The 57,671-nt window shown below is 44.3% G+C and carries 42 protein-coding genes (1 of these 42 running past the window's edge); 22 read left to right on the top strand and 20 right to left on the bottom strand.

Annotated features, from left to right (window positions below; translation table 11 throughout):
• Together RTS10_RS00210 and RTS10_RS00205 are read right to left on the bottom strand one after the other, a co-directional pair.
• Window positions 1-754, bottom strand: the beginning of a protein-coding gene (locus tag RTS10_RS00210) for a DNA primase (protein WP_312538671.1). The gene continues 1,457 nt to the left of window position 1, outside the view; only the first 754 of its 2,211 coding nucleotides appear in the window; the start codon lies at window positions 752-754; its stop codon lies off the left edge, out of view.
• Window positions 755-841: 87 nt separating this feature from the next.
• The gene (locus RTS10_RS00205; protein WP_312538669.1) at window positions 842-1,924 is read right to left on the bottom strand and encodes an outer membrane protein assembly factor BamD; all 1,083 of its coding nucleotides are present in this window, start codon (window positions 1,922-1,924) and stop codon (window positions 842-844) included.
• Between the two features lie 174 nt (window positions 1,925-2,098).
• Between RTS10_RS00205 and RTS10_RS00200 the strand changes: the two genes are divergently transcribed.
• The gene (locus tag RTS10_RS00200; RefSeq protein WP_312538668.1) at window positions 2,099-3,229 is read left to right on the top strand and encodes an RluA family pseudouridine synthase; all 1,131 of its coding nucleotides are present in this window, start codon (window positions 2,099-2,101) and stop codon (window positions 3,227-3,229) included.
• Window positions 3,230-3,327: 98 nt separating this feature from the next.
• On the opposite strand, the gene RTS10_RS00195 is transcribed toward RTS10_RS00200, so the two are convergent.
• The 3 genes from RTS10_RS00195 to RTS10_RS00185 form a co-directional block, all read right to left on the bottom strand.
• Entirely contained in the window at window positions 3,328-4,143 is an 816-nt protein-coding gene (locus tag RTS10_RS00195) for a TIGR03915 family putative DNA repair protein (RefSeq protein ID WP_282849509.1), read from the bottom strand.
• Between the two features lie 84 nt (window positions 4,144-4,227).
• Window positions 4,228-5,484, bottom strand: a complete 1,257-nt coding sequence (locus tag RTS10_RS00190) for a putative DNA modification/repair radical SAM protein (protein WP_007115294.1) — start codon at window positions 5,482-5,484, stop codon at window positions 4,228-4,230.
• A gap of 191 nt (window positions 5,485-5,675) precedes the next feature.
• Window positions 5,676-6,239 (bottom strand): hypothetical protein, encoded by a 564-nt coding sequence (locus RTS10_RS00185; RefSeq protein WP_312385783.1) that lies wholly within the window; start codon window positions 6,237-6,239, stop codon window positions 5,676-5,678.
• 348 nt (window positions 6,240-6,587) lie between these two features.
• Between RTS10_RS00185 and RTS10_RS00180 the strand changes: the two genes are divergently transcribed.
• The 9 genes from RTS10_RS00180 (at window position 6,588) to RTS10_RS00140 (ending at window position 22,473) form a co-directional block, all read left to right on the top strand.
• Window positions 6,588-7,784: an amino acid aminotransferase gene (locus RTS10_RS00180; RefSeq protein WP_099808062.1), complete on the top strand. Its 1,197-nt coding sequence runs from the start codon at window positions 6,588-6,590 to the stop codon at window positions 7,782-7,784.
• 297 nt (window positions 7,785-8,081) lie between these two features.
• Window positions 8,082-8,864, top strand: a complete 783-nt coding sequence (locus RTS10_RS00175) for a vWA domain-containing protein (protein WP_096488929.1) — start codon at window positions 8,082-8,084, stop codon at window positions 8,862-8,864.
• A gap of 62 nt (window positions 8,865-8,926) precedes the next feature.
• The gene (locus RTS10_RS00170) at window positions 8,927-11,053 is read left to right on the top strand and encodes a PP2C family serine/threonine-protein phosphatase (RefSeq protein ID WP_312538667.1); all 2,127 of its coding nucleotides are present in this window, start codon (window positions 8,927-8,929) and stop codon (window positions 11,051-11,053) included.
• A gap of 3 nt (window positions 11,054-11,056) precedes the next feature.
• Entirely contained in the window at window positions 11,057-13,585 is a 2,529-nt protein-coding gene (locus RTS10_RS00165; protein ID WP_312538666.1) for a hypothetical protein, read from the top strand.
• A gap of 41 nt (window positions 13,586-13,626) precedes the next feature.
• Window positions 13,627-14,517, top strand: coding sequence for an RDD family protein (locus tag RTS10_RS00160; protein ID WP_312538665.1), 891 nt, complete (start codon window positions 13,627-13,629; stop codon window positions 14,515-14,517).
• A gap of 50 nt (window positions 14,518-14,567) precedes the next feature.
• Entirely contained in the window at window positions 14,568-16,808 is a 2,241-nt protein-coding gene (locus RTS10_RS00155; protein ID WP_312538664.1) for an FtsW/RodA/SpoVE family cell cycle protein, read from the top strand.
• A 75-nt stretch (window positions 16,809-16,883) separates the two neighbouring features.
• On the top strand, window positions 16,884-19,907 hold the full coding sequence (locus RTS10_RS00150) for a penicillin-binding transpeptidase domain-containing protein (protein ID WP_312538662.1): 3,024 nt from the start codon (window positions 16,884-16,886) through the stop codon (window positions 19,905-19,907).
• Between the two features lie 28 nt (window positions 19,908-19,935).
• Window positions 19,936-21,498, top strand: a complete 1,563-nt coding sequence (locus tag RTS10_RS00145) for a hypothetical protein (protein WP_312538661.1) — start codon at window positions 19,936-19,938, stop codon at window positions 21,496-21,498.
• A 57-nt stretch (window positions 21,499-21,555) separates the two neighbouring features.
• Entirely contained in the window at window positions 21,556-22,473 is a 918-nt protein-coding gene (locus RTS10_RS00140) for a pseudouridine synthase (protein ID WP_219331283.1), read from the top strand.
• A 5-nt stretch (window positions 22,474-22,478) separates the two neighbouring features.
• Here the strand turns inward: RTS10_RS00140 and thiE are convergent, their stop codons facing one another.
• From thiE to RTS10_RS00115, 5 genes are all read right to left on the bottom strand, one after another.
• Entirely contained in the window at window positions 22,479-23,141 is a 663-nt protein-coding gene (gene thiE, locus RTS10_RS00135) for a thiamine phosphate synthase (RefSeq protein ID WP_312385449.1), read from the bottom strand.
• Window positions 23,131-23,592 (bottom strand): GNAT family N-acetyltransferase, encoded by a 462-nt coding sequence (locus RTS10_RS00130; RefSeq protein ID WP_312385447.1) that lies wholly within the window; start codon window positions 23,590-23,592, stop codon window positions 23,131-23,133. The genes thiE and RTS10_RS00130 overlap by 11 nt, the downstream gene beginning before the upstream one ends.
• Window positions 23,593-23,614: 22 nt before the next feature.
• Window positions 23,615-24,547, bottom strand: coding sequence for a lantibiotic ABC transporter permease (locus RTS10_RS00125; RefSeq protein ID WP_096488939.1), 933 nt, complete (start codon window positions 24,545-24,547; stop codon window positions 23,615-23,617).
• Window positions 24,548-24,796: 249 nt separating this feature from the next.
• Complete coding sequence (locus RTS10_RS00120; RefSeq protein ID WP_065252692.1) at window positions 24,797-25,099, bottom strand: polyhydroxyalkanoic acid system family protein; 303 nt, start codon at window positions 25,097-25,099, stop codon at window positions 24,797-24,799.
• An 85-nt stretch (window positions 25,100-25,184) separates the two neighbouring features.
• Window positions 25,185-25,784, bottom strand: a complete 600-nt coding sequence (locus RTS10_RS00115) for a TetR/AcrR family transcriptional regulator (RefSeq protein WP_065252693.1) — start codon at window positions 25,782-25,784, stop codon at window positions 25,185-25,187.
• A gap of 223 nt (window positions 25,785-26,007) precedes the next feature.
• Here RTS10_RS00115 and RTS10_RS00110 point away from each other — a divergent pair, with 223 nt between their 5' ends.
• The 5 genes from RTS10_RS00110 to RTS10_RS00090 are packed head-to-tail and all read left to right on the top strand — an operon-like array spanning window position 26,008 to window position 31,414.
• Entirely contained in the window at window positions 26,008-26,757 is a 750-nt protein-coding gene (locus RTS10_RS00110) for an SDR family NAD(P)-dependent oxidoreductase (protein WP_312538658.1), read from the top strand.
• 49 nt (window positions 26,758-26,806) lie between these two features.
• A complete protein-coding gene (locus RTS10_RS00105; RefSeq protein ID WP_312538657.1) occupies window positions 26,807-28,480 on the top strand; it encodes an NAD(P)/FAD-dependent oxidoreductase in 1,674 nt (557 codons plus the stop codon).
• Window positions 28,481-28,486: 6 nt separating this feature from the next.
• Window positions 28,487-29,425 (top strand): DUF1365 domain-containing protein, encoded by a 939-nt coding sequence (locus RTS10_RS00100; protein WP_312538656.1) that lies wholly within the window; start codon window positions 28,487-28,489, stop codon window positions 29,423-29,425.
• Window positions 29,426-29,454: 29 nt separating this feature from the next.
• Entirely contained in the window at window positions 29,455-30,939 is a 1,485-nt protein-coding gene (locus tag RTS10_RS00095) for a class I SAM-dependent methyltransferase (protein WP_312538655.1), read from the top strand.
• Window positions 30,940-30,997: 58 nt separating this feature from the next.
• Window positions 30,998-31,414, top strand: coding sequence for a DUF2177 family protein (locus RTS10_RS00090; protein ID WP_312538654.1), 417 nt, complete (start codon window positions 30,998-31,000; stop codon window positions 31,412-31,414).
• 73 nt (window positions 31,415-31,487) lie between these two features.
• Here RTS10_RS00090 and RTS10_RS00085 read toward each other — a convergent pair whose 3' ends face one another.
• From RTS10_RS00085 to RTS10_RS00075, 3 genes are all read right to left on the bottom strand, one after another.
• Window positions 31,488-32,219, bottom strand: coding sequence for an SDR family NAD(P)-dependent oxidoreductase (locus tag RTS10_RS00085; RefSeq protein ID WP_312538653.1), 732 nt, complete (start codon window positions 32,217-32,219; stop codon window positions 31,488-31,490).
• 3 nt (window positions 32,220-32,222) lie between these two features.
• Window positions 32,223-33,266, bottom strand: coding sequence for an NAD(P)/FAD-dependent oxidoreductase (locus tag RTS10_RS00080; protein ID WP_312538651.1), 1,044 nt, complete (start codon window positions 33,264-33,266; stop codon window positions 32,223-32,225).
• A 157-nt stretch (window positions 33,267-33,423) separates the two neighbouring features.
• Window positions 33,424-33,939 (bottom strand): fasciclin domain-containing protein, encoded by a 516-nt coding sequence (locus RTS10_RS00075; RefSeq protein WP_159374747.1) that lies wholly within the window; start codon window positions 33,937-33,939, stop codon window positions 33,424-33,426.
• Between the two features lie 263 nt (window positions 33,940-34,202).
• On the opposite strand from RTS10_RS00075, the gene RTS10_RS00070 reads away from it, so the two are divergent.
• Complete coding sequence (locus RTS10_RS00070; protein ID WP_312538648.1) at window positions 34,203-35,648, top strand: FAD-dependent oxidoreductase; 1,446 nt, start codon at window positions 34,203-34,205, stop codon at window positions 35,646-35,648.
• A 95-nt stretch (window positions 35,649-35,743) separates the two neighbouring features.
• On the opposite strand, the gene RTS10_RS00065 is transcribed toward RTS10_RS00070, so the two are convergent.
• The gene (locus RTS10_RS00065) at window positions 35,744-37,408 is read right to left on the bottom strand and encodes a fatty acid--CoA ligase (protein WP_312538647.1); all 1,665 of its coding nucleotides are present in this window, start codon (window positions 37,406-37,408) and stop codon (window positions 35,744-35,746) included.
• A gap of 260 nt (window positions 37,409-37,668) precedes the next feature.
• On the opposite strand from RTS10_RS00065, the gene RTS10_RS00060 reads away from it, so the two are divergent.
• The 3 genes from RTS10_RS00060 to RTS10_RS00050 all read left to right on the top strand — a co-directional run bounded on the left by RTS10_RS00060 (window position 37,669) and on the right by RTS10_RS00050 (window position 40,178).
• Window positions 37,669-38,856, top strand: a complete 1,188-nt coding sequence (locus tag RTS10_RS00060; RefSeq protein WP_312538645.1) for a JmjC domain-containing protein — start codon at window positions 37,669-37,671, stop codon at window positions 38,854-38,856.
• Between the two features lie 12 nt (window positions 38,857-38,868).
• Window positions 38,869-39,540: a hypothetical protein gene (locus RTS10_RS00055; RefSeq protein ID WP_312538644.1), complete on the top strand. Its 672-nt coding sequence runs from the start codon at window positions 38,869-38,871 to the stop codon at window positions 39,538-39,540.
• Between the two features lie 80 nt (window positions 39,541-39,620).
• Window positions 39,621-40,178 (top strand): hypoxanthine-guanine phosphoribosyltransferase, encoded by a 558-nt coding sequence (locus tag RTS10_RS00050; RefSeq protein ID WP_007115322.1) that lies wholly within the window; start codon window positions 39,621-39,623, stop codon window positions 40,176-40,178.
• Between the two features lie 102 nt (window positions 40,179-40,280).
• Here the strand turns inward: RTS10_RS00050 and recD are convergent, their stop codons facing one another.
• Genes recD through RTS10_RS00035 form a run of 3 tightly spaced genes read right to left on the bottom strand, consistent with a single transcriptional unit; the run spans window position 40,281 to window position 51,395 of the window.
• Complete coding sequence (gene recD, locus RTS10_RS00045) at window positions 40,281-42,248, bottom strand: exodeoxyribonuclease V subunit alpha (protein WP_312538642.1); 1,968 nt, start codon at window positions 42,246-42,248, stop codon at window positions 40,281-40,283.
• A gap of 29 nt (window positions 42,249-42,277) precedes the next feature.
• Complete coding sequence (locus tag RTS10_RS00040; protein ID WP_312538641.1) at window positions 42,278-46,792, bottom strand: UvrD-helicase domain-containing protein; 4,515 nt, start codon at window positions 46,790-46,792, stop codon at window positions 42,278-42,280.
• 25 nt (window positions 46,793-46,817) lie between these two features.
• Window positions 46,818-51,395, bottom strand: coding sequence for an exodeoxyribonuclease V subunit gamma (locus RTS10_RS00035; RefSeq protein WP_312538640.1), 4,578 nt, complete (start codon window positions 51,393-51,395; stop codon window positions 46,818-46,820).
• A 391-nt stretch (window positions 51,396-51,786) separates the two neighbouring features.
• Between RTS10_RS00035 and RTS10_RS00030 the strand changes: the two genes are divergently transcribed.
• A complete protein-coding gene (locus RTS10_RS00030; protein WP_312538639.1) occupies window positions 51,787-52,005 on the top strand; it encodes a hypothetical protein in 219 nt (72 codons plus the stop codon).
• Between the two features lie 24 nt (window positions 52,006-52,029).
• On the opposite strand, the gene RTS10_RS00025 is transcribed toward RTS10_RS00030, so the two are convergent.
• Entirely contained in the window at window positions 52,030-52,701 is a 672-nt protein-coding gene (locus tag RTS10_RS00025; protein ID WP_099808084.1) for a YoaK family protein, read from the bottom strand.
• A gap of 186 nt (window positions 52,702-52,887) precedes the next feature.
• A complete protein-coding gene (locus tag RTS10_RS00020; RefSeq protein WP_312538637.1) occupies window positions 52,888-53,691 on the bottom strand; it encodes an enoyl-ACP reductase FabI in 804 nt (267 codons plus the stop codon).
• A gap of 189 nt (window positions 53,692-53,880) precedes the next feature.
• Here RTS10_RS00020 and folE point away from each other — a divergent pair, with 189 nt between their 5' ends.
• Both folE and RTS10_RS00010 read left to right on the top strand, forming a co-directional pair.
• A complete protein-coding gene (folE, locus tag RTS10_RS00015; protein ID WP_312538998.1) occupies window positions 53,881-54,459 on the top strand; it encodes a GTP cyclohydrolase I FolE in 579 nt (192 codons plus the stop codon).
• A gap of 230 nt (window positions 54,460-54,689) precedes the next feature.
• Window positions 54,690-55,748: an NAD(P)H-dependent flavin oxidoreductase gene (locus tag RTS10_RS00010; RefSeq protein WP_312538636.1), complete on the top strand. Its 1,059-nt coding sequence runs from the start codon at window positions 54,690-54,692 to the stop codon at window positions 55,746-55,748.
• A gap of 77 nt (window positions 55,749-55,825) precedes the next feature.
• On the opposite strand, the gene ggt is transcribed toward RTS10_RS00010, so the two are convergent.
• Window positions 55,826-57,595 (bottom strand): gamma-glutamyltransferase, encoded by a 1,770-nt coding sequence (gene ggt, locus RTS10_RS00005; RefSeq protein ID WP_312538635.1) that lies wholly within the window; start codon window positions 57,593-57,595, stop codon window positions 55,826-55,828.
• Window positions 57,596-57,671: the final 76 nt, after the last annotated feature.

The following is a 57,671-nucleotide window of genomic DNA, read 5'->3' as shown; positions in this document are numbered from 1 at the left end:
GATGTTGCCAACCGTTTGGGGCAAAACCCAAGGCAAATTCTTCGATAGTGTGCGGCGTCAGTCCACGTTTGAGCAAATAATGTTGGGCAAAGCTATTTTGCTGTAATTGATTTTGATAAAACTGGCAGATTTGGGTGAGTAAGTCGTATAAACTTGATGAACTATCCTGCGGGCTGTTATTTCCCATGTCATCAAAGGGTGAAAATCCGCCAACGCTTGCGTCATCATACTCGCCAAAAGGGATAAAGCTCGTATCTAAGTTATCAGACGTTTGAAAATCATCAAAAGCGTCTATCCATAAAGCCTCTGCATCGTCAATAGACGGACGCTCGGCAACATCTGAGTCAGAGAGGGCTTGAGCGGGACTTTGAGCTAGATTTTGATGAGAGGATGCCCTTGCTTGCGATACAGCAGGTTTGGGCTGAATGGGTGTTTTTTTATAGGTATGTGATTTGTTGACAGGTTCTTTGGGCAGTTCAATCCCCGTTTGACGGGACAATTCTTTGAGCGCTTCACCCGCGGTGAGGTTTTCGTACTCTTTTAAAAAGGTGAGCGCATTGCCGGCGACACCACAGCCAAAACAGTTATATAGCCCCTTTTGCGGATTGACAAAAAATGAGGGCGTTTTTTCTCCATGAAAAGGGCAACAGCCTTTGAATTCATTGCCCGAACGTTTGAGCTCCACATGCTTGCCAATAATCTTGACAATATCAGCATTGGCAATGATTTGATCAATGATGGCATTGTTACTCATGGTAAAAAGCGCATTTCCAGTTAAAAATTAGCTGATTGAAAAAAAATAGCTAGGATAAACCTAGCTAATGTTAACAGGGTTTATAGATTATTTGACTTGACTGGTATTGTCAGGTGGCAGACCCAAACCAATTGTAGTCTCACGTGGTCTTGTCGGTGTTTCATCATTTGCCGTGGTAGCCGGACTTGGCAGGCGCATTGCCGCAGCTTGCTGAATTGAGGTCTGAATCACTTGCGGCTTGGTATTGCCTGAGTATTGCCCCGACTGCTGAGCTAGCCCTTGAACAGCAGCATTTTGTGAGCTTTGACCCAGCACGCCCAATGTGGCTTTATTTAACCAGTTTGAACCGGTACGGGTATTATCAAGTTTGACGTTGCCACGCGCATCAATCAGCGCAGGGTAGTTGATACGAAGTAGTTGTTTATATTGGTTGGCGGTATCTGTCATTCCCAGTTTGTCATAGCTATAGGCGATGGTTGCAATAGACTCTGGAATCGCTTCGCTTTGTGGATAGTACTGAAATACCCATTTAGCACGGTTGGCGGCTGCCACATAGGCTTTGCGTTTAATATACCAGCGCGCTACATCCATCTCACTTTCTGACAATTGGTTATAGATATAACGCATACGTAGCGCAGCGTCTGGAGCATACGCACTGTTTGGGAAGCGATTAATCAGTTGCTGAAAGTTATTAAAGGCAATGCGCGAATAGCCCATATCACGGTGTGCAGGATTGAGCTTGGTGTATTTCATCACGCCGCCTGATGCTGCCTGCATATTTGAGATGCCGCGAACATAGTAAGCATAGTCAACTTGCGGGTTAGATGGGTAAGACTGGATAAAACGATCAGCACTGGCAATCGCATCCAAATAGTCACCATGTTGGTACTGCGCATACATCAAGTCAAGTAACGCTTGCTCGCTGTAATCACCCACAGGATAGAAAGTCCGCAAATCGTTTAACTGGCTAATCGCTTTAGCAAGGTTGCCTTTTTTGATGTTGTCAGACGCTGCTTGGTAGTAGCCTTGTTCGCTTTTTTCAGCTTTGGTCGCGACGACTTCGTCTTTGCCACCAAACAATTTTGAATTTTTTAGCGTTTGACAGCCAGATAAAGTGGTCAAAGCCACAGTAATTGCGGTGACACCCACAACTTTGGAAAGATGATGCATACGAACCTCAAATCTATTGCAAAAATATTTGCCCATCATAATACTTATTGTTCAAAACTGAATGCAAAATATTGTATTAAAAATTTCACTAAGTCTATCACGAAACGTTATACTTTGTGACCTATCCGCGCATATTAATTTTGCAAACCCCTATACAATAAGTCTGAACTGTTTATGACCACGCCAATCGCCTCACATCCGAACAACTTAAATCCCATCGATGCAAACATTGAACCTATAACTGAATCTATGACTCAAAACAATACCAATCAACTCGAAGAAGAATGGGAAAACCTGTCACAACCACAGCCAAGCACTCAAAACTTGCAGACCCACGACGCTGGCAATCATCAAATTATCCAAAATTATACAGTCAACTCTGAGCAAATAGGGGAGCGCATTGATAAAATTGCTGCCTTGGTGTTTAGCGATTATTCGCGTGAGCAAATTAAACATTGGCTTGAGTCAGGCGAACTAACTGTAAACGGTGCGGCGCAAAAACCCAAATATCGTCTTAAGCCCAACGATGTACTGATGCTTAAAGCGAGTTTGACCGCTCAACAGCAAGATTTGCCTGAGAATATCCCACTTGATATCTTGTATGAAGATGAGGCGGTGCTGGTCATCAATAAGCCCGTAGGCTTGGTCGTCCATCCTGGTGCAGGTAATGGGTCAGGTACGCTGGTCAACGCGCTACTTTTTCATTATCCTGATAGCCGCACGCTACCTAGAGCAGGATTGGTACATCGCATCGATAAAGAAACATCGGGTTTAATGGTGATTGCTAAAGACAGTCAAAGCCAGCTGCATCTAATTAATCAGCTTAAAGACAAATCCGTGTACCGGCTTTACCAAGCGATTGTGTTAGCGTCTGCGGCTGAGCTTGCCCGCCATCGCACCATTGATGCACCCATTGGTCGCCATCCGACCCAGCGCACCAAAATGGCGGTGGTGGGTAGTGGCAAACCCGCTGTCACCCATCTTGAGAAAATCACGGCGATAAGCGACGCTGTCTCATTGGTCAGTGTCCGTCTTGAAACAGGGCGTACCCACCAAATCCGCGTACACTTATCAAATTTGGGTTTTCCATTGCTCGGAGATCCGCTCTATGGCGCTGCTCGTAAAAATGCAATATTGCTAAAAACCTTGGATGACGACCAAAAACACATCGTGCAACAGTTCCAGCGTCAGGCGCTACATGCTTATGAGCTTGGCTTTATCCACCCAAAAACAGGCGAGACTATTAAAGTGCAAGCACGCCTGCCCGAAGACATGCAAAAATTACTCGACACCCTAAAGCCCTAGCAAACCCATAATTTTTTACCGTAATATTACTTTTATTAGATTACTGAGGCGTTATTGAGGCGTGTTAGTGAGCGATTAGGGTACGCCCCGCTATTAACCTAACCCATTTTTTCCGTCAAATATTTCCAATAGCGTTTTGGCAAATACTGAATATGCAGCTTGCGATTTAACCGCTCTTTGATGGTCACATGGGTAAAATATTTTTGCCAAAGCGTTTGGTATTGTTGTTCTGCCTTGCTATAAAATTGCTGCGGATGCAGTAGCGCTTCATCATCTACATCAAAGATGATATGGACTTGTTCGCTGGGATCATCGTGAGCGTAATAAATACCAAACCCGCGTTTGACATCATATATCGCCCAAGTTTGATCGGCATAGCGTTCTTTAAAATGCTGATGCAAAATGGGTAATACATTAAAATCGGGCTCAACGCGCGCAAAATATACCGGTTTTTCAGTGTCTGGCATTTGCATTTGTTCAAATCGCACAAACGCCTGCATACGGTGGCGCTCACGCCCGACCATTTTGATAAGCTTGCTCACTGCCATCACATCCGCATGGGTATAATTCTCCCACACATCAAGGTTGGGATTGGACAATTGAAACCGTACCACCCCAAACAGATGACTATACACGGTAGGCGATTCTGATAAAAAGCCCCACAGCAGTTGCCGCATACCGTTTTTGCCAAAGACGTGCGCTAATTTATCACTCACCCGTAAAGTTTTGGCTTCATCGGTCGCGACGGTGACAGTGTCTTGCCAAAAATTGGGCACCACTTCATGCTCGGCTTGAATGGTCACAATCGGGGTGTGCTGCCAACCATTCTCATAAATGGTGAACACACACGTGAGCCAGCCTTCAAAGCTGCCATCAAAGATTAAAATGGGGGTCTCAGCCGTCACTAAATCCATAAAAGATTGACCTTTTGCACAGTGGACTTTAAAACCTTAATTTTAAAAGATTGATTTTAAAAAATTAATTCTAAAATAATAATGCTAAAACAACGCCAATTGACCATGCCGTTCGGCTTTGAATTTGGTTTGGGTCTGCGCCAGTACATAATCGCGAAAGTTATCCTGGGTTAAATGACTTAAATGCTCATTGCGACCTTTGAGTGCGATAAAGTATTTGGCACGGTTTACGGCAGCGCCCATTTGCTTGAGATGTTCGAGCGTCAAGGTCGAAAATTTTCGTGCCTGAACAATTTTTTTGGCGGTTCGGGTACCAATACCAGGAATACGCACAATCATTTTGTAGGGCGCGGTTTGGATATTGACGGGGAAATGTGACTTATTACGAATCGCCCAAGCCAATTTGGGGTCACAGTCCAAATCCAAAAACGGATGGTCATCGGGTAGAATTTCTTCTGCTTCAAATCCATAAAAACGCATTAACCAATCCGCTTGATACAAGCGATTTTCTCGCACCATCGGCACAGGGGTACCCATGGCGGGCAAGCGATTGTCACTGAGCATAGGCACATACCCTGAATAGTACACCCGTTTTAGGTCATATTCTTGATAAAAATGGCTCGATAAACGGATGATTTGTAAATCGGTCTCTTGCGCTGCGCCCACAATCAGCTGGGTACTTTGACCCGCTGGGGTAAATTTTGGGGTATGTTTGTGTTGCTTTTTACTGTCTTTAAACACCACGATTTGTTCTTGTACCACTTTCATTGGCGCTTTCATATCGTCATGGTTTTTTTCAGGTGCGAGAAATGCCAAGCCAGATTTGGTGGGGATTTCCATATTGACGCTTAAGCGATCGGCATACAATCCTGCTTCCTGCATCAACTCAGCAGATGCACCGGGAATGGTTTTTAGATGAATATAGCCATTGAATTTGTGCGCAAGACGCAAGGTTTTGGCGACACGAACCAATCGCTCCATGGTATAGTCGGGCGATTTAAAAATCCCTGAGCTTAAAAACAAGCCTTCAATATAGTTGCGCCGATAAAACTGCATGGTCAAATCAACCACTTCTTCAACAGTAAATGCTGCGCGCGGCGTATCGTGACTGCGCCGTGAGGTGCAATACGCGCAGTCGTAGATACAATGATTGGTAAACAATATTTTTAATAAGGAAACACAGCGGCCATCTTCGGTATAACTATGACAAATACCCGAATTAGCCGTGCCGAGTCCTTTATTATGATTGTCACGCTTACTGCCACTTGATGAACAGGAAACATCATATTTGGCAGCATCGGCTAAGATGGATAATTTGTCTTGCAATCTTTCATAATTCATCGCGTAAACCTTGCATATCTCATATATGAGCAGATAAAAACATAAAAAATAGGTTGCAAAATTAAACTTAAGATGAGTATTTTACCTTATCAGCGGCTAAAAATACGGTTAAAAAAAAGCAAGACGACAACATGTGACGTCTTGCTTTTGGTAGATTAACTAATTAGTGTCTACGAATCACGAATTACGAATTACGGATTCACGATAATAGCCGGTGCGGGCGTGACAGGCACGGTGGTCATTGTCGCTATCGCAGGCGTTGATGCCGGTAGCAATACGGGAGTTGTCGTAGTAGTAGAAACAACGGTAGCAGGTTTTGACACGGTTACTGTCGCGCCTGAGCCTGTTTGTACCGTCACTGGGGTGGTGGTATTGACATTCGATGTTGACACTACAGTCGTGCTAGGCAGTGTTGTAATAGGCGCTGTTGTTACCACAGGGGCTGTGGTAGTGACGACAGGCGTAGAGACAGTGCGATAAGTCGGCGTGGTGACAATTTGTGTCGGGTAAAATGGCATACCGTCAACGATGGTAAATCCATTAGGGCGAACCATCACCGTATCGCTCGTGCCATCGATATGTTGATTAACAATCGTTGTGGTTTTTGGCGCCACGCGGGTCGTGGTTACCGTTGTCGTTTTCTTAGCGGCGGCTTTAACGGTGCGCGCATTACTGGGCGTTGCCACGGCACTCATGGCAATCACCGCAACTGACGCGGCAACGATTTGGGATTTTTTTATAGCGGTCATCATCATATTGTGTTTCCTCAAAAATACACATGGAATTGATGAAATTATTATGCGCATATTGTTGATAGAAATATAAGTTATAAATGTAAATAACACGCAAAATTTGCAATTTATGCGATAACTGCTGTGAAAAAATGTAACTGCATGGGTCAATTAACCCATTGAACAGGACACTTTAACAGGGCTGAATTTTTGCTAATTAAAGCGCTTAGACCAGCAAAAAAATAGGCGTGACGGTTGTTTTATTGGGTTACAAGGTTTATCCTTATCCGTTGACATTGAATATTTGGGCAATGCCACGTTAGCGTAAATTTTTTAGCAGTCAAACTTATCAATTAAATGTAGGAGCTATTCATGTTTTCACATGTAGAACCGTATGCGGGTGACCCGATTTTGGGGTTGATGGACAAGCATAAACAAGACCCACGTGCCGACAAAGTTAATTTGGGTGTGGGTGTATATTTTGATAATGACGGTAAATTACCCGTCCTCAACTGTGTGCAAAAAGCTGAAGCACAAATCGCTAATCCACCAAAACCCCGTCCCTATCTGCCAATGGACGGTCTGCCAGGTTATCGCGCCGCTTGCCAAAACCTATTGTTTGGTAAAGACGCACAAGTATTAAAAGACAAGCGTGTGGCAACCACAGCGACCATCGGTGGTTCAGGCGCGCTCAAAGTCGGGGCTGATTTTATTCATGCTTGGTTTCCACAAGCCAAATGCTATGTGTCTGACCCAACGTGGGCAAACCATATTGGTATCTTTGAAGGGTCTGGTTTTGCGGTGGGCAAATATCCCTATTATGATGCAGCGACCAATGGCATCAAATTTGATGAACTCATTGCTTTCTTAAACACCTTGCAAGCCCATGATGTGGTGTTGCTGCATCCTTGTTGTCATAACCCAACGGGCGTTGACTTGACCCAAGCGCAATGGGATAAAGTGCTTGAAGTGGTAAAAGCGAAAAACTTGCTTGCCTTTATGGATATTGCCTATCAAGGCTTTGGTGAAGACATGGATGCAGATGTCTATGCGATTCGCAAAGCAGTAGACATGGGTTTGTTGTTCTTTGTCAGTAACTCATTCTCAAAAAATCTATCACTGTATGGTGAACGCGTTGGCGGTTTATCTGTGGTGTGTAAAGACGAAGCACAAGCCAAAGCGGTACAAGGTCAATTGCAGTTCAATATCCGCCGCATTTACTCAAGCCCACCTTCGCACGGCGGTCACGTGGTTGATATCGTGATGAATGACGAAGCGTTATTCAATGAATGGGTACAAGAAGTGTATGTGATGCGCGATCGTATCAAAGACATGCGCCAAAAACTGCGTGACAGTTTAGAAGCCAAATTACCGGGTCGCAGTTTTGACTATATCACCAAGCAAAATGGTATGTTTAGCTATACTGGTCTCACCCCTGAGCAAGTAGCGCGCATTATCAAAGATTTTGGTATCTATATGGTCGCTAATGGGCGTATCTCGGTTGCCGGTCTAAACGCTAGCAATATCGATTATGTAGCCAATGCCATGGCAGAAGTGTTAAAAGACTAAGCTTATTAGATAAACCTGTTGAAGGCGCTTATTAAATAAGCTTGTTAAAAAACTAAGATAGCTTAAATAATCAAAACCCTTAACCGCGTGTTAGGGGTTTTTTATAACTTACAATTTATAAGTGATGGTTTATGACTTATGATTAACGGTTCGGGGGAGTATTTAAGCCCTTTTGGTAAGATTGTAGAAATATTTTTGACTGTTGTTAATTAAATCCCCACAAAAAACCTTGCTTTTCGTATCGGCTTTTGCTGAGATACCGATTACAATAATTTTTATAAAAATAGGATATCTTTTATGGTCGCCCACAACCCCATGCCCAATTTTCAAACCGCAACTGAGTCTACGCCACCATCCATCCCGCAAGCCCTCACCCCCCAGTTTCGAGAAATCGACTACGGCAATAACGTTGCCCAGCGTACCCTGTGCGTTCTGGTGTTAGATTTGTCAGGCTCAATGGCGATACGCTCAGGCAATGGCGACAAACGCCGTATCGATATGCTCAATGAAGGGATTGAAGCGTTTTATCATGATTTGATGAAAGATGAAACAGCCCGCAACCGTGTGCGTTTGGCCATTGTCATCGTGGGCGGGGTCAATGATACCGCAGAGCTGATGATGGACTGGACGGATGCGATTGATTTTTTCCCCATTAAATTTCGTGAAAATGGCATGACGCCGCTCGGACAAGGTATGTTACTTGCGCTCAATTTGATTGAGCAAGAGCGTATCAATCTACGCGACAACGGTATCAATTATACCCGTCCTTGGGTTATTGCCATGACGGATGGTCTGCCCACCGACAGCCAAGATGTGTGGCAGGCGGCTATCAATCAATGTCACCAAGCCGAACAAAATAATCAATGTATTATTTATCCGATTGCCATTGATGCGGGCGTGCAAGAAGTTAAGATGCTCAAGCAACTGTCGATTTTAACCCCGCCCGTGCATCTCAACTCCGTTAAGTTTGTCGAATTTTTTGTGTGGTTGTCCGCGAGTCTTAAGACCGTGTCACAATCTGCGCCTGGAGAAACCGTGCAATTAGGGAGCATCTCACCGTGGGCGACCATTCAAAGTTGATGGTAAAGACAATCACCTTCAGTGCTCATGACAATAAAAGAACCTAAAAAAAATTGGGGATAATGATGAACCAAACCACGGATTTGTTCGCGCAATCATCGCACTCATCAGTCCAACCATCTTGGCAAGTGTATGGCGCATCCAGTATTGGTAAATCCCATATCGACAGCAACCTGCCCAATCAAGACAGTATCTATTTGCAAAAAACCCAAGACGGTTTGGTCGCTGTGGTATGTGATGGGGCGGGCTCGGCAAAATTTAGCCAAGCAGGGGCAGCGTTTTTTAGTCAATCGATTGGAAAAATGCTGCTCAGTCTCGGTGTTAGTCGCAGTGTCAGTATCAGTGTCAGTCACAGGGGCATTGCGTTTGATTTAGGACAACTTAAACAGCAAATTATCGAGCAATTATCACAAATACGCCTCGACCTGCAATCACAGCTGACCGCCGAATCGAGCCTAAGAGATTATCACACCACCTTTACTGGGCTACTCATCCATTCAAATCATCAAGCACTATTGGTGCAAATCGGTGATAGTCCTCTTATCACCAGCCAATTTGTTGTGCGCCATCCTCACATTGATTATTTCACCAATTTGCAAGTGTACGGGGATGATAGCAAGAATGAATACGTCAATGAGACGCATTTTATCACCCAAGACAATTGGCAATCCTTTTTAAGGGTTGAGCCCATTGATTTATCGCAAGTGGATTGCCTTGCACTGATGTCGGATGGCTGTGCGGACTTGGTATTTGAAGGCGCAAGTATTACGCCCAAAATTTACCGCCCTTTTTTTGGCAACTTGCTATTTAATTTAACCCAAAGTCAAAGCTCACAGCAGGGCAGCGCGATTATTGAACAGGCACTTAGCAACCCTGCGACCTATCGATTAACCGGTGATGATAAATCCTTGGTGGTGTTATTAAAAAATCAACAGCATTATCAAAAACTTGAACCGATGGTTGAGGGGCAAAATGAAACCCTAGAAAATGACACTATAGCGACTGCACCAAACAACCCCACGGTTTGGCATACCGATGCTGTCAATCATAAAAACACCCGCGCCACTAGCACGCCAGATGATATAGCCTTTAATAACATAAGCTCCAGTAACATCAATAACATAGCGCCTAACCCAAATCCGCAAGCCAGTGGTGTACATACTGCTCCTGCAACGCCAGCGGCTACAACGTCGCAGGTGTTGCCCCCTTCGCAGTCCGTCAGTGACTCAACCAGACAGCGGCGTAATACCGCTATGATGGCTGGCGCAGCGATGCTCATTGGCACCGGTATATTAGGCTGGGTAAATAAAGATCGATTGCTGCCGACGCAAACTGTCAACAATGCCAATACGGCGGCATCGGTGGCAAGCACAACGCCCACCTCGGCTATAACGCCCCCACTGACCGCGCACGCACTGGGTGATTCCTATGCCATTGATTTGAGCAAAGTCGCAGCGGTTACCGATAGTGGCAATCCCATCGATGATCCCATCCTAAAAGTGATAGTAGCTAGCCCGCAAGGTGGGTCTATCGATGTCATCGAGCACAAATCCAAACAAACAAGCAGCGCTAAAACTAAAAACGACAATAAAAACGAAAACAAAAATAGGGTGAATCAGCCCTTATTATCCGCCACTGTTACCACGGTGGTCGCTAATAAAAACCCAACGGTTGCCAGAGTTTCCAGTGGCGCAGCGAGTACCGCTTTGCAAAACCAACATACCGAGGCCGAGGCTACTTTGACCGACTCACAATTTAACAATCATGCTGTCAAACTTGCCGCTAAAGCAAGCTGCTTGCCAGTTACCGATACCCATGATTTGATAAGTTTAGGGGTCACCATCCAGCCCACCATGCATTACTATAACTGCCAAATTAGCTTGCCTATCAAATCGATGACGAGCCAAATAGCTGGGTTAAGCAAAAAGACGGAAATCTTGGATAGTCTGACGCTCGATAAAGGGCTATCAGAAATTTTAACTAGCTCTACCACCAATACCGCAGCTACCGCCTCTACGGTTACGGTTACGGGTACGGGTTTGCCTGCTAGCACGGTCAGCGATTCTAGCGGCAATCAGCAAATACAGCTATACTATTTGGGTATTACTGAGCCAGTAAATCATATGAGTGCCACTGCTAGCACTGAGTTAGCCGCTTTACCCACCTCAGCTTCCAACCCCAAGAGATAGTCCATGCCGTATTTAATTGTAAACAATCAGCGTATCACCATTGATTTGCCTATCTCTCATGAGATCGGCTCTGGCGGTATGGGCATTGTCTACCGTCTCGGTAATCTGTTAGGCACGGGTAATTTGGTGGCAAAAATCTTTAAAAATCCCACCGATCCCAAAAACCCTAGCGTTGCCAAACTACAAGCCATGATGGCGCGCCCGCCTGAGCATATTTATCAAGTAATTAATGGGGTAGGGTATACCCAGTTTGCTTGGGTGAGACATCTGATTGTCGGCGAGCATGATGAGCTCATTGGCTATGCCATGCCAGAGCTGGATTTTGATAGGTCGTTATCGCTCAATCCTTTTATGTACCCAAGAGAAGCAGCAAAACTGACCGCCTATCAGCAGAGTCTCAATTATCGTGTGCAGCTGTGTGCCAATATTAGCGCCTTGATGGCGGATTTACATGGTCATGGGCATGCTTTTATTGATTTTAAAGAAGCCAATATGCGCCTGATGCCAGAGCCAAGCACGGGCATGGATGATGATTATAAAGGCTTTATCGTTGGGTTTATCGACTGTGATAGCTATCGTATTACTGCCAGTGATGGCAGCGTTTATCCCAGTCCTGTCATATCACCTGAAATGACCAGTCCTGAATACCATGAACACAAAGATATTGGTTTGTTGGATGAAAAACACGACCGTTTTGTACTGGCGATTGAGCTGTTTAAAATTTTAAACAATGGTATTCATCCTTTTTATTTTATCCCTGTCTCAGACCGATTAAAAAATGCTGCCCATCGCAACACCGACCAATTTATCAAAGAGCGGCTATATGCTTATGGCTTGCAGCCACACCCAGAGATTGCCCCGCTAAAAAACAGCATTCATATGTGTTGGGATGACCAAACCCGTGCAATGTTTGATAAAGCGTTTTTATCCACCCATCCAACTGATCGCCCAAGCGCCGCCGAGTGGGAAAACCATCTACGCGGATTGGTTCAACACCGCCAGTTTAAAGTGTGTGAAAATTATCCCAATGATGCTAGCCACATTCATTTTGTTGGTAAACCCTGTCATCGCTGTCTGTTTTTAACCGTACCCAATAACCCGTTAACCACGCCCGTCACACCTGTGCCCGCAATCATCGCTGCAGCGACAACCAGCGTCTGGCAAACCACGCCCACCCGTGCTTCTGTAGCGTCCACTGCCGCAAATCACCCAAGTCATCAGCCAAGCGCGGCTTTGGCCGGTTTGATGGGTGATGAGACATTGGCAAATAATCGTCGGCTTGAGCAATCGCTCAATACTCAGGCTAACAGTCACCGGGGCATACCGAGCCAACCCATCAATATAGTCAATGCAAATGTAGTCAATGCAGGGGATGCAGTCGATGACGCGACCCAAACACCGGCGACTCATTCAATGGCGATGCCAGATACGATGCTAGATACAATGACAGATGCGAGAACAGCACCCACGCATCACACTGATACTACAGAGACGACACCCACTACGCCACCGTATACTACTTCTACCGGTGAGGTATCTGTCAAAAAGCCCTCTAAAGGGTGGCTGATAGCGATGATTGCTGCCCTAGTGGCAATCGGTGGCTATGGCGTATCAAGGTTAAAATCCGCCTCAACACCGACGACATCACAATCCGCCACTACCAATCAGTCCGATAATACCAAAGCGGCAAGTACCGATGATAATTCACAAAAAAAACCAAAAAGCCAAAATAGTTACAGCACCATCATCAAATCGCTACCGACTGCAAAAGCCACTATGACGCAAGCGCTTAAAGAGCAAAGTGGCTTTTTTTCTTCCTCGTCGCAAACTAGCGTAGCCAAGCTGTATCAAGACACGCTCGGTATTAGCCCCGAGTTTTTTGATAAAGTCGTCAAGGTGGGTGAGTTTGCCGAGCCATCGCTCAAACAGCTGCAAGAGCTCGGTTACAGCCAAGATATCAATGCGACAAAGCAATACTCGCTTGAAGCCTTTCGCAACGCGGATATGGGCTATTTTAAACAGCAGCCCACGAATAAAACGCTCGCCAAACAACTCAATGAAGCAGCAAAAAGCTATTACTGGCGCAAAAAAGACCCAAAAGCCGCCGCTTATCTTCAAGCGCAAGCAGTGAAATACAATCCCAACCAAGGCGAATATGTCGCCAATTTTGCTTATTATTTATTTAAAAACAACTATCCTTATAGCAAATCTTTTTTGCTTTATGCGCTACAAACGCCGCGTGATAGCAGCAAATATCCCAATACGTATATGATTGAATTGGCAGCGGCAATGGCACTGCAAGCGGGTGATGACAAAGGCGCGGTGGGGTCGTTATTGGCACAGTTTTATACCACTGACGATCAACAAAAACGTTGCCAAAACATGTTAAATTATCCGCAAACCTATCCAGAACTGGTACCCATCGCCGAGAAAGTGTTAGCCATTATCGACCAGCAAAACAGTAGCGGCGCCAATCCTGTGCCTGCTGAGTGTTTGCCGCCATACAACTGGGTGGTTGGATCGTCAAATTAGTTTATCAAATTGAAAATATGAAAATAGGGTAGTAAACATCTATGATTATTGTCTGCCAACAATGTGGTCAAAAATTACCAAAAACTGCGGTTATGTGCCCAAATTGTGGCAGTCGTCAGTTTGCGCAACAATCTGATAATCATACTCAGCCGCAGCAAGCAAATTCGTTTGTACAGTCAAGTGGCTATAATGCCTATGACAGTACCCATAACGCGAACCAGCCAGAACATTCTACTTGGCAAAGTTATACGCCAAATCCATCTACAGGCAATTATCAACTGACCGATATGCCGCCTGTTCAGGCTAGTCAACCTATGCAGCAACCTGCTCAAGCAATCTATGCACAGCCTAATTATGAACAGCCTGATATTGCTCAGGCGTCAAATCCACCCGCACAACCCACTGACTATGCAAATCCTTATGTCGCTCCTGCAGTGCAACCCCAGCAACCTAGCCAATACCCAACGCCCGCTACCAATCAGCTGCCTTCGACCGCGCTGCAGACTCGTAAGCCGGCTTATACCATGCTGTATGCAGGTTTTGTGCGCCGCGCATTGGCTTATCTATTTGATTTAGCGTTAGTCAGTTTATTGTTGGGATTGGCTTATCAATTATTGTTGCCGCAGATTTTACCGCAGCTTGGCATTCGTGGGTTTAGCGATCAAACGCTTGCCTTGATAGCGTATGGATTTTATTTGTTCTATATGACGTTATTGACCTGTTTGGGACGACAAGCAACGGTGGGCAAGGTGATTATGGGTATGTGGGTGTTTGGTATGCAGGGACAACGGGTTAATTTTTTCCATGCGTTAATCCGCGAAACCTTAAAGCTTATCTTATTGCCATTTGGTTTTTTGATGTGGTTTACCGCCCGTAAACAAACGCTGCATGATTTAATCGCACGCACGGTGGTGTTGTATGACCCCAATTAATTTTTAAACAGGGATAGCAATAAAAAAAGTTAATCAATTTGGAAAACCCCATGCTAAACATAGTGAGTCGTACAAAAGCCAGCAAAAAACCTAACGCCAAAGCGCAAACGTTGAGCGAAATCATAATTTTAGCGGTGGTATGGCTCCTGTTAATTGGCGCATTTTTACTGGCAGATTACGCCCATTCACCCAAACTGCAGCGTTATCAACTCGAACTCACCAGCTATACTGAAGGCATCGCCAAACCGCAACTGCTCAGCAAATATTGTGGCGACAATGTCATTACTAATCTGTATGACAACCGTAATGATCCTAACTATGGCATGACTCAAGCCTGTGCCCAAGCCAGTCAGCCCGCACAATTAATGAGTGAGGCAAAGCAACATTTTACCAAAACCCAACAAGCCTTAGCGGCCACATGGCAAGCCCAAGGCAAACAGCAACGCCAAAACGAATTGGTTGAGAATGAAACCGAAGTGAATTTGGGTGGCGATAAACTCAGCAATCGCCAAGATTGGCTACACCTTAATGCTAGCGGGCAACTCGATAGTTTAGACAACTTAATGGCGGTAAAAACCGATAAATTATCCCCTGCCGACCAAGCTAATTTTGCGGTGTCATTGCTTGCGGTTGCCGATGGTAATCGACGTTTTGCCTACAATCGCCTGTTTAGCAATCAGCCCGCCATTGCCAAACTGTTAAATCAATCGGCAAACGATGTCGCCAGTATCTATGACGCCAATAACAACCAACAAAAAGCCCTGCAAGCGAACAATTTACTGCCGTTAATTGGCACGCCCACGCATTTGGGAATGCTCACTCAGGTGTGTATTTGGTCGTGGGTGACGTGGGGGTTACTGTGGCTGTCGCGGCGTAAGCACTGGCTAGAAGTGTTGCCGATAGCCATCACCGTGTGGGGACTGGTTATTGCGGGTGTTAGCCATACGGTGATTCTGCCGATGATGGTGGGGGGCGTGCTGTTTTGCGTCGGCGTGCTACTGAGTGTATTGACGATTTTTTCCCCCATGCGTCGGTTCATGGAAAAATTCCCCGACAACCGTGCCATGCTGTCATCTGCGTGGATTTATCCGTTGTTTGTAGGCTTTGCCACCTTTGGCTTGATGATTTTATTTGATTTAAGCACCCGTAGTTATCTGTCACTGCGTTATATTTTTCTCAATCATTTCAAAGATTTGTTTTGGTGTTTTGTGTTTATTAGCCTGGCTCGCCCGATTAGCAGTTTGCTGAGTTGGGGGCTTAAAACCCTCGTTGCCAATAACTTACTACACAGCAGTTGGGGTAATGTCAAATCGGCGATGACTAAAGCGCGTGTGTGGCTGCTTGCCTTTGCGGTGAGTTATTTGGGCTTGGCAGTGTTAATTCACAGTGACAGTGCGAAAGTCGCTGAACTGTCAAAGATTTGGCTGATGGTGTTTTTGGGCGTGTTTTTGGCGATTAACCAACGCAGTTTGATTAATCATCTGTTTTTCCGCTCCAAAAAAATGACCCTGCTGCTTGCTTTTGCGGTGCTGTTACCATTTATCGCGCTGGGTATTGCCAATGAAAAAGGCACCATGCTGGTATTTTTGTTTTTGTTTACCTTTTTGGTGGGCGTGGCGCTATCCAACAAAATTTTCCAAATGGGCGGACGGGGTTACATTTTGGGCGTGTTGTCGAGTACCGCGATTTTGCTTTTGCTGATGATGGTGTTGGTGAATTTAAGCGGATTTGATGCGCGTACTGCCGAGCGGGTCAATGCGTGGGTCAATCCGTTTGTGGCGAGCAACGATCAGATGGCGATTTTGCATTGGTTTCGCGATAGTGTGCCGATGATTGGCTATGGGTTTGGCGATATTCCGTGGTGTGGTTATCACTTAACAAACAGCCATTTGTCGGGCTGTCAGGGCGTGCCGCTACAAATGCAAAGTGACTATACGATTACCTCGGTGATGGCAGTGGTGGGTATCGGGGCAAGTGTGGTGCTGATGATGGTGTATTTTGCGTGGCTTGCGCTCATTGCCCGTCAGCAGATGGCGTTCGCCAGTGAGCAGATGAAATCACGGCTGTTATCGGGTGGTTATTTTTTGCTGGCGTGGGTGATTTTGCTGTGGGTGGTGATTACGGTGTTTCAGGCACTTGTCACCATTTCAGGGAATTTAGGAATTTTACCGCTCACGGGGGTGACCTTGCCGTTTTTAAGTTATGGCACCAGTAATTTATGGCTCAATAGTATTATGCTCAGTTTGGCGCTGTTTCAGCCAAAGCTGATGTTGGACGGCAATAAACCATAAACCGTATGCTCAATAACTTATCCAATTGTAGAAACGTCAAATTTTAGTAAGGCTTGCAAAAATTAAAGGTTCAAAATGACCGAAAACCAAACCCCGAAAGACGAAAACAGTCAAGAAACTATGAACAGTGGCAAGTTAGAAACTGTTCAAAAAATAGATTCTAACATCTTACCACAAGATAATAATGTCACTGATTCAACCACAGAGATTGAAGAAACAGCCACGCCTGCCAATACCTCCGACAATACGCAAGCAAGTGAAACAAAAAATAGTAACAAAAAAATCAAAAACGACGGTAAAGTTGCCAGTTTTCGGGTTTCTCAAGCGCTTTACAAAACCATTTTGACCAACTTACAAGTAATTTTGGTGGTGTTTGTTGTCGGCCTTATCGGCTGGCTGGCCTGGTATCTCTCGCCCTTAACCGCCTCAAATACCACGTACAATGCAGAGGCGAATGAAAACGCCGTGTCACTTGTCGTCGATAATCTGGGTATGGCGGATGTGGTCAACCAAGCCAACAGCCAAAATACTAATACCCAAAGTGCAAACGCTAATCTATCAACTTCGGTCAACGCCACGCCTGCCAAAACGTGCGACTTAATGCAGCCCAAAAACCAAGCCCGTTTTACCGACAGTATCAACCGAGTTAATCAAAGTCTGCTCAGCTTGTATCAGCAAAAACGTCTAGCCAACCAATACCAACTGCAAACTGCCAGCCTTTGGCAACAAGCCTGTGAGCAACATATCAACGAAGACGCGTTAGCCTTTGCGCTAAAAACGCTTGCCAACCCAGAGCGGTTGTTGCAACTACAATGGCGAGAACAACAGCCCAATCGCCGCAATCAAAACGACCCCAATGTCGCACATATGCCAACCAATTGGCTCACCCAAACCAACCCTTGGTATGGGCTACCGGGCTGTGTATACATCAAAACCGCCAAAACGGCGGACAATCAAACAGGCTATCTGTATGTCGATAGTCGTGGCAATACCATGACTGACACAGGTGACGTTGACTCATTAACCCAGCTTTGTAACAACCCTAGATTGATTCCGATGTCGGTCAAGTCCTTGGCGGTCAAACCATTGACAGGGGCGGCGACTTTACCCAATGCACCAGCATCTGACCCAAATAATGCTTTTAATAAAACCAAAAACGATATTCAAAACCAAGCCAATGGCGTGTTGCAAACCCTACAAGACAAACCCACGCAAGACCCGAAGAAACGGATTGCCTCCACCAGCAAAACTGAGGTTGCTTTGCCGACCAATCTAGGGTTGATGTATAGCGAATTGTCCAACATTCACGCCAGCCATTTTGACCGCCAGTTATTGGATGCTTATCAAAGCTACCAACAAAAAAATGATCAACGCAGCTGGTGGCAAAAACTCACGGCACCGCCAATCAATAGTATCAATGTCGATGGCTCGGATATCAAAATCGGCTACAACATGGCGTTAACCTTGGATCCCGCTGTACAAACAACCGCCCAACAAGTAGCGGATTGTGTCACCAATAACCCCAATGGCGCGGACTGTAATAACGTGCTATCGCCTGCGTTGCAAAACGTCGCCAATGGCATGTATGAGAACGCCTTGGTACGCAGTATCGGTATCGCGGTGATTGACGTCAAAACCCAAGGCGTGCTTGCCCTTGCCAGCGCTGACTCCAACTGCTACCGTGCCGATAATGGCGATACCACGATTAAGCCCACAGGTTGCCCGATACTGTGGAAAAAAGACTGGAGCAAGCAAAATCTCATGAACCATGCGTTATACCAAACCGTATACCCAGGTTCGACCGTTAAAACCGTACAAGCATTGGCACTGGTACGCGCCAATCCACGGTTTAAAAATATGCAAACCTCTGAAGCGCAATATCTCAAACAAGTGATAGCAAGCTCATCTACCGAAAAAGTGGCGAACTTTTTATATTGTCAACGCACGACCAGTGCGATGTCATTGCAACGTGACCGACAAGGCGTTTGCCCGGGTATGCCCGCCTTTAAAAAAGCCAGTGATGACATGGGCTGGAGTGTGAATTGTGCCGATAAAGGGGGAGTGAATTGCGGATTTAAAGATTTATTGTTTGGTAAAGCCTATAATAGCGACCCGATGCTACAAAGCCGCTATTTTTCAGGTGTACTGCTCACCGATGGCAAGCAAGATTACACCACCAAGCAATTACAATTTACCGAAAGCCAAGTGGCAAGCTGTGTCAAAGCCAATGGTGGACGTATGAACGGGGCGTGTCGTCAAGGGGGCGATATGCTCAATGCCAGCATGAACCAAGTGTTTGGCGCAGGTAATGCCAAAACCTCGGTACTGGGTGTGTCGGATATGTTTACCAATCTGCTGATTGCCGATAATGGCGCGACCCAGCGTCGTGGCGTGCATTTGATTGAGGATTTGTGGGGCGTCAGTCAAATTCCACTGCGTCCTAAAGCCTGGCGAGGCGATGCCCAAAGTCAGGAGACATTGACCACCGCTACCAGCCAACTCGGCGCCATGCCACTGGGCATCAATCAATCTGAGGCCCGCGGTGCGCTCAATTTATTATCAGGTACGTTGCTAGCAGGCACAGGGCTGGGCGGCGGCAATGGCACAGGTTTCACTGCCTGTAACCAAGCGATTGGCAGCTGTGCATGGACACAGGGCGTGATGGTGGGCAAAACAGGCACACCCGGCTTTAACTATCCAACCACACAAAACGGTCGCAGCTTTTATACCCCCAATGTCACCGTCAGTATGGTGGCAAATCTGTGTAACAATGCGGACATTCGCGCAGGCAAAACTCAGCCATCGGTGGCGTGTTATGCTCGTCCGTATAAATGGTTTGTCTATGGACTAAAAGATAAAAATGGCAAATGGGATAAAGCGGTAGCGGTATTGGTCGAACGTAACTGGACTAAAAACGGCTTGGTCGATGACCCTCGTGATGGCATTAACCGAGCGGTACAGGCAGGCATGATATTAGCCAAACAGATGTATCAAAGCTCAGCGATTAGCCGTCCTGCCAGCGCCAAGCCACTGGCTGATTCAGTGGCTAGTCCAGTGACTGATACTACGCAAGCTGTTAAAAAAACGCAAACCCATTAATAAAAAATTTCACCATTAAGAGTAAATTATGGCTTACATCACCACCAACCACCGGTTTATCATTGACGACAAACACCCAAGCGATGTGTTTGATGAAATGGAAAATTTCTTTAGCCTATACACCACCGCCATTGATGACTTACAACGGGTGAGCGTTCAGCTGTCCGTGCCGACGAGTTTTGATATCACTGCCAATAAGAAAATGGCAGAAAGCTACCGACACTTTACCCAATCGCTCAAATACACCATGCCTGATATTCATATATTGCCGATTAAAACCCATGCCGCCCAAACAGCGGATGACGATGACACAGTCAGCGAAGCAGATAATTCGGTCATTTTGCTGATTCAACGGCTTGACGGCTATGCGCTAAATGATGAAGACGAGAACCCCAGTCTATATAGAAGTGTGTTAGGGCGACTGATGCCACGATTTGCCGAAGAAAAATCTGCCACAGGACACTACCCTGAACGCGCCCCAATTACCTTACCTGAACCTATCGCGCAACCAGCGCCTGTAGCACCGATACCTGTATCGCCGCAGTACCCAACCCAGCCTGTTTCGCCACAACCGCAGCCTGATCAAGCTTATCAAATACCTGTGCAACCAACAACACCGCCTTCAAACCCCAATCCAGTGCCTGCAGTTGCGCCGATGCAGTCGCCGCTGGTCAATACCGAGCCTACACCACATAAGCCACAACCTACGAGGGTACAACCGCCAACAGCTGCGCCCAAGCCGATGGTAACTGTGTTGCCAAACATCCAAAAATCCGCCAAGCCGTATCAAGATTTATTGACCGATGCGATTATGGCAGCGGCGAAACAATGGGTAAATAAATCCCAAGTGATTACTCAAATCACCTTAAAATCTAATGATGGACTGACAACCGCGATGGTAGAGCAGTTATTTAGCAGTTTTAATCATGCCCATAAATCCACCAATACCCCGCATGATGCCATTGATTTGGTATCTTACGGCTATGAGGTGTTAAAACCCAAGCTTGCCACAATTGGGGTAAGCTTGTCCGACGAAGCGCAATTTGGGTTAAAAGCCAAAGTGCAAGCCACGCCAACGGATATCGCACGTTTGCAAAAAGGTGAGGTATTTAGCAATGAGATTAAACTGGGTGTTAAATTCATTACTCAGAATCAGGCACAGCCAAACTCAAATCATCATATCGTAGCAAGCCCGCCCGCTTTTAGTACTGCTAGTACTGCGCCACGCCAAGCGCAAAGCAAACTGCCGCAGTTGAACCAAAATCTACAGCAGATTGTTTTGACCATAAAATCTGTGGATGGGCTAGGGGAGCGCCAACAAAAAGTACGCGAGTTTCCGATTGTGTTTGCCAGTCGCGAGGCGCAAATCGCGCATGCCTTACGTCTATTTGCCGCCAATGACCTAAAGCTTGCCAGTGGCGTGTATTTTGCGATTGTCGAATCTCAAGGACAGCTGCTGATTGATGAGATTGATCCCAACATCAGCATTACCCGAAACGGTCAACCCATCAACCGACATGATGTTTTGCTGCCCAATGATGTGCTAAGCATTAATCATGCGATAACCGTGCAGTTGTTGTTAGCCCAATAAATGGGCGTAAAATAAAACAGCATCGATAAAGTGGTTTTTAAAAATGATAGATTTAACATGATACAGCGTGGCATGAAACCCAGTAAGTTATATTTACCCCATGATAAGTTGTATATGGGTGGGCGGCTTATCGATTATTTGGCAGCGCATTTTTCTCATATTAGTTTGGCAAACTGGCAACGACGGTTTGACAGCGGTTTAATTAGCCTTGAGCGTGGCGAGCCGCTCAAACACGATTCGCCCTATTTGGCAGGGCAAACCATCTTGTACTATAGGCAGGTTGAGAATGAGCCTATCATTCCATTTGAGCCCAGCATTATTCATTTGGATGAACATTTACTGGTGGTCGATAAACCGCATTTTTTACCCGTCACACCGTCAGGTCACTATGTCAGCCAAACCCTACTAGCCAAATTAAGAAATCATCCAGATTTACAGCAGTTAGCGGTAAATGATATCTCACCCTTGCATCGGTTGGATAAGGACACGGCAGGCGTGATGTTATTATCGGTTAATCCAAGTAGTCGCGCTTGCTATCATGCGCTGTTTGCCGATAGACACATACACAAAACTTACCACGCCATAGCACCGACTCGCAGCGATTTATGTTATCCCTTTCACATCCATTCCAGACTTGAGAGTGGTGAGCCGTTTTTTTTGACCAAGACGGTCGAAGGTGAGCCCAATGCGCACACTATGATTGAATTAATTGAAAATAACGGGGCGTTTAGCTTATACCGATTAACCCCGGTGACGGGCAAAAAACACCAATTGCGGGTGCATATGGCAAATTTAGGTATGCCGCTGTTAAATGACAATTTTTATCCCACTGTTAATACTGTCAAGACCCAAGGCAGTAGCGATTTTACGAAGCCTTTGCAACTGTTGGCAAAATCCATCGACTTTATTGACCCCATCACCCAGCAAGCAAGGCGTTTTGATAGCCAGCTACGGCTGATAAAAAATTCTAACTGATTGATTTATTTAATTTTTATCATTTCTTTAAGCTGTTCACTGGCAAGTTTGACATCTTTTTGCCCCAAAATTGCAGAAACGACTGCCACGCCGTCAATCACATCACCAGTGGACGTGTCGGCAGCTTGCAGGGATTGTTGTAAGGCGGGCAGGGTGGTGTGATTGATACCACCAATGGCGACAATCGGAAGCGTTACCGCTTGTCGTATTTGCGTTAAGCTCGCTATGGTAACTGTTTGGGCATCTTGTTTGGTGGATGTGGCAAACATCGCGCCAACGCCCAAATAATCTGCGCCGTCTGCTTGCGCTTGGATGGCTTGCTGGGCGGTGCGCGCGGAAACCCCAATGATTTTATCCTTGCCTAAAATTTGCCGAACCACGCGACACGGCAAATCACTTTGACCGATATGCACCCCATCTGCCTCAACTGCTAAGGCGATATCGACACGATCGTTTATGAGTAATGGTACGTTATAGCGGTGGCAAATCGCTTTGATACGCAGCGCGCGCTCATAGAACGCTTTGCTAGCAATCGCTTTTTCTCGAAGCTGCACCAATGTCACGCCGCCCAATATCGCTTGTTCAACGGCTTGTTCAAGCGTTTGCTGTTGCAGGCAATTGCGATCTGTGACCAAATATAGCCGATAATCAGCACGGTTATGCATCATGTTTGACTTCCAATATCATATTGACATGCTCAATGCCGTCTTCAAGGTAACAGTCACCTTGCATACAAAAGCCGAGCGCTTGATAAAAGTGGATCAGATAAGTTTGAGCGGCGATAAAAATCGGCTGGCTAGGGTAGTATTGCTGGCAAATTTCAATGGCTTTTTGCATCAAATCATGCCCATAATGGTGACCGCGAAAATCGCCAACCGTTAACACGCGACCAATCGCCACATAACCCAAATAATGATAATCAGGTGGGATAATCCGCGCATAACACACCAGATTATTATTAATAAAACCCTGTAAATGCCAACACACCAAGTCGGTATCATCAATGTCTGGATAAGCGCAATGTTGCTCTACAACAAACACCTCACAGCGCGCCTTAAAAATATTATATAAGGCTTGTGCTGATAACTGTGGCAGTAGATTGAGTTGAAACGTTAGCATACGAATAAATCGAACATCTGCATTATTTTAAGCTGGCTTGGCTGTCGATAGTATGCCATTTGACCATTTTTTTACCCAATAACGGCAAGCAAAACGAAGGCAATTGGTACGCGCCAATCAGCGGTAAAAACATCGCACCCATAAACGGCGTGGTGATGGTATACGCCAATAACACATTGCGGCCACCGCACGCCAGCGCAGAGATAATGGCGTTTTCATAGCCAAAGCGGCGGTATAAAAAATAGGCAGAAAAGTAAAATACTAATGATAAAGCAGTGCCCAAACCAAACAAGCTTAACGCCTGCATGGGATTGGTGTCAAAGGTATGTCTAAAGCCCGACATCAATCCAAGCGGAAACATCATCAGTAGAATAATGTTAAACTTAGCAATTTTTGGATAATAAGTATTGAGCGTATCACGGGGAATGTATTGGCGTGCTGCGACCGCCAGAATCATGGGGGCGATAATGTAAATTAATAACCGCTTAATATACAGTACAAAGTCTAAATGGGCGTCCTTGCTGCCAAGCAACCACAATATCACCAGTAAGCTAACAGGCATCACCAACGTGGCTGTGATGGTTTTTGCCATGGCTAATAGTGCATCAAAACCCACTGCATTCACAATAGCGCCCGTACCAAATAGCGGTGCGGTGGCTGACAGACCCGCGATAGCCAACAACAAATCACCACGGACACCTAGCAAATAAGCAATCAAGGTCATGGCTAAGCTCATCAGCGCACTTTGGAAGATGGCAAATCCCCAAACATATTGGGTCGTCATGCGTCTAATCAGCTGGGTTTGGTCAATGCCCAACAAGGTAAAAAACATCAAGAAAAATAAAATCTGCGGCAGCAGCCCAAGGACAAAATGCGACAAGTCAGGAAATATAAATCCAATCACACCAAACAATGGCATAAAAATCGTACTGTGACGGGCAATAAATCCAATCATGATAAATCCTTGGCGATTTTAATGATAAACAAACAAATGATAAATAAATAATTGAGTGAGCATACTACTCATTATTGATTGATAAATGCAAATGATTTTGCTGGTAATTGTCATTTCATCATTAAATTAATCACAGTACTATACATCCCATTTTTGACGCCGATAGCTTTTATTTCGCATAATGTATATTATGTTAAATAAAATAACTCAAACTAAACGCTAACTGCCACTCAAAGCTCACTGTGTCTGCTAACGGTCTTTTACAGCTTGCAATGCGTTATCAAGATTTTGATTTACCGTCTTTTCTATCAGCGGCAAAAAACTTTTGAATAAAAAACCAAGCTTTGCTTGCATATCAAATACCTCATCATCCACTGTTAACATACCTGTCACACCGGCACGAGAAAAATTGACGCGTATTTGCTCATCACTGCGCACTACATCGCAATGCATTTTATAGTCTTTTTCTGCTGAGACAATCCAATCTTCGGTTATCTCAAAGGCTTGGGCTTTACTGATGCCATGCTCACGATGAATCACAAAATTACTCATACTTTTCTACTTTTTTCTACACTGTCTTGGGTTTTTAGCTGTCTGTTTTTAGCTGTCTATTTTTAGTTGTCTGCGTTAGCTTAATCTAGGTTAGCCCTTCAAAACACGTGCGGGTCACGATAGCGATAATCTCATCATCGTCATACAGCTGCGACGAGCGTAAAAACCCCAGTACAGGGTCACAAGCTCTGGCATATAAGGTATATAAAATTGCCAGTCCTGGTATGTTGCTTTGCAACTTGCCCTCTGCTTGCGCTTGCTCAATCCATTCACCGATGCTATCTGACAACATGACCAAGTTGTTGGTGTAATCGTCATTGGCGATTAGCAGCTCGCGCAGCTGGGAGTTTTCACTCGGCAAATTCGGCATTTTTTGCGCCAGTTTTAGTCGCATCGCCCACTGTGTCAGCGCTTTTAGCTTATCGATGGCTGTTTGGTCGGTCGCGTTTAGCTGATTGATGACCTCAAGCGCTTTGTTCATGATATCAACTAGCGCCGCCATGCCTAGCGCTTCTTTACTGGGAAAATGTCGATACAATGACGCCTTGGCAATGCCCACCGTATCAGCAATCTCATCGACGGTCATCGCGTCATAGCCTTTGGTGGCTAACAAATGGTTGACTGTTTCAATAATCAGCGACTCACGCTCTAGCATCATTCGCTGTTTAAACGTTAACTTTTTCATCACAAGTTTCTAATGTTTTTAAGGTTTCTAATATTTATGAGGTTAAAAATTAGCTAATATTATACTACAAATGTTTTTATGATACTTATTATTTGATTATATACCAATAATTATATTTTTATACTAAATAGTATAAAAACTATTGCCAACCATCGGCTACTCTTTTATAGTATGCGATAAGCCGTTGTCAAAATTTTGTATTGAGTTGTTATATTGAGTCGCTATGATGCCCAGCCCCCATTCCTCAAAGCCATTATCCATCGTCATTACAGGTGCAACCTCAGGCATCGGTTTACAGTTGGCGATGGATTATCTAAGCCAAGGGCATGAGGTGTATACCGTGGGTCGAAACAGCGATGTTTTGCACACATTGGCAACGATGGGAGCAAAAACGATTCAGCTTGACTTAACCGAGTATGATGCCGTGATGCAAGCTTTTAGCGACATTAAAACGCTGGATTTATTCATTGCGGCAGCAGGTGTTTGCGAATACATTGACATGCCAAACTTTGATTCGCGGTCTATCATGAGGGTGATGAACGCAAATTACGGCTCGTTAGTGCATGCCATTGAAGCACTACTACCCGCCCTCAAGGCAACTAAAGGCAAAATTGTCACCGTCGGCTCGGCTTCAGCTTTGGTGCCCTTTGTGCGTGCAGAGGGGTATGGTAGCTCAAAATCGGCAATCCATTATCTGAGCAAAACCTTGCAAATGAGCCTGCAACCTTATGAGGTCAAAGTGGCTTTGGTTGTACCGGGCTTTGTCAAAACGCCGATGACGCTGCAGAACGACTTTCCAATGCCTTTTTTGCAAACTGTACAGCAAGCCAGCCAAGCCATTCAGCAAGGGATTGCCAATGATGATAATGTCATTGAATTTCCGCAGACATTGGTACAGCCCTTAAAGCTATTGGCGCAGTTACCTGACGCAGTATGGCATTTTGTGGGTTCAAAACTTTCTCATACGACTTAATCATTTGACTTGTTAATTATTTGACTTGGCTTTAAAGGTATGTCCGCACATGGCAGTGTTTACAAAAAAATCCCCGCACTCTAATTACACAGTCCCCAAACCTGTAGTGGCTAATCCTATAGTAGCCAAGCCTACTAAGCCAAATATTACCACACCAAAGATTGCCATTATTGGCAGTGGTGTATCAGGGCTAACGTGTGCGTATTATCTCAAGGACAGTCATGCAGTGACGGTATTTGAAAGCAATGATTATATAGGCGGGCATGTCAATACGCTGGATGTCACTGTTTCCGAGCGCTCAGCTTTTAAAAATCCGTTTAGACCATCAACCGAAAAAGTCGCCATCGATACAGGGTTTATTGTATTTAATGAGCGTACTTACCCCAATTTTATTCGCTTGCTTGATGAACTCAATGTGCCGTTTCAAAAAGCTGAAATGAGTTTTTCGGTTAAAAATACTTATATTAATTTTGAATACAATGGTCACACTTTAAACAGTCTGTTTTCTCAGCGTCGCCATGTGCTAAGCCCTCGATTTTGGCAATTTGTTCAGCAGATTTTACGCTTTAATCGCGAGATCAAATCACTATTAGCGAATTTTCGCCAAGCCGATAAAATGCAGCAAGCGACTCTAAGTCAGCAAACACTCGGGGATTATTTGGACAGTCATGACTATGGCGATTTGTTTAAAACCAACTACTTGGTGCCGATGGTATCTGCGATATGGTCGATGGGAATGGATGACGCCAAGCGTTTTCCCCTACTCTTTTTTGCCCAATTTTTTGATAATCATGGGCTGCTAGATGTGGTCAATCGCCCACAGTGGTTTACCTTGGTGGGCGGCTCGAAACAATACGTCAATGCCTTAATCACTCAGCTCGCTGCAGCAGGTACAACCTTGTATATTAATACCCCAGTGCAATCGGTCACGCGTGGCAAGGATGGCGTTAGCATTGAATTTATTCATCAAGGTAAGTGTCAGACCCAAGTGTTTGATGACGTTGTATTTGCTTGCCATGCCGATGTAGCAAGACGTCTACTAGCTGACATCACTGAGACAGAATCGGCTATTTTAGCGGCTTTTGAGTATACAGATAACGAAGCAGTTTTGCATACTGACACCCAAGTTCTACCCAAAAAACCACTGGCTTGGGCAAGTTGGAATTACGCGATAGATAAACCCACCGCGCGTGTGGCTGACCAAAAACCTATATTGACGTATCACATGAATATCCTTGAGCGATTGACGGCAAAACATAACTATTTGGTGACGCTTAATACGCCGATTAATGAGGCGCATGTCATCAAACGTGTGGATTATCGCCACCCTATATATGACAACAAAATGACCAATGCCCAAAAACGCTGGCATGAAATTTCAGCGAAACGGCATACCCATTTTTGTGGTGCTTATTGGTTTAATGGGTTTCATGAAGACGGGGTGAAAAGTGGCTTGCGGGTATGCCAAAGTTTGGGGGTGGATATCGACATTTTGCTCACTACCAATACCACAGCTGCCTCAACCGCTGCGCAAATAAAACGGCTGTCTAAGCCCAGCAATAAGCCCAGCAAACCGTCGGCAAAATTTACTGTATCAAAGTTACCGATCCATGCTGATAAAAAACGCTCGGTGGTGCAGCGACGGCAAGTAACCGCCACAACCAACCATGCGTTTTGCCAAAACCTAGCGCATGATGGTTTGTGCAACACCCATCAAAGGTAAATCATCATGACATTTGCCCATCAAATCCTGCAAGGTGTGACTTGGCATGCCAGACAAATCCCTACCCGTCATGAATTTCATTACCCCTATCGGTTTTGGGCGGTCAATTTAACCCAGCTAGCGGACAATCCATTACCTAAGGTTAATATGGTCGCTAGTCATGTGCCAATATGGTTGCCCAAATGGTTACCCAAATGGCTGAAAAAATCGCTGCAACAATCATTGAAGATCCCTCTGCTATCACAACACCATTGGGCGCTTTATCAATTCCATCAAGCAGATTATTTTGCTATCAATCGATTAGACGCCTCTTTAGACAACCGTCTAACCGCGTCAGTAGGAAAACCTGCGCCATCGGCTAGTTTATTGGTCAAAGCCCAACAAACTTGGCAGCAATTGACTGGCAGTCAGCCGACTGGCGAGGTGGTGGCTTTGGTCGTGTTGCGTAATATGGGTTGGTATTTTAGCCCGGTTAATTTTTATATTGGCTTTGATGAGAACCACCAGCCAAGCCATTTTTTGGCAGAAGTCTCTAACACCCCTTGGAACAAACGCCATTACTATGGTTTTTTACTCACAGGTGAAAAGACCTTGTACCAACATGACAAAGGTTTTCATGTATCGCCTTTTAACCCCATCAATCAGCAATATCATTGGCGTGTTGAGATTCACCCTAAACGCTATGCATCGGCAAACGACAATCCCGAGCAAAATGGCTTTGATGTTGTGATTGATATTGGGCTGACAGATAGCCGTGGCAAAGTGTTTAATGCAGGCGTGAGTCTTAAAGGCGTTCAATTGGACGAGGCTTCGGTGATAACGGCAATTAAGCGCCGACCTTGGATGAGTGCCACATCACTACTGCGAATTTACCGGCAGGCTTTTAAATTATACGTGCTAAAACGTGTACCTTATCAAGCTTATAACCAACGTTTACCCCAATAGTTTACTGAAATTTTTTATGGGAATTGACTATGACACCGTCTTCTTTAGAGGCTAAAAATACTGCAACCTCTCACCCATCAAATCACCCATCAAATGGTAAGGAGACCTTGGTGAAACGCCGTCAATCCGATTTAGCCAAGCGGCGCTCCCTTACGGATTACCTACCCTACCCAATTGTTGACCATCTGCTCACGCCCGTTCAACAAAGTGCGGCAAAAGCGGCGCGGCAAATAATATTTTTATTGCTATCAAAGCTCAAACAGGGTCATCTAACCGTGATTGAAACCTTTAGTCAGTCTGACAATGTAGCAACTAAGGTGGCGACTAAGGTAGCGACTCATAAAACCTTCGGTGTTAGCGTGATGAATACTGAGCATGTAACACAGTCGCCAGTGAGCGATACGCAACGAACGCTCGGGGAACAAATTGGCAATCATCCTTTGGCAGTGACACTCACCATCCATTCACCAAAGGTGTATCAACACCTATTAACAGGCGGTTCGATTGCGTTTGCTGATGATTATATTGATGGCTTATGGCAAGCCGATGATTTAACAGCATTTTTACGCTTGATTGCCCGCAATTTGACCCTCATCAATACCATCGAAGCCAAATTTGCCAATGTGACCAAACGCTGGGAACACCGCCAACACCGCAATCGGCATAATGATAAACGCAACGCAAAATCCAATATTTTAGCCCATTATGATATTGGTAATGCGATGTATGCATTATTTTTGGATGAGCGCATGATGTATTCATCGGCAATTTATCCGACACCCTCATCAAGTTTGGCGGCCGCACAAACCCACAAGTTGGCAAAAATTTGTGAATTGGCTGAGTTAACAGCTGACGATCATGTCATTGAAATCGGTACGGGCTGGGGTGGGTTTGCTATTTATGCTGCCACTCAGTATGGCTGCCGTGTCACCACCACCACTATCTCAGACGCGCAGTATGAAGAAGCCAAACACCGCATTGCCGATGCCAATCTAACCGATAAAATCACCCTGCTAAAGCAAGACTATCGTGAGCTTACCGGCAAGTATGACAAGCTGGTCAGTATTGAGATGATTGAAGCGGTCGGTCATGAATATCTGCCAGATTTTTTTGCCCAGTGTAATCGACTGCTCAAAGATAATGGGCTGATGGTATTACAAGCAATTACCTTTAATGACCGAGGTTATCAAAAATATTTGCACGCGGTGGATTTTATCCAAACCCATGTTTTCCCAGGCGGGTGTTTATTGTCTAACAGTGAAATTCTTAGCCAAGCGCGTGACCATACCGATATGCAAGTAACGTCATTGGTTGATTATGGCTATGATTATGCGCGTACCTTGATTGATTGGCGCTATAATTTTATGCAGGCGCTACCGCAGCTCAAGGCACTCGGCTATGACGATGCATTTATGCGTTTGTGGCATTTTTATTTTGCGTACTGTGAAGCCGGATTTTTGGAAAAAACCATTGGCGTGGTGCAAGTACGCCTTGAAAAAGCCCAATACCGTTAACCCAATTTGCGCGGCAAAGGGTTCAGGACAATTAATAACAAGACACAAGGATTTAGCAATGGCACCATTAAACTATCTGTGGGTATATCTGATCGCCGTCGTGGTATTTTTGGGCATTGATGCCGTATGGCTTAAAACCATGACTCAACGCTTTTATGCCCCGCGCATTGGACATTTACTCAGTGAATCACCCAACATGACCGCAGCAGGCGTGTTCTATCTATTTTATGTTTTTGCGCTTTGCGTGGTGGTCATCTACCCGCAGCTAAAAGCTAACGCGTCATTAACGGTATTGGCAGGATATGGGGTGGTCATTGGGCTGATGGCATATGGGACATATGATTTCACAAGCTTAGCATTACTTAAAGGTTATGACAAAACTGCGGCACTGGTTGATTTCATTTGGGGCGGCTTTGTCACAGGATTAACTTGCGTGATTGTGGGCATCATCTACAAAAACTGGTTGATGGATTAGGCTTACGCTAGGTACGAAGCTACCACCCTAATACAAGGCTAAGGCACAATTTTAAGACTGATTTAAGGCAGATTTAAGGCAAAATTTCTTTGCCGTCCCAAGCCCAAATTTTCCCCGAATCTTTGGGTGTGAGCTGATGCAAAACCTTAAGTAAACTTTGCGCGGAAAACGCTGCGGTAAATAACTTGCCTTCTGCTACATTTTTTTGAAATGGTTTGGATAACTCACTGTCTACCGTGCCGGGGTGCAAAGCAACAATAATCGCGTTGGGGTTTTTTCGTTGCAGTTCGATGCTTAAATTTTTAATGCCCATATGTAAACTTGCTTTTGCCATCCGGTAACCATACCACCCGCCCAAGCGATTATCTGAAATACTCCCTACCCGTGCCGACAATACGGCAAATAGCGACTGTGAGGATTTGTTTAAGGCGGGCAAGGCGTATTTGGCAATCATCATCGGTAATACTGCATTGATGTGGAAATATTGGTGCAGCTGATCGGCTGTGATATCTCGCAGCGATTTTTCAGGCGCGATGGGTTGAGCCTCGATTTTAGACTCATGTAATAACCCAATCGTCACAATGACACCGTCCAATGCTTGAGTGCTACTTATCGCTTTGATAAGCCCGGCGATAGCCAGCTCATCATCAAAATCAAGCTGATGAGGGACGATATGAGGGTGGCTAAATGCCGGGGGTTTTCTGGCAATGGCATGAATGGTGGCATTTGGATAGGCGATAGCTAAACAATTACAAAATGCCTTTCCAATCGCGCCAGAAGCACCAAATATGGCGATATGTTGCATACGCTACTCGCTTTTTAGTAATTCAATCATCGCTTTTGCCAGTTTTTGACCGCTTAAGTAGGCAGACTCGACATCACCCTTAAGTAGCCAGTCCCCACAAACACCGATGTTTTGCTCGCTATCTAGTAGATAGCCTAACTGGTGGTCACCTGATTGGGAGTTAACCGCTTCGCCTGTGGCATAGCGCCAGTGGTGTATGTCTTTGTGTGCTGCAGTCGATAAATCGATACCCAATAGTTGACTCGCCGCTTGTGTCAAATGGCTGATACAGGCAGTTTTATCTTCCTCAATATGTCTATTCGTCCATGCTGGGGTACTATGAACCACAAGGCTATAACCGCCTTTTCGATGGGGTTTTGCACTATTGACGATAATTTTATCGATATCCTCACTCTCGATTTTGGCATACTCATAGGCTAAAGCCAGCGGTCTATCAAATCCCAGCATCAGCACACTACAGGGCATAAGCGCATATTTATTCAACACTTTGGTATGTAGCGATGTTTGAGCAAAGCTTTTTGCTTGTTCTACAGGCATCGCCGAAATAATCCAATCAAATTGACCCAATGTTTCACCCTTGTCAGTTAACAATTCCCAACTATTAAAAATCGGATGATGGTCAATGATAGACCCTACCCTAGTATTACGCTGCACAGTTAAGCCACGGGCGAGATGTTTACCAATGGCATTCATGGCGGGTATGCCCACATAGTAGTCAGAATAACAGCCAGACACTCTGGGCACGGAGTGTGGTTTGGTAGATACAGTAGATACAAAGGAATTATCGGGGGTAGCTTGGTCAACTGCCCATACTGCAATCACCCCTTCAGTGAGTAATTGATTGACAAAACCTTGAAAATCGTCGTCACTGGCAGTAAACGCGGCAACACCATGATCAAAATAAAATGGTTCGGCACGGCGCGTTGCTAGTCGTCCACCGATGCCACGGGATTTTTCAAAAATCACTACGTCGTGCCCTGCTTGTTGCAACACTTTACCACAAGTTAACCCTGCCAATCCTGCGCCGATAATGGCAATCCGTTTCATAGTTTTACCCGCTCTATACGATTTTTGAAAGTTAAAAAAATAGCGATGAATCGTATCACCGCTATGCCATCAGACCAATAAATTGTTGGCAACTATAGCTAAAGATAATTATGCTTAAAGACAACAATTTATGGCGGATAACTTTATCTATGATAACTTATCTTTTTGGCAAAATGACACGGTCAATTACATGTACCACACCATTGCTCGCTTTGATATCTGTGGTGACAATGTTGGCAACACGTCCATTGGCATCTTGTAATTTACCATTTGAAGTCACCATGATGTTTTGACCTTGTAAGGTTTTAACCATCCCTGGCTTGACATCTTTTGCCATTACTGTGGCTGGCAGCACATGATAAGTTAACACAGATTGCAATAGCGGTTTGTTTGCAAACAATTGCGCTTTGGTTATACCAAGCTCAGCAAGTAGATTGGCAAACGCAGCATTGGTCGGCGCAAATACGGTGATGTTTTTCGTAGTCGCGACGGTGTCGGCTAAACCTGCGGCTACCACCGCTTCAACTAATAATGAAAAATCTGGATTTGATTTTGCCACATCAACAATGTTAGCCGTGTGCATCGGTGCATGAGCGGTATGGGTTGGCGTGGTTGCACAACCGGCTAATAACGTGGTAGAAATCGCCGCTGCTAAGAAGGCTTGTTTTAACATATTTATTTTCCTTATTTAATTATGATTGTTGGATAAAATACAGGTCAGCTTTTTAAGCTAAATTAACTTTAACTGATAAAATTAGAATTTTCAATATATTTTTATACTAAAAAGTATAAAAAATACTACTTATTTTAATATATACTATTAGGTAAAATTCATTAACAACAAAAGCGACAATGACTGCATAAATGTCACAGTAACTAGATTATTTTCCGCTACAATTTATTTCTTCACTTTGGGCAACGCATAAGGGCAAAATTATGTACGTTAATTCAAGTACGCAATCACCGACTGTAGCAGTTATTGGTGGTGGTTCAGCAGGTTCTACGATAGCTATACGGCTGGCGATGGCGGGCATTCATGTGCATTTGATTGAAAAAAATGCCAGCCTTATCAACGCCCCGCCCATGTGTCATCTGCATGCAGGTGGCAATTTGTACCGTGAAATCAGTGATGAAGATTGCCGCATGTTGATGCGCCAATGTATTGATATTGCCAAGTTATATCCAGAGAGTATTGATGTGCGCCCCACCCTCATCACAGTGCCAAAACGCGATAACAATACCGCCACTGAATTACTGCCACGTCTTGATATGTTAACGGCTTACTATCAATCCTTGGTTGATGCTGACCCTAGCAACCAAGTGTTGGGCAAAGCACAAGATTATTACCGAGTATATGACAAGCAGCAAATTCAACAGCTAATTCAATTAGAAGCTAAAGAGATTCCGAGCACCACGGATGAGTGGGTTGTGGCAGCTCTTAAAGTAATGGATTTGGAAAAACTGCAATACCCAATCATTGCGGTGCAAGAATTTGGCTGGAATATTTTTAGACTCTCTGCCAGTGCTTTTTTACAATTGCAGCGCCTACAAAGCGCTCAAGTACATCTAAATGCCCAAGTTGATGATTTAAAACGTCATATGGATGGCTGGCAAGTGTCATTTACCGATGAACATGGTGAGCTACAGCGTATCTATGCTGATTTTGTGGTCAATGCTTGCGGGTTTAGAACCGGTATCATTGATGACAAAGCAGGCGTGCATATCAAGCGCATGGTTGAATTTAAAGCTTCTTATATCAGTGAATGGCGTGATTATAAGGGGCGTTTGCCTGAGATTATTTTTCATGGTGAGCGTGGCACGCCCAATGGCATGGCGCAGTTCACCCCTTATCCTGATGGGTTTTTTCAGCTGCATGGCATGACCGAAAACATCACCTTATTTAATGATGGTTTGACCAAAGCCACACAACAAAGCAGCCAACCGCCCATTAATCCACAATACCTAAATTATATTGAAAACGGCTGGGAACCAAACGCCCTAAAACAGCGTACCCAAAACGCCATAGATTATGTCAGTGAATTTGTGCCAAGTTTTCGAACTGCACAAGCGGGAGATAATGCGTTATATGGTGGGCAGCAAGTACCGAGTGATGATATTACCGTGCGCGTCGCAGATTTGCAGGTGTTTGCCAATCTGCGTTATGCGGTGGCAGAAAATGTGAAAGCCAATTCTACCCTAGATGTGGCAGATAAAGTCATGGATGCGCTAGTTGATGCCAATTTGATAGAAAAATCTGCTTGCAAGCGTCCCAACTGGCACAAAATTGATGTCAATGAGGTCAATATCGTGGCACGCGATATTGCCAAAGCCCGACAGTATCCGTTATCGATGGCAAAGGTCAATCAGCGCTTACTGGTTTGATGGATTGCTGGCTTGATAAAAAAGGTAGAAAAAATTCTACCTTTTTTACTCTGTTTTTTACTTTGCTTTTTAATTTATTGTGATTAAGTGACAGTCTAAGCAAATAACCCTTGGGCATATTGATCGCGGATGACTTTTTTATCAATTTTACCTACGCTGGTTTTTGGTAATTCCGTGATAAATTTCACATCCTGCGGAATACCGTATTTTGGCAAATGACCGCGCTCATACGTTTGTTGCGCAATCGCGATGATGTCTTCAGCTTTGGTGTCTTGATAATCGGGTTTGAGCACAATCAACGCCATCGGACGCTCACCCCAGCGCGCATCAGGAATCGCAATCACAGCAATGTCGGCAACGCTTGGGTGTAATGACATGATGGTTTCTACTTCAAGCGAAGATATCCATTCGCCCCCCGATTTGATGACATCTTTTAGTCGGTCGGTGATTTTGACATTGCCTTTTGCGTCCATCCAACCGATGTCTTGGGTGTGCAGATAACCGCCCTCCCACAGCTCGTTGCCTGCGTCCTGATTTTTGTAGTAACTTTGCGTCAACCAAGGTGAACGTACCACGATTTCGCCTGTGGATGTGCCATCGTTTGGCATACGTTTGCCATTGTGCCAGATTTGCAAATCGACCAATGGCACCGGCGAGCCAGACAAGCAGCGATGCTCAATTTGTTGTTCTTCGCTCATGTCTTGGAATGTTTCATCAAAGTTGACAATGCTGATAATAGGACAAGTCTCTGACATGCCATAGCCGGTACAAACTTCGATGCCGCTGGCTACAGCCATTTTGGCAAGCCCTTGATTAAGCTTAGAGCCGCCGATGACCATTTTTAAGCCGTTGAATTTTTCTTGGCGGCTGTTGATTTCACCCAGTAGCATTTGCAAAATCGTTGGTACGCCATGCGTGGTGGTGACATTGTGTTTTTTTACCAAGTCAACCATAGTAGAAGGCACATAGCGACCCGGATAGATTTGCTCCAGTCCTAGCATGGTTGCGACAAAAGGGAAACCCCAAGCATGGACATGGAACATAGGCGTCATTGGCATATAGACATCTGAGTAGCGCAGCCCTTGACCTTCGATATTAAGTGCATTGGCAACGGCAACGACGAGCGTATGCATGACGATTTGACGATGGCTAAAAAATACGCCTTTGGGGTTGCCTGTTGTGCCGCTGGTATAGAAGGTTGTGGCAATGGTGTTTTCATCAAAATCTTCAAACTCGTACTCATCGCTGGCTTGCGCTAGCATGGTTTCGTATTCGCCTTGGGCGTATGGGGCCATTGGCGTGTTGTTATCATCCAACCAAATCACATGCTCGACCGATGGCGCATCTTGGGTATGGCTTTTGATCATCGGTGAAAATTCTGAATTTAGCAGTAGTGCTTTTGGTTTGGCATGATTGATGGTATATAGCACTTTGTCTTCTGACAAACGCACATTGACGGTTTGCAAGATATAGCCACACATCGGAATGGCAAAATAACATTCCAAATAACGGTGTGTATCCCAATCCATGACTGCAACCACATCGCCTTTTTGTAGGTTTAAGCCTTTTAAGACATTGGCTAAGCGATTGACACGTTTGAAAAACTCATGATAGGTGTAACTGGTTTTGTCGGCATAATGGATTTTTTTGTTGCCAGAAACCACTTTGGCGCGAGACAATAAATTTTTGATAAGCAAGGGAAAACCATAAGCTTGGTCTGCTTGTAGGTAGTTTTCGTGCTGATTTAAAATAGCTGTCATAGAACATTCCTTTGTTGTGGTATAACCAACGAGTCAATCAAATATTGCTCGTCTAACTTCTCTGTGAGTACTTCCTTGTGAAGTATTGACTATATACGAGCGCTATAACCAATACAACAAAAAATATGAAACTTTTCAGTTCAATATGTTTCATATTTTTACGCTTGTTTTACACTTTGGTGAAAAAAATTTTATTATGGGGTTTTGATAGACTGCCTTTGCTATAATGCGCGTTACATATCCCCACTGAACGAAAAAATATGACCCAGCACTTTTGTTTGCCTAGCGATATCAGCCCCGAACAATTTTTAAGCGAGTACTGGCAAAAAAAGCCACTGCTAATCAAACAGGGCTTGCCGCAATTGGTTGGTATGTTTGAGCCAGACGATATCATCGGTCTTGCCCAAGATGAAGACGCCACTGCCCGACTCATCAGCGAAAATAACCAGCAATGGTCACTTAAAACCAGTCCTCTTACCGCCAAAGATTTTCAAAAACTGCCAAAACATTGGACGGTGCTGGTGCAAAATATGGAACAATGGTCGCCAGCACTTGGCAACCTATGGCATGCGTTTGATTTTATTCCGCAGTGGCAACGTGATGACATCATGGTGTCGTATGCGCCCTCAGGTGGCAGCGTTGGCAAACATTATGATAATTACGATGTCTTTTTGGCACAAGGGTATGGCAAACGTCGTTGGCAATTGGGCAAGTATTGCGACCAAACAACCCAATTTGAAGCAGGTCAACCGATTCGTTTGATGAATGAGATGGGCGAGCTGATATTTGATGAGGTACTTGAGCCAGGCGATGTGCTGTATGTGCCGACCAATCTCTCCCATTATGGGGTTGCCGTTGAGGACTGTTTGACTTTTTCCTTTGGATTTAGGCGACCTACCCCATTACAACTGCTAGATAGTTTGGCAGATGTGGCTACCCATTTTGATGATTTAGCCATTCCCCTCAAAATCAACCAACCTTCTGCAGTTGCAGGCGAGCTGTCGATAGCCAGCGTTCACGATATCAAAGCGCAGCTGATTGCGCTGCTAAACTCTGAACTTGGCGATGAAATAATGACTCAAGCGATTAGCGAAACGGTAAGCAAACGTCAATATGAGCTGATGCTGCCTGATACGTATGCCGATATTGATGAAATACAAAGCGCCTTAGCAGCGGGTGCTGTCATCATGCAAGACATGTCTAGCCGTATTGTATTTACCCAAACTGAAGCCGACTCAAAAACTCAAGCAAAAATTTATGTTAATGGCTGTGGCATTGACTCGGAAGATATGCCCGCTAACGCGCAATCACTCCTCATTCGACTCGCCAATGGCGAATCCGTCGATGAGCAAATTTTGCAAGCAGCCGATGTCGAAACTGATATAATTTGTGATTGGATAGAAAATGGCTGGGTAGTGATTGATTACCCTGAAGAAATTATTGGATAACGAAAAAATATTATGAGCTATTATTTTGGGTTTACCCCTTCCGTAGAATTGAGCGCTACCATTGATAAGGCGTATGAGCTGATTGGTAGCAAAAGTAGCGAACGTTATGACGTTTATCGCGATAAAATCACCCAGTTGACCAGTAAAGAGCTGATGGATGCGCTACTGATTAAATTAATCGAATCGCTACCGGATGATTCAGAACGAAAAGCGCATTTGATTAAAACCGCAGAAACCATTGAAGCAACTAGCGACAAACTGATTAACACACTATTAAGCCCTACAAAAAATGAAGATGTGTTACCTAGCTTTGATTTTTTTGACCAAAAAGTGTTAAAAAACACCCAATCGGGTGAACGTCGTATCTCAGTACCGCTGAGTGACGAGCTAGCAAAAAGTTTACTGGCTACTATAGAAAACGTCCAAGCAGGTAATGGGCTTGAAGAGCAGCAAAATTTGATTCGGTTATTTAGCGAACTAACCAGAGCCTGTTTGCAGCATTTTTTGGTCGATTTTACCAAAACGCTCAATTTAAATATGCTTAAACGTGCGGCAATTCCAGTGACTGACGGCATCATCGTCAAAGTAATTGACATTGCCCTACACCGTTTAATCCCACAAATGCCGCAAGAATCGCTGGAGCGTTTTACCAAACATTACCAAGCGTTAATATTTAACAATTAGGTATTGCTAACCGTTATTATTCAATTAGATAAAACTGCGTTACAATAGCCCACTTATTTTTTTAAATTAATAGGTCCACCATGAATCAACTTAGCAATCAGCAAATCGAAGAAGCGCTACGCAATTCTGAATGTCTTATCAGTAGTTTTGAAGTGAGTAGTGCTTACGAGCGTTTGGCAGCCAGTGTCAACCTGCACTATGCAGGTCAAAACCCCATTGTGATGGTGGTGATGAATGGCGGGTTGATTCCAGCAGGTCAATTGCTTACCCAGTTTACTTTTTATCATCGTATGTACTATATCCATGCGACTCGCTATCGCAACAACCAAGGCACCAATGAACTTGAATGGAAATTCAAACCTGAAATTGATTTGGCGGGTGAAGATATTTTATTGATTGATGATATCTTTGATGAAGGCATTACCCTAAAAGCGGTGGTGGACGAGCTGGCAAAAGAAAATCCAAAATCTATCCGCACTTGTGTGCTACTCAATAAACTCCATGACCGAAAAGTACAAGAGTTTAAAGTTGATTTTGTCGGTCTCGATGTGGCGGATCGCTATGTGTATGGCTGCGGTATGGACTATCACGGGTATCTACGCCATATGCCAGGGATTTATGCGTTAAAAAATGTGTAAAACTGCTTGTCATAAATAAAAAGGTATCGCATGATACCTTTTTTTATAGCGTATTTTTTTAGAAGATATCTTTTTATGATGTCGGTTTTTATGACCTATCTTTTATGGCGTGTTGTTAAGATGATCAAATTGTAGTTGCAACCCAGTTTGTCGCACCGCTTTTTGCGTCACCGCTAACTCAAAATTCTCTTTAGCGCTATATATGGATAAGGCGGATTTACTGCGCGTCACCGCTGTATAAATCAGCGCTTGGCTTAGTAGCCTTGTATGCGCTTTATCAATACAAATGGCGACCGTGTGAAATTCTGAGCCTTGTGACTTATGAATGGTCATCGCATACGCATAGTCGCAACTTTCACGGCTTAATCGCTGAATGGGTATCACTTTTTCTGCAAAACACGCGTATAACTGCCCTTGGTACAACAGACAAATCGCAATATCGCCATTGAATAACCCCAACTGATAATCATTGTTTTGGATGATAATCGGTAAACCGTGATAAAAGTAAGCTTTGGTTCGAGTGATTTTAGAAAACTCGGTAAAAGCCAGGCTCATCTGTTGGTTGATTGATTGGGTGCCCAATTGTCCTTGATGACCTGCACACAGAATGCGATACCTATCAAATACCTCAAACAGCCCTTTTCGATTATTCGCTTCAAAAATATTGACAGGCTTGCTGTACCATTGCTGCATAAGCGCAAAAAATGGATGATAAGGTTTCGCTAATTGGTTGAAAACAGCAGGCAGACTCGAAGATGCATCAATTGGGTAAAAAGGAATATTGGCTGTTTGCTGTTTTTTACCAGCCAAGTCTGGTGGATTCTCACTTTGAGATGACTTAATTGATTGTAAATCAACGGTTTGCAATAATTGATGAATTAACTTTAATTTTTTAGGTGCAGGCAAATTTTGCTGAATAGCGAGAGCAAACTGACCGACAACTGAATTTGAATCAAAGCGTTTTGACTCGGTCAATTCCGTGATATAAGGCTGCAAACGCGTCACCGCGCACAAATCTGATAGAACCGACCCCGCATCTACCGCAGCCAGCTGGTTTGCATCACCCAACAAAATCAGCCGACCCGTGGGTTTGATAGCATCAACCAACTGACTGGCAAGCTCAAGCCCTAACATGGACGCTTCATCTACAATAATCAAATCATCGGGTAATGGGTTTTTGGCGTGATAGCGTGGTATGCCATCACTACCAATACCTAACAGCCGATGTAATGTTTTTGCATTGTCCAAAGTGATTTCTTCACCTTGCAAACTTTTTTGCAAGCTTATACGTAATGACTCTTGCATACGCTTCGCTGCCTTCCCTGTCGGTGCAGTCAAGGTGATAGATAAAGGTGGTAAGTTAGGGTCCTGTTTTCTTTTATGCTCGTGCTCCTTTTGCAGCGTGGTTACCAGCTTAGCCACGGTAAAAGTTTTACCAGTACCAGGCCCACCGATAATAATACTCAGCGCGTGTTGGCTTGATTTGTCGATGGCGAGCTGCTGCATCGCATTGGGTTTGGGCGCTAAACCGTTATCGACTTCTCTTGATGAAGATATACCATTAAACGCCGCCACTTTTCTATGGGCAATTTTCATCAACTGCTTGGCTAACGATTGTTCTGCATACCATTGCCGATGCAGCCAAATAATATAGTTAACTTGCGTTTCACCAATTCCATTAACTGTTTGGACGAGTTTTTGAAGAATGATAGGTGTATTGGTGTTATGGTTGTATAACTCATCATCTTTCGCCTCTATTACGCTTGCCCAGTTATCGTCCGTCAACGCTGCAATGAGTGATTTTTCATCTTCATTGTTGACCGTCATCTTATACACGGTATGACCTTCTGACAGTTGTTCATTGATTTGGTCAAAAATTTGTAGGATTTTCGGTTTTTCTTTTGTTTTTTGGTCGTTAATTTGATTTTCTTTGCTTAGGCTATTTTTATTGATCTCTGTATTGATTAGCTGTGATTTTTGCTGCTTGCGGTATTGAATAAAACTGGCTAATTGGGTTAATTTAGCAGTTTCTTCAATTGTAGCGGTTGGCTCAGTCGTGTTTGTTTTCATAATAACTTCTTTATGCTTAATGGTTAATTTTAATTGCCGTTGGGATACCCGAACATATCATCGAGTGCCAAGATAAAGTCACTATCAAACTGCTTTACTAGTTTCCCACAGATAGCGTGTTTGGGTGACATACCGCGTAAAAAAGCATACTCGACCGCACCCAAATGGGTATTGATATCATAATTGGGTAGTCGTAACTTTAAATAGCGATGCAGCGCCACTTGGTAAATGCTTGCTTGCAACCAATAACTATGCGTGGTCATCGCGTCATATAATGCTGCTGGGTTATAATTGTCAAAATCATTGCCAAGATAATTGCTTTTATAATCGACGATAAAAAACTGTGTGCCGTGCTGATACACCAAGTCAATCTCCCCTTTAAGATACTGCCAAACCATGGTATTGACTTCTTGGCTCTGCAATTGCAGTGGGATATCAAATTGATGAAACAACGTGTTTAAGTCGCTAAATGACAAATGCTGGTTTAAGCGTAAATTAAACCCTAATTCAGCAACTTTTTGGTTATATTTGATATTGACCAGCGGCACTGCCGAAGCGGATAACGGTGTATGAATGATATCATCCAGCCAATCCACCAACGCGACATAATCAGGCTGCAAATCATCAATGTTGATATCATGCCAGTTGCCATACTGCCCTGCACTACTCTCTTTTGTAGAAAAGTAATTGCTCGGCATTTGGTAGCGTCTTAACGTGCGATCCACCATGACTGACCAGCGTTTTAACTTATCTGCTCTGGAATCTTGCTGTGGTACAGCCAACTCAGGGGTTTCATTGTAGTTATTGGCAATATCTTCTAAGATACTATGTAAAAAAGTCCCCGGGTTTGTGCCTTTTTCAAAGTTAAATCTAATGGAATTAACCTCGTTACTCGGCTCCCCCGCTAGCCTACTATTGGGGACAGGCAACAAATTGGTTTGCGCCGCTGCTAAAATATCATCATCTTGCCTGTCTTCCGCATTGACCACTGTGTCAACGTTGGTATGGTCAATATAACGAGACAATGCGGTAAAACTGGTATTCGCCCATCCCTTAAAGGTATCGATGGTGATGACTTTGATGATTTCATCGTAATCAATCTTAGCGACCGTAGCGTTTTGCTTATTTTGCCTATTTGTTTTGGATGTGAACTTTAGCTTTGAGTCATAGTATTTGCTTAGGCTATTTGAATCTATGATATTTGTCGTTTCAGTCAATGTTTCTTTGACAGCAAATTTTGCCAAATCATCCATGAAAGGCGCCAAAGCAGAGTTTTTAACCGCAGATTTTTTGGCGACAGTCACAAGATACACTTGTTCTTTTGCACGGGTAAGGGCAACGTACAATAATCGCAGTCGTTCCTCATAGGCAGATTGGTCTTCAATAGCGACATAATTGATTGGATCAATTGAGTTATTATCGGCTATTTGGCTGGGCAATGCGGTCAATCGCCGGCTTAACAGCGGGTTATCATTTTTTTGAGTCAATTTTTGAGTGAATTGGGGCGTTGCTTGATGGGTGGTTTGTATACCATACAGGTATAATGGCGCACCATAAAACTTGGCTTTACTCTCCCCGGTAAATCCAACCACAAACACTATCGGAAATTCCAAGCCTTTAGACGCGTGAACCGTCATCAGTTGCACCCCTTCATCAGATGGCAAGCGCTGCTGCGTTGACCAATCTTCTTTTGGCTGCTGTTGCACTTGGGCGCAGAACCACTCAAATAGTTGATGCTCGCCTACCTGCCCATTGAACTGGTCGCTAATAATATCTAACAACTGGCGCAAATCGATGAGCAATCGCTCGCCATTTGGATGTTTGGCGAGGCGCTGCCAAAAATTGAGTGTGATTTGGTTGGGTAAAGTAAGCGGTTGATTTAATAGCCATTGTATAGCGACCAAAAAACTGTGTTTTTGCCACAATTCGCTGGCGGTCAATACCAACTGCTGAATCTCAGCCAAACTGGTGTTTGTTGACGCTTGATGAGCTTGACGATGAGGATGAGCTTGTCCTTGCGCCGCTTGGGTGTTAGTTTGATTAAGGGCATCATACAACTGGTTGATTTGTTCAAGGGTCAGCTGAAAAAAACTAGACAACATCAAGGATTTTAATTTTGATTCGCTAAATGGCGTTAATAGCACGCTTTGCAAGGTCATAAAATCAACACTCATACTGTCGCCAAAGACACTTTGACTACCACCTCTGACCGTCGCAATCCCATGATGATGTAAGCGTTTCTCGATGGTATGAAGTTCACTGTTTTTGACTGCCAACACACAAATATCACTCAGCGTCAAGCTACGAGTTTGGTAGCTTAATGGCTTGCCATCATCAAATAACTCAAAAATCTGCGCGGCAATGGCATCGGCATAATCCACCGTTTTTTCATCACTTGATGAGATAATATCATTCGAAGAATTAGTATCATTTGATATGCCGTCATTCTCTCCTACTGCAATCACTTGCTGACTATAAGGCGCTTTATATTCGATAGCAATATGATTGAACGCAGGTAAGCTAGCAGCTTCATTGCCTACCCTATTACCGATAACCAGCTCAGCGGTTTGACGCGTCGCAGAGATTTTACGATAATAAATTTCACGCCCCATAAAATACGGCTGTTGGTTGACATTGGGCAGCTGGTCGGCTTCATTTGGGTCAATATCTTGCTCGCCAACGCCATACCAGTGATTGAGGCTATCAATCAGTGCGGCTGATGAGCGATGGTTTTGGTTGAGTGACTTGGGCTGTTCCGGAAATAATTTTTTTAGCGTGGTGTAGTTTTGTACATCCCCGCCGCGAAATCCATAAATTGCCTGTTTCGGATCCCCTACCAACAGCAAAAATTGTGAAGGGGTGTGATATGTTTTAGCATTCGATTTTTCTGCTTTATCCGCTGTATCTGACTCAAAGTCTTGTAAATAAACCCTTTGAATCAGTAACGCTTGTTCGGTGTTGATATCCTGCGATTCATCAATTAAGGCGATGGGATACTGATGGCGAATATAACGCGCTAACGATTGACCTTTTTTGCCGGATAACGCATCGTTTAACCGCGCCAATTGTAACGCAAAGGTAGTTAGCCGCTGTGATTCTAGTCGTTTTGGTAAGCGGGTACGCACATAACGGCTGATAAACTGGGTAAAGTAAAAATTTACTTGTTTAAAGTAGTCTTGCAAGGCTTGCGTTTGTTGGATGAGCTGCCAAATGTTGTCCACGATATCAAAGGATTTAAATGCGGCGCTTTGCTGTTCTTTTTTGCTATTAAAGCCTTTATCGTTGGCGTATAAATCTTCAATGCCTTCTAGCACCTTGACTATATTGCCAACTTTATACATAGCAAAGACATTGGTAATGTCACCCGTGCTGAGTAAATTTTGCAGATTTTTAATTTCATTAAAGTGTTTATGAAGTTTATTGCCAGCACTAAACCCTTGCGCTTTACGAAAGTCACTATCAAAATAAGCCTCAAACCCACTATCATTATCATCTGCAATCGACTGCATCAGTGCCTTGATAGTAGTGGTATCAAACGTTGTCAATGTTACCGTATCGATATCAGCGGTATAAAAATTTAGCGCGCGATTGACCGCCTCGTAGTAATCATCAACCGGTAAAAACACGTTATTGTCAAACATCATCGGGTACAATTCAGGCATATTGGCATTGACCTGCGCCATAAATGCCCTAATTTGGTCGTGAATCATACCCTTGATGATGCCGCTGACATCATTACTGATTTGCACCTCTGCAGAAAACCCCGTTTCGCTACTGTATTCTCTTAGCCACTTCTGACATAAACTATCGAGTGTACTAACAAATAGGCGATCAAGCTGGTTGAGCGCCAATGTGGTGCGCTGCAGTGCGATACGAAAATTGACGGTGTTTTTGGCAGGTTTATGGGTGCTGTTTTCACTATCATCGGCGGTTGGCTTTAGGGTGTTTAAGCTTGCTCTCGGGCTTACTTTTGGGCTTGCTGCAGCGGTTACATCTACCGGCAAACCAAAGATTTGTTTGGCGACCCACTCGATTAAGTGTTGATTGATAGGGTCTTGGTACTTACCCAGTAAATTTTTTTGTGCTGCAAGCGCTTGTACCTGCGCAATAAAATGTGCATATTTTTGCACAGCGATAGCTTTGCTGCTATCCAAATCGCTGTCGTTTAACGGTGTAAATGTAGAATGATTAATCATTTGCAGCAATTGATAAAAATCTTGCAAACGCTCACGAATCCGCTGGCGCATTTCGGCGGCGGCACTTCGCGTAAAGGTCGTGGCGATAATTTTTTCACACGGCTGCCCCGCTTGCACGATTAATCGCAACATCACGCCAGTCAGCGTCCATGTTTTGCCTGTGCCTGCTGAGGCTTCAATCAAATGGCGCCCTGTCAATGGCAACGTGACAGCAGGAGGTAGTAAAGGTTCAGCGTCTTCTTTAATGCGTGCTTTGTCGATGTTTATTTGAGTGTTTGTTTCGATGTTTGCCTCGATATTTGTTTCACTACTTACTTTTATGCTTGGGGTATGAATATCGTGTTTCATAAGATTTCTTCGATAAAAATGCGTGTCATGCTTCAATGAGTTGGTGCAATTCTTTGACCATAGATAACATAGGTTCATAAATCAGCGCGCCCAACGTCTGGGCAAACCCAATAACCACCGATGGTTTATAATCACCGATTAAATGCTGCCAAATCGGGTAGTCAAACTGGTTGACATCGACAAAATTAAAATTACTGTCTTTTAGCCAATCACCTAGATGCTGGCTGGCTGGTGCCTCTGGCTGCTTTTGTTGTTTTTGTAAAAATGACAGGCAAAAAGCAGGCGGTACAATGGTTACGACGCTATCGATGAGTTGATACACCATCACAATATCCTGCAAATAACCACAGGCTTGCTCACAAGGGATGGCAGGTAAATACACGGTTTTTTTATTGCTAAACTGCCACAGCGAAAAGCCATCATTCAGCTGTGCTTGTTGAGCCGTGGTGCGGCGCAGTACTTGCCAACATAAATGATGCAACCAAAATTGTAACAGGTATTTTTCTTTGCCAGAGGTTGGCAAATAATTTAACCAATAGCTGGGATTGGCAGCTGCGGCAACCTTATTTTCAATTGATTGATACGGTTTATATAATGGCAAGTTGGCAGTGATGACCCAGCTTTCTTTACTGTCCATCAGTCCTGCTTGTTTATCCAGCGCCAAGGCACTGATGGCGATTCGCTGCTCTTCACAGGGGGTTAACGCGGTTGCCACCCATTGGATGACCTCGTCCGTATTTTGTACATCTAATGCCCCAAATTTATCTGAATAAAAATTCCCTAACAACTTTGCCTCAGTAGCCTCGAGCTGTTGGCTGATGGTTTTTAAGTGATGAACAAATTCCTGCAAATCTTTTTTGAGTTGTTGCTGATTTTGCTGCAACGATTGGTAGCGGTTCACCCCGGCTGGTAATAACTCATTGATAGCGATGTTGATTGACTCTTGAACCATTGGCTTTTGTGCGTTTGCTGCCAGTTTCATCTCGTTTTGATGGCTATTATGGGTATTATCGCCCTTATCGGACAAGGCTTGTGCAAAAAAAGCGTCTAACAAAGATTTACGCAACAACCAGCCATCTAACGCATCCAAGGTTAACGATTCAAACTCGTTATCATTGTCATTTCTATCATTGCCAACGCTATCATTGTCACCTTGGGCAGGGATAGCAATATTTTGTGCCTTTACAAAGGCTTTGGCAGGATCGGCTAGGTTGCCAACGATTTTGCTCAAGTTGACATAATGCTGCTGCGACTGTTCAGGCAGGTCGGACAAACGCTGTTTTAGTTGTTGCCACTGCGATAGCCAGTCGGTTAGTTGCTTTGTATCCCAAACTTGCACGATTGGCTGAGTGGACGTAGCGTCTTTATCTTGCAGCGCTGTATAAAGATTATGCCAGATTTTGGCAGGTGGGTACAGGGCAGTTTTTGATAGCTTGATTTGCTGGTTTAGAGTAGCTGTGGTTTGTTGTAAATCAGCGGATACCCCCTCGTCATTAATTTGCTCGGGACTTTGAATACCTTTATCTTTATGCTCGCTCTTTTGCTCGTTTTTTTGCTCAGTTTGCGGCAATTCAAAATAACTTTTATCAAATGGCAAGGCGGCATGATGGGTGACCAAATAGGCTTTTACCCATTGTTCAAAGTTGGCTGATTGGGGATTTGGAGAATTATTGCTTAGGCTATTTTGGTCGTTATTGGGGTCAATGATTACGTCATCACTCGCCATTCGGTTTTGCAAAAAGTCGAGTAATTCCTGTACGGGACTGGCAGGTAAATGCTCGTGGGTATCTGTGGTACTTTTACCATTATAAAATATCCAGCACGCTTGCTTGGCGCACAATAGCGCATCCAAAAACGCGCCTAAATCGTCATCTTCTCGAAATCTGTCACCGCGAATGGGCAATCCTGCCTGCATCAGATTATAACGGTTTTGCTGCTCTTGCTTTGGAAACTCAGACAAATTTAAATTCAGCATCACCACCAATTTATACGGCAGGCTACGCACTGAACCGATACGGGCAAAGGTAATCACGCCTGACGGCTCGGCACTCACTTGCTGATTGATAATTGATTGGGCGATGTTTTCGAGTACAAAAGTGAGTTTAAGTGGCAAATTCTCGGTGTCAATTTGCTGCACTGGCTCGGTAGATATGTTGGGATTTTTTGCGGTTTTGCTTGTTACCGTCGCGAGGTATTTGCTATTGGCTTCAATATTTTCTTTTAGGTCATTTTGTGCGGCAAAAATCGCGCGCCACGCATTGGTTTGATTAAATAGGCTAAACTTTTGCTGAATCAGCTTTTCTATTTGGGTTAGCCATTCAGGCAGGGTTTTGACGTCATTACCTAGGTGACGATTGTCATCCAACGTTTGATAAATATCACACAGCACAGCGACGATGTCGGCATCCGCCATGGTCAAGTTTGTCAGTGGTACAAACTTCTCTACCACACCAAAGCTATTGGTATACTCGCCAAAACTGACCACCGTGGCTTTGGGCATCATCACGCCAGCGACCAAGCGCTCAAGCGCATAAGCAAAGGTGTATCGATAGTCATCATCGGCAGCACTTAAGGTTTGCTGCAAATCCAGCTCGTCAAACCCGCGAATAAATCCTGCCTGAGTCAGCAAATCACAAGCACGGGTCATCTGCTCCAAATTAAGCCCAAAGCTTTCATATAGCGGCGCTAGCATCAACCAATCAAATACTTCGCTACGCTGAAACCGAGCGCCTGCCCGATTGAGCAGCGTGTAGTACCCTGTAATCGCTTGCCAAAGCAGGTTGATATCTTTTGCCACCACACCTGTCACTTTGGCTGGCAACTGATAGCCATCGCCGCCCACATGTTTGGGGAACGTGGCTTCAATGATGTTTTGGTGGGTTTCGATATCGGGCAATAATACCAAAATATCTGACAATGCCCGTCTATCCCAAGGATCGGTGGGAATCTGCGCGGGTGTGGCTTGCATGTCGCTATAATTTAGCCACGCGATAATCATACTGCGTAGCACTTCAAGCTGGCGCACCATGCTATGACAGACATGAATGGCAATACTGGTATCAAGTGGTTTGGGTCGCCATTTTTCCACGTTTTCAAGTTGCTTATTGGATTCTTGCTTGAGTTTGTCTTTGATGGCTTTGTATAGACCAAGCGTGGATTCGATATCTTTAAGCCCATTACTTTGAATATTGGCAAGCTGCTGCTGTAAAAGCTGGGTTTGCTGCGCGAGGTTTTGCCGGCTATCTTCAGCTGCTTTTGCTGCCTTTGCTTCCTCGCCTTTCACCAGTTTAAGCATGTCATTGATTTTGGCGGTGGTTGCGACTTCTTCTAGCATTAAGATGTCATGTTGGATAAATTCAAGTAACGTATTGGGCGGTGTGTTATCAAAATCATCTTGCCATAGCACATGTTCATACTCATTACCCGATAAGCTTGCCAGCATGGCAAACACTTCACGCGATTGTTTGCCAAACCGTGACAACAAGGTATGACCATAATCTTTTAGATACCAAGCGTCATGCTTGCTGCCATCGTCTTCCATTTGCATCTGCATTAGCCAGTTTTTATCGACGATATCTGCCCAAAATTGCTCTGACGGGTTAAAGTGTAAAATCGTGACGTCGGTAAGCACCCCCAAGCGTTGTAAATCCAATAACTCTGTCGGCGGTAACTGCTGCAAAGTAAATAAAAAGATGTGTTTTGGTAACTTGCTACGGCTGATATTGCGGATACGGGTCTCTGAATGGTTTAATGCCTGCCAAAACTGCTGATGCAACTGCTCGCGAAACCGGTAGTCATCATCAAACAGCTGCCGCCATAAAAATCGCTGCGCGGCTTCTAGCTGTTCGTAGTGCTCAACGAGCCAGTCAGGCGTCTCGATGGCGTTGGACGCATCCCGCCCGTTTAAGCGGTTATGCAGCGCATCTTTTTTGGCAATCATGTCACTCACCGCGACAGGCTTGTCTTGCCCCCAATGAGTGAGCCACTGCGGACGATAAGTCATATAGCGATTGAGCATATTTGCCATATCGCTGGCTAGCTGCCAGATGCGCTGATCTTGGGTTTGCAACTCAGCAGATTGGCTAATCACGTCATTAGACAGTAGCGATTGGTTATTCGCCCAGCTCAAACTGTCAACGATGGCGGGTGTATCAGGTGCAAAACCAGTCGCATTTGGGCTATTTGCCTCTTTGTCTTCAACCAGCGGCGATAAAAATGGATAAAGCGGATGTCGCGGCTGCTCCACAATGGCTTGTCGGTACTGGGTTAAATAGCCAAAGATTTGCCACTGCATGACGTTTTTGGATAGCATTGCCACTTCCGGCACGTCTAATACATCGTCGTCTTCCGAGATGCGTGCATACGTTCTTAAAACCCGCTGCATCAGACCCAAAAAATAGCGACCCCAAAATTCGGTGGTTACTAAGGTGCTGATGCCTGCCTTATCTGCGACTTGTTTTTTTAACCACTCCCCCATGACTTTAGATGGCACAATCACCTGAAAAGGCTCAAAAATTGAGCCTTGATAACTGGGATTTTTGTAGGCGTTTAACAAATGGTCAAATAACTTATCGACTTTATTGCTTTGTACAATCGTTAGCATGCAGTAAATACTCGAAAATTTTTATAGATAGTGAGTGGGTCGCTCAAAAAATTATACAGCAAAAAAAACACCTCACCATCACCGCTCAATGAAAAAATTACCCGAATTGCCACAGTCGCGACAGCCAGTGTCGCCAGCAGTCTGTAAATCTCCCTAACTCACTTAGCTTTTATGCCATACAAAGTATGCATTACAAAGTATGCAATCCAAAGCAAGTAATATATAGCTAACAAAGTGATAAACTTATCCCTACGTCACTCATGAGTATATTTTTGGTTACGTTTCATTTTTAAGGGTTGTAAGCCATTTGGTTTACTTATAATATTAAGCTCATTAGGTCTAACGTATAAAAGAAAACAACCGTATAAAAGAAAAAAACAAGGAGACGACCATGACAGACAACAATAACGCTACACCTACCGATAAATCTCAATTAGACAACGCCCAATCTGATGTTGCCAATGAAGCGATGGAAGGCATCAATCGTACCGACATCAACCAAGATAATGCGAGCACTCCTACCTCTAAGGGCTCTGATGAATCGCTACTTGATATGCTACATGAGGCGAAAAAATTCGAAGATGAAGATGAAGATGAAGATGAAGAATAAGATAAAATCAAACGGTTAAGGTCGCTACTTAGCCGTTTTTTTACGGGTTAATAAATATACTTGATAAGCCAGCGCTGACGATAATACAATCACAATGGGTAACATCAGCGTCATGTATTTATAGTGGATATAGCCCAAAGCACCTAATACCCCGCCCCCGCAAAAGCTGTACCATATCATCGCTTGAAATACGAACATCTTCTTATTAATCGGTCTGCCTGCCAGCCAATTACCCAAGGCTGAGCCCATATCTGAGGTCAATCCTGTCAAATGGGTGGTTCGAATCACCGCACCGCTATAGGTCGCGACCATCGAATTTTGCAAGCCGCAAGCCATCGCGGCAAACACCTGCCCCCAAAACGACTGATAGCTAAATAAAATTAGACTGACGATTAATAAACTTGCTTCAATTAACAAAGCGTTGCCATAGCGCTTACCTTCTTTTAATGCCGTACTACCCACCACAAAGCCACTGATAACTGCCCCAGATAAAAACGATAACAGCACGATACAAACCATCGCCATCTGCTGGTAATGCTGTTCCGCCAATGCAGTGGCAAATAGCGTCACATTGCCCGTTACATGCGAAGCAGATAAGTGCGTGAAGCCGACTAACGCGGTGCTATTGATACACCCTGCATTAAACGCCAGCACGCAGCCACCCCATAAAATCCACTTAGGTAATTTATTAATCATTAGATACCGCCATTTATCAGTCTTTACCTGACTTGCCAAACATGTTAAGCCTGACAAAAAATGGTAAGCTTAACCAGACGGCTTTGCAATCCCTATCCAAACATCAATTAAAAAAAGTAAGCAAAAAACAGCAAGCAAAAAAAAGAGCAACCATGGTCGCTCTTTTATCCACTACTCGCCTAAAAATCAGTCCTCTACCTGCATCATCACTTGTTCAGAGAGCGCCACGGTATTAAACCCTGCATCGACAAATAAAATCTCGCCGGTGATACCAGACGCCCAAGGCGATAACAAGAACATCGCGGCATTACCCACTTCTTCGATATTGACATTGCGCTGTAGTGGTGACATTTTGGCATTGGTGTCGAGCATTTTACGTAATGATTTGATACCGCTTGCCGCCAAGGTACGAATTGGACCTGCAGAAATCCCATTGACACGGATACCATCGCTACCCATTGAGCTGGCAAGGTAGCGAATGCTCGCTTCCAGACTGGCCTTGGCTAGACCCATGACATTGTAGTTTGGCAACACATGGATACTGCCTTCATACGTCAAGGTTAACAGCGAGCCTTGGCGCTTTGCCAGTAACTCACGGCTGGCTTTAGCAAGCGCCACAAAGCTGTAGCTACTAATATCATGGGCAATAGCAAAGCCCTCACGGGTGGTTACTTGGGTAAAATCACCATCTAGCTGATCGGCAGGGGCAAAACCAATGGCGTGCACAACCCCATCAATGCCCTCTGGCCAGTGTGCAGCAACTTGGGCAAAACACGCTTCGATTTCGTTATCTAACGCCACATCACACGCCAATACCTTCTCTGCACCAAAAGTTTCGGCTGCCATATCCACGCGTTTTTTCATTTTTTCATTCGGATAGGTCAAAATTAAACTCGCGCCTTCACGATGTAACGCTTCTGCGATACCCCAAGCAATCGATAATTTACTGGCGATACCGGTAACAACGAAACGCTTCCCTGTTAATAGCATGGTTTTTCCTTATTTTTCAGTGAACGAATATGCACTATAATAGCTCAAAATTAGGGGTTAATTCTAGCAAAAAACCCAAACAAAGCAAATTTAGTGATTTTCATGGCGTTTGTGACAAAAATCGCTTTACAAATAGTGGTAAAGCGTTAAGCTATGCCTATTTTTTTAAACTTAAATGTTATCATGACTATGCCTGCAAATTTTGACGAGATTATCCAACAAAACAGTGATGCCTACCGTACCCTAATTGCATCAACAGGGGAAGACTTAACACGTGAAGGACTACTTAACACCCCTGAACGTGCCGCTAAAGCCTTTAGTTTTTTGACCCAAGGCTACCATCAAGATTTGGTCGAAATTACCAACAACGCGATTTTTCCAACTGACAATAATGAATTGGTCATGGTAAAAAATATCGAATTTTATTCGATGTGTGAGCATCACATGTTGCCTTTTTATGGTGTTGCCCATGTGGCGTATCTGCCCGATGGCAAAGTGATTGGACTGTCAAAAATGGCACGTATCGTGGATATGTACGCTCGACGTTTGCAAATTCAAGAAAACCTAACCCGCCAAATCGCCCAAGCGGTGATGGATATGACAGGGGCAAAAGGCGCGGCGGTGGTGATGGATGCCGCGCATATGTGCATGATGATGCGCGGGGTGATGAAACAAAAATCTGATACCCGCAGTATGTCACTCCTGGGCGAATTCAAAAACAATACCGAGGCAAGACAAGCGTTGTTAATGGCGATTCCAAGCGCCTAGTGTCTAAACTTAATACCTAAACTTAGCGCCTAAACAGCCAACCAAAATTAACTAGTCAAAAAAGCCCCAGTGATGTTACTAGGGCTTTTTTGTATTCAGCCGATTTATAACGGGCATATAGTACTTTTCAATGTCATCTATTGGCGATACACTGAAATGGTTTTCGATTTTTGCCCTATGAGTCCATAACATTAAGATAAACACATTAAAACAATAACAAGGAACATAAAATGATTAATCATACCAAGGCTATTAACAGCTTTCTTGACTACGTTAAAGTTCAATTGCCCATCATCCAAGCGCCGATGGCAGGTGTCCAAGACAGCAAACTTGCTATCGCAGTGTGCCAAGCAGGCGGGCTTGGCTCACTCCCCGGCGCCCTGCTCAGCCTACAAAAAATCGAAAGTGAAATTGCGAGTATCCGTCAAGCGACTGATGGCCCCTTTAATGTCAATTTTTTTGCCCATCAACAACCTGACTATACCCAAGCAATGCAAGAAAAATGGTTTAATGCCCTACAACCTTATTATCACGAATTTGGTTTGACGCAAGATGAGATAGCCACGACTGGTGGACGTCAGCCATTTACCCATGAACAAGCAGCGCTAGTGGCGGATTTAAAAGTCCCTGTGGTGAGTTTTCATTTTGGCTTACCTGAAAAAGCTTTGTTAAATGTCGTCAAAAAATCTGGGGCGATTGTGGTATCCTCCGCCACCACGCCTGCAGAAGCACGCTGGTTGCAAGCCAATGGGGCGGATATGATTATCGCACAGGGGTTGGAAGCAGGTGGGCATCGGGGTATGTTTTTAAGCCAAGATGTAACGCTGCAAGCGGGCACTTTTAGCCTATTACCCAATATCATCAACGCTGTCAGTTTACCGGTGATTGCGGCAGGCGGTATCAGCGACAACGCTACCGCACAAGCAGCATTTGCTATGGGTGCTAGCGCAGTACAGGTGGGTACGGCATTTTTGCTGGCAGAGGAGTGTGATACCAAAGACTTTCACCGCAAAGCACTGCAAAGTGAGCGAGCCGAACACACGGCTTTAACCAATGTATTTAGTGGTGGCTTAGCACGTGGGATTGTCAATCGCTTTATGCAAGAAGCGGGGTATATTAGCGAGTCTGCACCGCCATTTCCCCATGCATCGTTTGTGAGCAACCCCATTAAAGCCAAAGCCGAAAGCATGGGAAGTGATGAGTTTAGCTCACTGTGGGCAGGGCAAAATGCGAGATTGGCGAAAAGTGGTACAGCAGATAAAATTATTCAAGATTTACTGGGCTATTAATTGTAAAAAATAATCTTGATATATTTTGTTAGTAAAAAAAACGTGAGTCGCAGCACTCACGTTTTTTAATGAACAGTTTAGAAACCTAATGTTTTGCCATCAGGATTTCTTGGGTCAGAATAGCCATAAAACCCAGAATCATCCGCTTGAATAATTTGAATACGTCCCATTGGTGCTTTAGTAACAACTTTATGACCTTTGTCTTGCAACAATTTTATCGTATCAGGACTAATGCCTGCTTCAACTCTAAGCTCATCGGGTAACCATTGGTGATGAACGCGTGGCGTAATTATCGCTTCTGCTGGATTCATTTCATGGTCAATCGTATTAACCACACTTTGCAATACAGTGGTGATGATACGAGCACCGCCTGGACTACCTGTAACCAGCCAAGGTTTATTATTCTTCATGACAATCGTTGGTGTCATTGAAGACAGTGGACGTTTTTTTGCTTCAATCGCATTGGCAGTGCCACCCACTAGACCAAACGCATTTGGCACACCGGGTTTCACTGAGAAGTCATCCATTTCATTATTGAGTAAAATCCCTGTGCCTTCTACAACAATGCCACTACCAAAGTTAAGATTTAATGTATAGGTGACAGCAGCGGCATTGCCCGCTTTATCCATGACGGAAAAATGCGTAGTCTGGTCACTTTCATAAGGTTGTGGTTTACCAGGTTTAATGGTTGATGAAAGTCTTGCTTTATTATCATCAATCGTTTTGACCCGTTCATTCGCACAGGCTTTCGATGTTAAACCTGTGACAGGGATTTTGACAAAATCCGGGTCGCCCAAATATTCTGAGCGGTCAGCATAGGCTAACTTCATACTCTCTGCCATGTGGTGAATATTTTTGGCACTATTTACCCCATCTTCTTTGATAGGGTAATGCTCAAGCATATTTAATATCTCAATCAAATGTACACCACCCGAACTTGGGGGTGGCATGGTAACAACTTCATAGCCTCGATAATCACCAATAATTGGCTGACGCTCAACAACTTTATATGCTTTTAAATCTTCAAGTGTCATTGTGCCACCCTGTGATTGCATTTCTTTAGCAATTTTTGTGGCGATTTCACCTTGATAAAATGCTTTTGCCCCTTGTTTGGCAATCAAACGCAATGATTTCGCCAAGTCTTTTTGTACCAACAAATCACCAGATTTCAGCGGTTCACCGTTTTTGAAAAAAATCGCTTTGCTAGCTGACCATTTACCCAGTGTTGATTTTTCTTCTTTTAACGTCTGTGCCAATACATCACTGACAATAAACCCTTTGTCGGCAAGCTTAATTGCAGGCTCAAGCACTTTAGATAATGGCATTGTACCCCATTTTTTTAGCGCGTATTCCATCCCAGCTACTGTGCCAGGCACACCTGAAGCGTCATGCGTGAACAATGATTTTCCATCAATAACATTACCTTGATTATCAAGGTACATATCACGGCTGGCTTTGGCTGGCGCAATTTCGCGAAAATCAATCGCAACATCTTTGCCAGTGTTATCATCATGCAACACCATAAAACCACCACCACCAATGTTGCCTGCATTTGGCAAGACGACTGCTAAGGCAAATCCAACCGCGACCGCCGCATCGATAGCATTCCCGCCTTGTTTTAATATATCCAAACCAACTTGCGTGGCTAACCCTTGCTCGGAAGCCACCATACCATTTTTACCATAGACAGGATGAAAGATAGCATTACTGCTATCGTAGCGATTTGCCGCTAACTGGCTAGCATTGGTGGCTGGTTGTGGTAATAATTTGCTTTGGGCAATGGGTGATATCACCAACATTAAAGCCAATGACAGATTGGTTAAAATCAGTTTAGGTTTTAGTCGCATGTCCCTATCCTTCTAAATTACTAGGTTCTGTTGAACATTCAAAGCTTCAGCCAATGATAAGCAAAGGCTAGAGCGA

The sequence above is a fragment of the Moraxella sp. CTOTU47616 genome (assembly GCF_032017465.1).
Lineage (GTDB): Bacteria > Pseudomonadota > Gammaproteobacteria > Pseudomonadales > Moraxellaceae > Faucicola > Faucicola tetraodonis.
Note: the sequence above shows the minus strand (reverse complement) of the source record. Positions and strands in the feature narration are given on the sequence as shown.

Bases quoted from the DNA above. Each gene is read 5' to 3' on its own strand.
- RTS10_RS00205 (WP_312538669.1), bottom strand. From the start codon at position 1,924: ATGCATCATCTTTCCAAAGTTGTGGGTGTCACCGCAATTACTGTGGCT.
- RTS10_RS00200 (WP_312538668.1), top strand. From the start codon at position 2,099: ATGACCACGCCAATCGCCTCACATCCGAACAACTTAAATCCCATCGAT.
- RTS10_RS00195 (WP_282849509.1), bottom strand. From the start codon at position 4,143: ATGGATTTAGTGACGGCTGAGACCCCCATTTTAATCTTTGATGGCAGC.
- RTS10_RS00190 (WP_007115294.1), bottom strand. From the start codon at position 5,484: ATGAATTATGAAAGATTGCAAGACAAATTATCCATCTTAGCCGATGCT.
- RTS10_RS00185 (WP_312385783.1), bottom strand. From the start codon at position 6,239: ATGATGATGACCGCTATAAAAAAATCCCAAATCGTTGCCGCGTCAGTT.
- RTS10_RS00180 (WP_099808062.1), top strand. From the start codon at position 6,588: ATGTTTTCACATGTAGAACCGTATGCGGGTGACCCGATTTTGGGGTTG.
- RTS10_RS00175 (WP_096488929.1), top strand. From the start codon at position 8,082: ATGGTCGCCCACAACCCCATGCCCAATTTTCAAACCGCAACTGAGTCT.
- RTS10_RS00170 (WP_312538667.1), top strand. From the start codon at position 8,927: ATGATGAACCAAACCACGGATTTGTTCGCGCAATCATCGCACTCATCA.
- RTS10_RS00165 (WP_312538666.1), top strand. From the start codon at position 11,057: ATGCCGTATTTAATTGTAAACAATCAGCGTATCACCATTGATTTGCCT.
- RTS10_RS00160 (WP_312538665.1), top strand. From the start codon at position 13,627: ATGATTATTGTCTGCCAACAATGTGGTCAAAAATTACCAAAAACTGCG.
- RTS10_RS00155 (WP_312538664.1), top strand. From the start codon at position 14,568: ATGCTAAACATAGTGAGTCGTACAAAAGCCAGCAAAAAACCTAACGCC.
- RTS10_RS00150 (WP_312538662.1), top strand. From the start codon at position 16,884: ATGACCGAAAACCAAACCCCGAAAGACGAAAACAGTCAAGAAACTATG.
- RTS10_RS00145 (WP_312538661.1), top strand. From the start codon at position 19,936: ATGGCTTACATCACCACCAACCACCGGTTTATCATTGACGACAAACAC.
- RTS10_RS00140 (WP_219331283.1), top strand. From the start codon at position 21,556: ATGATACAGCGTGGCATGAAACCCAGTAAGTTATATTTACCCCATGAT.
- thiE (WP_312385449.1), bottom strand. From the start codon at position 23,141: ATGATGCATAACCGTGCTGATTATCGGCTATATTTGGTCACAGATCGC.
- RTS10_RS00130 (WP_312385447.1), bottom strand. From the start codon at position 23,592: ATGCTAACGTTTCAACTCAATCTACTGCCACAGTTATCAGCACAAGCC.
- RTS10_RS00125 (WP_096488939.1), bottom strand. From the start codon at position 24,547: ATGATTGGATTTATTGCCCGTCACAGTACGATTTTTATGCCATTGTTT.
- RTS10_RS00120 (WP_065252692.1), bottom strand. From the start codon at position 25,099: ATGAGTAATTTTGTGATTCATCGTGAGCATGGCATCAGTAAAGCCCAA.
- RTS10_RS00115 (WP_065252693.1), bottom strand. From the start codon at position 25,784: ATGAAAAAGTTAACGTTTAAACAGCGAATGATGCTAGAGCGTGAGTCG.
- RTS10_RS00110 (WP_312538658.1), top strand. From the start codon at position 26,008: ATGATGCCCAGCCCCCATTCCTCAAAGCCATTATCCATCGTCATTACA.
- RTS10_RS00105 (WP_312538657.1), top strand. From the start codon at position 26,807: ATGGCAGTGTTTACAAAAAAATCCCCGCACTCTAATTACACAGTCCCC.
- RTS10_RS00100 (WP_312538656.1), top strand. From the start codon at position 28,487: ATGACATTTGCCCATCAAATCCTGCAAGGTGTGACTTGGCATGCCAGA.
- RTS10_RS00095 (WP_312538655.1), top strand. From the start codon at position 29,455: ATGACACCGTCTTCTTTAGAGGCTAAAAATACTGCAACCTCTCACCCA.
- RTS10_RS00090 (WP_312538654.1), top strand. From the start codon at position 30,998: ATGGCACCATTAAACTATCTGTGGGTATATCTGATCGCCGTCGTGGTA.
- RTS10_RS00085 (WP_312538653.1), bottom strand. From the start codon at position 32,219: ATGCAACATATCGCCATATTTGGTGCTTCTGGCGCGATTGGAAAGGCA.
- RTS10_RS00080 (WP_312538651.1), bottom strand. From the start codon at position 33,266: ATGAAACGGATTGCCATTATCGGCGCAGGATTGGCAGGGTTAACTTGT.
- RTS10_RS00075 (WP_159374747.1), bottom strand. From the start codon at position 33,939: ATGTTAAAACAAGCCTTCTTAGCAGCGGCGATTTCTACCACGTTATTA.
- RTS10_RS00070 (WP_312538648.1), top strand. From the start codon at position 34,203: ATGTACGTTAATTCAAGTACGCAATCACCGACTGTAGCAGTTATTGGT.
- RTS10_RS00065 (WP_312538647.1), bottom strand. From the start codon at position 37,408: ATGACAGCTATTTTAAATCAGCACGAAAACTACCTACAAGCAGACCAA.
- RTS10_RS00060 (WP_312538645.1), top strand. From the start codon at position 37,669: ATGACCCAGCACTTTTGTTTGCCTAGCGATATCAGCCCCGAACAATTT.
- RTS10_RS00055 (WP_312538644.1), top strand. From the start codon at position 38,869: ATGAGCTATTATTTTGGGTTTACCCCTTCCGTAGAATTGAGCGCTACC.
- RTS10_RS00050 (WP_007115322.1), top strand. From the start codon at position 39,621: ATGAATCAACTTAGCAATCAGCAAATCGAAGAAGCGCTACGCAATTCT.
- recD (WP_312538642.1), bottom strand. From the start codon at position 42,248: ATGAAAACAAACACGACTGAGCCAACCGCTACAATTGAAGAAACTGCT.
- RTS10_RS00040 (WP_312538641.1), bottom strand. From the start codon at position 46,792: ATGAAACACGATATTCATACCCCAAGCATAAAAGTAAGTAGTGAAACA.
- RTS10_RS00035 (WP_312538640.1), bottom strand. From the start codon at position 51,395: ATGCTAACGATTGTACAAAGCAATAAAGTCGATAAGTTATTTGACCAT.
- RTS10_RS00030 (WP_312538639.1), top strand. From the start codon at position 51,787: ATGACAGACAACAATAACGCTACACCTACCGATAAATCTCAATTAGAC.
- RTS10_RS00025 (WP_099808084.1), bottom strand. From the start codon at position 52,701: ATGATTAATAAATTACCTAAGTGGATTTTATGGGGTGGCTGCGTGCTG.
- RTS10_RS00020 (WP_312538637.1), bottom strand. From the start codon at position 53,691: ATGCTATTAACAGGGAAGCGTTTCGTTGTTACCGGTATCGCCAGTAAA.
- folE (WP_312538998.1), top strand. From the start codon at position 53,881: ATGCCTGCAAATTTTGACGAGATTATCCAACAAAACAGTGATGCCTAC.
- RTS10_RS00010 (WP_312538636.1), top strand. From the start codon at position 54,690: ATGATTAATCATACCAAGGCTATTAACAGCTTTCTTGACTACGTTAAA.
- ggt (WP_312538635.1), bottom strand. From the start codon at position 57,595: ATGCGACTAAAACCTAAACTGATTTTAACCAATCTGTCATTGGCTTTA.